Here is a 56807-nt window from a genome sequence, read left to right on the forward strand (position 1 = left end):
CGGGCTCCGGCGCGCCGAGGAGCTCGAGCAGCTCCGCAACGTCGTCCGCCCGCCCGACGAGCGGCGGCAACGTCGGCAACGGCAGCGGCGCCGTGATGTTCGGTGAGTGGGCCACCGCTGTGGTCGGCGCCGACCGCTGCCAAGCCGGAGGTTTCGGCCCCTGGGGAACAGGGACTTCCGACGCCTGCTGGCTGCCGCCCGGCGCCTCGTGAGCGGGTGCCCCCGAGGCGGCCCAGGCTTGGGCGCTGGACGCCGACTGGTTGGGGCCGGGTCGTGCTTCCTGGCTGCTGGCGCTCGGTGTTTTGTGTGCGGGTGCCCCTGTGGCGGCCCGCGCCTTTGCGCTCGACGCCGACTGGTCGGGGCCGGGTCGTGCTTCCTCGCTGCTGGCGCCCGGTGCTTCGTGTGCGGGTGCCCCTGCGGCGGCCCGCGCCTTTGCGCTCGACGCCGACGAGCTGGGGCCGGCCAGGGTATTCGGAGTGCTCGGTGCATCCGGGACGGAATCGAATGCGTGGAGCCGGCCGTCTCCAGGAGAACGCTGCGACGGTATGGACAGGCTCGTCGGCAGCTGGGCCGCGGACGTCGGGACGGCTGGAGAAGTCGTCGAGGTCCGGTAGGTCGGCGCGGCCGGGGAACTCGGCGCGCCCTGGGGCGCTGGCGCCGTTGGGGAAGTCGATGTGGTTCGGGGCGTTGGCGTGGTTGGGGAGGTCGGCGCGCCCCGGGGCGTCGGTGCGGTTGGGGGAGTTGGTGCGGTTGGGGGAGTTGGTGTGGTTCGGGAAGTTGGTGCGGTTCGGGACGTGGGCAGAGGCGTTGTGGCGGGGGGTGGCGGCGAGGCGCCGGAGGAGAGCGAGGCGGGCAGAGCGGGCGGGGCCGCACGGGACGGCGGCGCCGGGAAGGAGGTCGACGACGCCGCCAGCAACGAGGAGAAGAGTGGTGCCGGCAAAGGGGACGAAGGCGGCGGGGAGGACGGTGGCGGGGAATGCGGTGGCGGGGGGAGCCGCGGCCGCCCGGTCGACGCGGCCAAGAATGCCTCGCGGTCCGGGCCGGTCAGGGCCAGCGCGTCGGCCAGCAGCGCCACGGTGTTGCGCTGCGGCCGGGCCACCCGGCCGCGCTCGAGTTCCCGCAGCGTACGCACCCCGAGGCCGGCCCTCGTGGCCAGTTCGTCCTGGGTCAGTCCCCGGGCGAGTCGGCGGGTCCGCAGCGCCGCGGCGAAGCCGGCCCCGGCGTTTTGCGGATCATGATCCGCCACTGGAGACATGTTGTGGAAGGGTACTGAGCGGAGGGGGTCCGAAACAGGCTGGCGTCGGAACCACGACCAATGTCAATATCCGACTCGGTTAGGCGCGGGCGGCGTCCGGCTCCTGGCGGGTGCGGCGGCGCAGGAACGCCGGGGCCCACCAGTTCCAGGCGTCCAGCATGGCCATGAAGGCGGGCAGGAGCAGCCCGCGAACGACGGTGACGTCGATGAGGATGGCGACCGTCATGCCGACGCCGATCTCCTTGACGGCGACCAGGCCACCCAGGGCGAAGCCCAGGAACACGACGCCGATGCAGACGGCGGCGGCGGTGACCACCGGGCCCGAGCGGGTGATGCCGCGCAGCACGGCCCGGCCCGTGTCGGGGCGCAGGTCGTACTCCTCCTTGATCCGGGCCAGGAGGAACACCTCGTAGTCCATGGACAGGCCGAAGATGAAGACGAACAGCAGCACCGGCGTGGTGAGGTCCAGGCCGCCCCACGAGTCGAAGAAGAGCGGCACCTGGCCCCAGCCCCACTGGAACAGCACCACGAGCACACCCAGGGTGGCCGCCAGGGTCAGCAGGTTCATCAGTACGGCCTTGAGCGGGATGACCACCGAGCCGGTCAACGCGAAGAGCAACACGACGGTGACCAGCAGCACGATCAGCGCGGCGGCGGGCAGGCGGGCGGCGAGCGAGGCGCGGTAGTCGACCACCTCGGCCACCGGGCCGGTCACCCACTTCGCCACCGGGGTGGGCATGGCCCGGATGCGGCGCACCAGGTCGTAGCCCTGCGTGCCGCCGACGCCACCCTTCGGGGTCACGTCCAGGATCGTCCAGCCGGCGGGCACCTTGTCGCGCACGTCCTGGCGCAGCAGGTCGTCCGGCAGTTCGTTGGCGATGCGGTTCATCAGGTCGCGGACCTCGGCCCGCTCCGGACCGGCCTGGACGAGCACGACGACCGGCTCGGCCTCGTGGTTGAGGAACTTCGAGGCCATGATGTCGTACTGCTGGCGGGCCTCGTTGGAGTGCGGCAGCGCCCGGGCGTCGGAGTTGGCCAGGTTGGCCCCCAGCAGGGGCGCGGCCAGGATCAGCAGGCCGAGCGTGGCCAGCGCGGCCACCCGGGCCGGGTCGCGTTGCGCGCGGGTGGCGAGCACGGCGAGTACACCTGGGCCGGTCTTGAACTTGAACGGCAGCCGGAAACCCTCGCCGGGCGGTCGGATGCGCCCCTTGAACACGGCGATGAGCGTCGGCACGAGGGTGAGGGCGGCGAGCGTGGCCAGCGCGACGACCGCGGCCCCGCCCAGCGCGACCGCGGCCAGCAGCGGCTCGGCGAACGCGGTCAGGCCGGCCATGGTCAGCGTCACCGCGAGTCCGGAGATCGCCACCGCCCGTCCGGCCCGGTGCACGGCCACGACCAGGGCCTCGGACGGCTCGTGACGCAGCAACTCCTCCCGGTAGCGGGCGACGATGAGCAGCGAGTAGTCGACGGCGAGGCCGATGCCGAGGAGCGTGACCACGTTCAGCGAGTACTCGCTCACCTTCGCCGCGTAGCTGATGCCGAGCAGGAGCAGGAGCGAGCCGGTCACCCCGGCGATCGCGACGGCCAGCGGCAGCGTGGCCGCGAGCACCCCGCCGAAGATCAGGAACAGCGCGACCAGCAGCGCCGCGAAGGCGACACTCTCGCCGATCGCGAGGTCGTGCACGGACTGGTCGGCGAAGGCGCGCTCGGCGAGCTTGGTGCCGCCGACCCGGACCGTGGGCGCCTTGATCTGCTCGAGGCGGGCCTTGACCTGGTCCTCGAGCGCCTCGCGCGGGGCGTCGGCGAGCCCCGGATCGAGCTCCACCTGCACGCTGACGCTGCGGTTGTCCGCGCCGATCTGGCCGCCGACGCCGGTGTAGAGGTCGTTGACCTCCTTCACGCCGGGCATGGCGCGCACATCACGGGCGGCGTCGCCGACGGTGGCGACGAGCGCCGGATCGTACGGGTCGAGGCCCTCCACCACGGCGATCACCAGCGCGCCGCGCGGGGCGAGCGCGTCGATGCGGTGCTGGCCGACGGCCGACTCGCTGTCGGGCCGGTTCGTGTCGGTGGTGGCCAGCCGGTCGAACAGGCCGCCGCCGAAGACCGCGCCGGCGATCGTCACCGCCAGCCAGGCGCCGAGGACGGGCCAGCGACCGCGGTCCATGAGTGCACCGAGTTTCGCGAACACGGCAGTATGCAAGCACGGCTCACATCCGGCGGGCATCCTCCGTACCGCCACACGGCCGCCCGGGGGGCCGCGAAGCCTCGCCACACGGCGCCCGATGCCGCGTCGAGTAAACAAGCGTCCTGGCCGAGCGGGCCGAGCTGATCCAGCCAAGCGGGCCGACCGAGCAGAGCAGTCGGCCTATTGGACACGCACCTTCTTGCCCGGCTGAGTCGGCCGAGCGGGCCGGCCCGAGCCGAGCGGGCCGAGCTGAGTCGGCCGAGCGGGCCGGGTCGAGCTGAGCGGGCCGAGCTGAGTCGGCCGAGCGGGCCGGGTCGAGCTGAGCGGGCCCAGCTGAGTCGCCCGAGCGGACCAGGCCGAGCTGAGCCGAGCTGAGCGGGCGGCGCTGGCCGAGCCGAGCGGGCCGGGTGGCCCCCGCTCAGCGGCCCCGGATTGAAACGGCCGAGCTACTCGGCGGGCTTGCCCCGCCCCCGCTTGGCCCGCCCGGACGGCTTGGCCGGCGCCTCCTCGGTGACCGGCTCGGCGGAAGGCCACAGCGGGGCGACGCTCGCCGTGCCCGTCGCCGTAGGCGGGTTCAGCCTCGGCGCCGGCTCCTCCTCCACCGTGTCCTCGGCGTACGCCCGGTTGGCGACGGGGCTGGAGGAGTACGTGTGCCCGTAGGCCCGCGACGGAGCGTACGCGTCCGCCTCCATATCCACGGCGCCCGAGTCGAGTTCGACCGCGCCGACCACGACCGGCTCCCGCGACTTGGGCACGCCGGTTGGGATGGGCAGCGGCTCGGGCTCCTCCTCGTGATCGCCGCGGCGCGACTCGGCGGCGTCGGCCTCGGCCAGGGCGGCGGCCCAGTCCGAGTACTCGGAGGCGGAGCGGGTGTCGCGGTCATCGGCAGCGGCGCGGCGGGCGGCCCGGTTCTGGGCGTGGTAGCCACGCGGCCCGATGGCGGACACGATCACGGAGCCGGCCAGGCCGGCCAGCACCGCGTACGGCGCGATGACGAACGCCGACATGTGCTGATCGTGCTCGCCGAGCGCGGGCACGGCCAGGAGGTAGGCGATGGCCACCAGCAGCGGCCCGGTGAGGCCGGAGATTGCCACGCCGACGCGGTTGTCCCCGCGCCGCCCGGCCGGCCACGCCGCCAGGGCGCCGATGACCAGCGCGATGAGCAGCATGAGCAGTGCGCTGGGCAGGTTGACCATGCCGCGCACCCAGGTCGCGTCGGTGAACTGCCAGGTGCCGAGCTGGGCGGAGGTGGCGGTGCTGCCGTCGGCCCGCACCACGTCGGCGACGGCGACCACGGCGAGCGTCCACAGCCAGGCCGACGACGCGATGATGTTGGCTGCGATGGCCCGGGCGGCGAGCGCGCCGACGGCGACGAGCAGGCCGAGGATGAGCCCGGCGATCGCGTACCCGCCGGCGGTGAAGTACGGGGCGGCGTTGTCCGGCCGCGGCGTGCGCGCCGGGATGGCGACCAGCGGCACGATGATCAGCGAGCCGACCGCCGCGGCCAGCGCGATCACCACCCGCCAGGCGGCGACGAGGGCCTGCCCGCCGAAGCTGTCCGGGTCGGCCGGGACCGGGGTGCCGGCGCCGGCGAGCCGGTCGGCGCAGATGGCGCCGATGACCGTCGAGGACGCGGCGAGCCAGGTCACCCAGGCGAGGCTGCTGACCCATACGGTCGCGCTGTCGCCGGTCGGCTGCCAGGAGATGATCCCCAGGCCGTAGCCGAGACCGAGCTGCGCGGCACCCGCGCCGGCCGCCACGCCGATCGCCGTAAATATCGAGGTCGCCCAGCTTCGTGCCGCCATGCCGCGCAGCGTACGCCGAGCCGTCCACCCGGGCGAGTCGAAGTCGGGCTCGCGTCAGCGCCCCGGCCCGCGCCGTGTTAAGGCCCTGCCCGGCGGGGAATTGGGTGGCTGGAGAGGGGCGGTCAAGTCGGACAAGGTGGTGAACTGGACGTATGGGGAACAACGCGGACCGGTCGCCCGACGACGAGTCCTCGACGCGGCCGTTCTGGCCGTTCGGCGGCGACGAGGATGCTTCAGACGCCGCCGCAGATGTACCGCACGCAGCCCCCGCATCGCCCCAGCCCGACTCCCCGAGCGACGCGACGCGCGCCCACGGCCCCGAAGAGACCACCCACCCGCAACGCCCCGCCGACACGACCGAGGTGCACCGCCCCGCCGACACGACCGAGGTGCACCGCCCCGGCGACACGACCGAGGTGCACCGCCCCGGCGACACGACCGAGGTGTACCGCCGAGGTGACGAAACGCAGGCGCAGCGCCCCGGCGACACGACCCAGGAGCAGCGGCCCGGCGACACCACCCGAGTGCAGCGCCCCGAGGACGCGACGCGGGTGCAGCGCCCCGGGGACGCGACGCGGGTGCAGCGGCCCGGGGACGCGACTCGGGTGCAGGGTGCCGGGGGCGGCGCGACCTGGGTGGAGGAGCCGGCCGACCGCGGCGAGCGGTGGTCGGCCCGCGCCGGGGTGCCCGCGCCCGGGGACCCCTCCCTGCGCCGCTCCGCCCCGCAGGAGTGGGTGGAGGAGGAAGAGGACCCGTACCAGGGCCGGTCCTGGTTCGCCCCGGTGATCGTCGGCATGGTCGCGCTGGTGTTGGTCGCCGCCCTGGCCGTGGGTCTGTACCTCATCTACCGGGCCACCGCCAACGGCCAGAACGCGCCCGGCGGGGTCGCGCCGCCGGCCGCCACGACCTCGGCCTCGCCGCCGGCGCCGGCCTCGAGCGCGCCGCCGTCCCCGTCGGCCGAGCCGTCCTCGGAGGCCCCGCCGCCGACGAGCGCGGGGCCGCCGGCCGGCCAGGTGGTGATCCCGCAGCTGCGCGGGAACACGCTGGCCGAGGCGACGGTGAAGCTGCAGGTGCTCGGGCTGAACGTGGAGGTCCAGCGCCGGGCCGACGACTCGGTGCAGCCCGGCGAGGTCATCGCCACCCGCCCGGGCGAGGGAACCACGGTCGCCGCGGGTGACACGGTCACGCTGATCGTCGCCGCCCCGGCCTCCGCGCCGCCGTCCCCGACGCCCAGCGCGTCGGCCAGCGGCTGATGCACAAAGCAACCCGCCACTGAGCACGTTGGCCAGCGGCTGATGCACAAAAGCAAGGCAACGGCAGCCGGCAGTTGACGTACAAAGCAAGCGGCCACCGCGCCTGGCGGTGGCCGATCGAGGATGGGGGAGGGGCGGTCAGCCGACGGCGACCGGGATGCCGGCGCCGGCCGGTACGGTGGTGCGGGCCGGGGTGGCGGTGCGCTGGCCGCGGGAGACGAAGCCCGGCTGCAGGCCCTGGAGCTGGACGAAGATCGAGCGGCGCTCCACCGCGTCGCCCGCCCCGTTGAGCTGGTAGCCGTCCAGCCAGGCCCAGCCGTCGTACGTCTGCCAGTCGTGGACTCTGATCACCCGGAACAGCATGGGCTGCGTGAACTGCACACTCGCGGCTTTGGTTACGCGCAGCACGTCACCGGTCCTCGGTAGCACGGTGGAACTCCCGTCGTCCGTCGGCTTGTGGGAAGCCGGTCACGGTGTCCGTCGCGGGCGGGCCCGTAACCGCCGATCGATTTCGATCGTTTGTCGCTGCGTCGATCCGGGGTGGATTGATCGGCCAAGTGAACAGTCCGTGGCCCCAACAACACGCACAGGTTGCCCGAGAATCTTGATCATTGCAACTTGCAAGACGAAGTTTCCACCTGAGGTATGAGTCAACGATTGTCACGCCGCGTCGCCGTGCGCGGCTTTACCATGTTGCGCTGATCCATACGTAAGTTATCGACGTAGGTCCCGCGGCACGGAGGTGTGACAACGTGGCAAGTCGACGAGGCAGCCCGACCCTCCGGCGTAGGCAGCTGGGCATGGAGCTGCGCCGGCTGCGTGAGGCCGCGCGCGTGACCATCGACCAGGTCGCCGAGCGGCTGGAGTGTTCGGGCTCGAAGATCTCCCGGATCGAGACCGGTCAGACCGGTGTTACCCCGCGCGATGTGCGCGACATGTTGGACATCTACGGCGTAGATCCCGAATATGCCGACCAACTGCTGAAAATCGCGCGCGAGGCGCGGCAGAAGGGCTGGTGGCAGCTGTACGGCGACGTCCTCACGAGCGCCTACGTGGGGCTCGAGGCCGCCGCCGACCACATCCGCTCCTACGAGGCGCTTGTCGTCCCCGGCCTGCTGCAGACCGAGGAGTACGCCCAGGCGATGATCCACGCCGCCCGCCCCGACATCGGCGCCACAGATGTCGAGAAAAGGGTGCGTGTCCGAATGGGCCGACAGTCGTTACTCACTCAGGATGACCCGATCGATCTCTGGCTGGTACTGGACGAGGCTGTCCTTCACCGCCCGGTCGGTGGAAGGGCAGTCATGCGGCGCCAGCTCGAGCACCTGAGCCTGGCGGCCACGTGGCCGAACGTGACCTTGCAGGTTCTGCCCTTCTCCGCCGGTGCGCACGCCGGTATGGACGGGGCATTCACGATGTTGCTGTACGACGAGTCTGCCGGGCAGAACTTCGTGTTCGCCTCGAACGCGGCTGGCGGTCTCTTTCTCGAGAAGGACGACGAGCTTCAGCGCTACGGATTCATCTTTGACTACTTGCGCGCCAACGCACTCCGTCCGGACGAGTCAGTGTCGATGTTCGGGAAGCTGACAAAGGAGCTGTAGTGGAGATCGAAGCCAGGAGCTTCAGCGTGAACCTCGACGGTGCCGCGTGGCGCAAGAGCACCCGCAGCGGTCCGTACTCGGACAACTGCGTCGAGGTGGCGTTCGTTGGTGGAGCAGTGGCGCTCCGCGACTCGAAGGACAAGGCCGGGGCGGTACTGCTGTTCGCCCCGGAGCAGTGGCTGGCCTTCGTTGACGGAACCAAGGACGGGGAATTCGACCTGGCGTGACTCACGCCCCGGCGCTATTCGGCCGGCCCGCTCCCACGGCGTAACGCCTGCGGGGGCGGGCCGGTCGCTTTTGCAGGCGTTTTGCCGTGTTCGCGTGGCCGTAGCCCCGGCAGCGTCGTTGTAGGTATGAGTGCCGCGAATCGCACCGATTGTGGCGCTTCCCCCGAGTGAGATAAGGCTTCCTACCGTGAACATTGGCCCCGAAAACTTCGGCAACGGATCGTCGAAGACCGACGACCGTTTCTCCGGGCAACTGGGTAGCTACCGTCCGGGCGGGCGCCGGGACGGCATCGGCGACGGGCCGCTCGACGACCTGTCGCCCCGCAACGGCTCGTCGTTGGACCGGGCGTCGATGCCGCTGGACATGACGCCGCCCAAGCTGCCCGAGTCCTCGCTCGTCGCGGACCTCGGCCCGCTGACCGGGGCCTCGCTGAGCGGCGGCGGCTCGCTCGGCACCGGGTCGCTGGGCGCCGGCTCGCTGGGTGGCAGCGCGCTCACGGAGCCGATGTTCGGCCGCGACTCGTGGCTGGACACCCCGAGCGGATCGATGGCCGACCACCCGCTGCTGCGCGGCCTGCTCATGGAGCTGCCGCCGAAGGGCACGATGCCGCAGCAGGACTGGCTGGACCGCTGGTTCGAGGCGGCCCGCAGCATCCTCGAGCTGATCTACTCGCAGGAGTCCCGGCCGCTCAAGTGACCCCTGCGCGCGCACCCGCCTGTCTATCGACAGGTCGATCCGCACCCTGTAGAAACAGGGAGGACTCGACCTGGGGAGGTCGGACGGGCTCCGGGTGCGTCGATCGCGCGGCCGGAGCCCGTCGATAACAGCCGCCTTCGCCACGCGGTCCGCCCTGCCGAGCCCAAGCATCGCCCGACCGGTGCGCGCTCTCCCGCGGCCCTGCCGCCCATGTGTGCGCCTGGCCGCGCCCGCCACTTCCACCCCGACCGAGACTGCGACCCGACGGCCCCGAGCCGCGGGTGACGCCCGGGAAGAAGGCGGTCATCTCCCCTCAAGGCGGCCTATGAGCGGCCGATGCGGGGGGTGCCCAAGATCAGGGAAATCGGCCGAATGCCCGATTGGCCGCGCCACGTTCGGACGGGCGGCATGTCGCAAAGTTGATGGTCGATCTTGAAATGTCCGCTTAGCTTGGGTCGGAGTTTGCCGGTGGTAACGGGGAGGCAAGGGTGAGTGACGTGACGGACTTGATCTTCGCTTTCGTGAGCGGGGGCGGCCTCCTGGCCCTGAGTATCGGCGCTTTCGGCGTCCTGGACGCCTATAACAAGCGCGGGCTCGGCGAGCGGCGGGTCGACTGGTTGATCGGTCTGTACGCGCTCGGCGTCGTCGCGAACATCGTCGCCTACGTGATGGTCGACCGCTGGTACATCGCCGCTCCGCTGGCCCTCATGCTGTGGCCGGCCGAGCGCGCCCTCGACAAGCGCGGCACCTTCAAGCGCCGCACCGCCAAGGTCAACGCGGTCACGGGTCGCTGACTCCGGTCATTTCCCCTACACCCGGCCGGGTGTGATGTTTCTGGCAATCCCGATTCTTCCCGCGAAAGGTCCGAGCACACTGAATTCGGACCTTTCGCCCATCGGGTTGCAAATCTGACAAGTCGTGGCACCAGCGCCCGAACGTCAGACGGCGAAGGTCCGCAGGGGCTCCGTGGCCGGGGCGGGCGGGGCGGCGCGCCACAGGCGGGTCTTCTGGGCGCCCAGGCGGGCCAGGTAGTTCGGGTTGAGCAGGATGTAGCGCCGCCACAGGCGCTTGGGCTCCAGGCCCAGGCGCCACAGCCACTCCAGGGCGTAGCGCTGCATCCAGGCGGGCGGGTTCTTCAGGCCGCCGGCGTGATAGTCGAAGGCCGCGCCCACGGCCAGCATCGGGGTGTTGACCAGGTGCTTCATCGCGTAGACGAAGACCTCCTGGCGGGGGCAGCCGAGGCCGACCATGACCACCCGGGCGCCGGAGTCGCTGATCCGGGCCGCGATCTGTTCCGGCTCGCCGGGCTCGGCCTGGCGGAACTTGGACGGCTCCATGCCGGCGATCTTCAGGGCGGGGAAGCGCTCGTGCAGCTTGTGGGCGAGGCGGTCCAGGGTTTCCTGGGTGGAGCCGTAGAAGTACACCGGGAGGCCCTCGGCGGCGCTGGCCTCGAGCACCTTGAGGGTCAGGTCCGGGCCGTAGACGCGGTCGGCCAGCTGGGCGTGGTGGAGCAGGTTCAGCGCCCACCGCACGGGCTGGCCGTCCGGGGTGACCAGGTCGAACGAGTTGAGCCGGGCGCCGTGGGCCTTGTCCTGGACGCCGGTCATGACGCCGTGGACGGCCAGCGCGGTGACCGCGAGGGACTGGCCTTCGCGGGCGGCCCGCAGGATCTTGTCGACGGCGCTGTCGTAGTCGACGGCGCTGACCTCGACGCCGAGGACGCTGTGCTTGCCCTGGTCGATCATCGGCTCAGGCTTCCGGGGTCCACTTGCCGACGTTGGCCTCGTAGATCTCCTGGCAGATCATCGGCACGTCGTAGACCTGCTTCCAGTCGGGGTAGTCGAGCTGGAACCGCTCGTTGGAGCCGATCCACCAGATGTGGTCTCCGACGCGGTTGGCCTCGTGGTACTCGGTGACCATCTCGTTGCCGGTGATGCTCTGCGCGAGGGCGAAGGCCTCCAGCATCGAGGTGTTGGAGTGGCGGCCGCCGCCGAGGTTGTAGACCGCGGCGGAGCGGGGGTTGCGGAAGAAGGCCTCGAAGGCGCTGGTCACGTCGTGGCTGTGGATCGCGTCGCGGACCTGCTTGCCCTTGTAGCCGAACATCCGGTACGTGCGCCGCTCCATGTTGCAGCGCATCACGTACGCCAGGAAGCCGTGCAGCTCAGTGGCGGAGTGCGCGGGGCCGGTGAGGGTGCCGCCGCGGAAGCAGGCGGTCTTCATGTCGAAGTAGCGGCCGTACTCCTGCACCATCACGTCCGCGGCGACCTTGGAGGCGCCGAAGACGCTGTGCAGGCAGGCGTCGATCGACATGTCCTCCTTGATGCCGCCCTCGTACGGGTGGCCGGGCTCGATCTCCCAGCGGGTTTCGAGCTCCTGGTACGGCAGGCTGTTGGGCCGGTCGCCGTAGACCTTGTTGGTCGAGCAGTGGATGAACGGGGCGTCGATGCAGTGCTCGCGCACGTTCTGCAGCAGGTTGAGCGTGCCGCCGGCGTTGACGTCGAAGTCGGTGAAGGGGTCGCGGACCGCCCAGTCGTGCGAGGGCTGCGCCGCGGTGTGGATGACGACGGCGATGTCCTTGCCGTAGCGCTTGAAGATCGCGGCGACGGCGTCGCGGTCGCGGATGTCGACGTCGTGGTGGGTGTAGGAGTCCCCGAGGTCACTCGTCAGGCGCACGACGTTCCACGCGGTGGAGGCCTCGTTGCCGAAGAACCGCTTGCGCATGTCGTTGTCGATGCCGACGACGTCGAGGCCGAGGGAGGCGAAGTGGCGCACCGCCTCGGATCCGATGAGGCCGGCCGAGCCGGTGACGAGTGCGACGCTCACGTTGGCAGTCTCCCTGGAAACGACGGGAACTCGAACGTCCGGAGCATACCGTGACCCCACCGCCGCCCCGCCCCACGGCAAACCCGCCAGCAACCCCCCAGCCACCGACCGCCCCACCCAGCCCGAACCAAGACCAGCGCCCCCAAGCCAACCCACCCCGAGTTAAAAACACGACGAGCCCAACTACACCCAGTAACCAAGAAACCGCAACCCCCGAGGAACAGCAACCCCGGAGGAACAGCAACCACGGAAAGACGACCGTGAGCGACCCGCGAACACCAACCACGGAGGAACAGCAACCACGGAGGAACGACCGTGAGCGACCCGCGGACAGCAACCCCGGAAAAGGGGGGCGTGGGTGGGCGAAGCCCCCCACTTTCAGCGAGCGAAGCGAGCGGGAGGAATCCGCCGCAGACATGGCGAGGGGCCTCCGCCACGAAGCAGGAGACCCCTCTGCGGTGGGGAAGGGGGGAGTTGAACCCCCACGCCCTTTCGGGCACACGGACCTGAACCGTGCGCGTCTGCCATTCCGCCACTTCCCCGCAGGTCACGAAGTTCCGTGACCGTGCGCCCAAGAGCATACATGGTTCCTACTCGGCGAAATCACCGGGTAGGCACTAGGCTTCCCTGGGCGCCACGGAAGAGTAGCACGGGCCAACCGGTCAGCTTGCATACGGGCGTGCGACGTCCGGATACCATCATGACCTCGGAACCCGAGGAGGAACCGGTGAGTGTGCTGCAGCGCTTCGAGAAGCGCCTAGAGGGCCTGGTTGAGGGGGCCTTCGCCAAGGTCTTCAAGGGGGTCGTCCACCCCGTGGAGATCCTCAACGCCATGCAACGGGAGGCGGAAGCCCACAAGGCGATTCTGGCCGGCGGGCGCACGCTCGTGCCGAATCGCTACGTGATCGACCTGTCGCCGTACGACCACAGCCGGCTGGCGCCGTACGCCGCCGCGCTCGCCCAGGAGCTCGCGCAGTCGCAGGCGGAGTTCATCGGCGAGCAGGGCTGGACCGTGTACGGCGACGTCATCGTCGAGATCGAGCGCGGCGACGGACTCGACACCGGCATGTTCCGGGTCACCGCGGAGGTCTACACCGGCGGCGACGCACCGCCCCCGCCGGCCCCGGACCCGTACGGCGGCTACAACCAGGCCGGCGGCGGCTACGGCCCCCCGCCCGGCGGCCCCGGCGGCCCGGCCCGCAACGTTCGACTGGTGTCCGGCGACGGGCGAAGCTACCCTCTGTCGATTGGCTCGACCGTGATCGGCCGGGGCGACCAGGCCAACATGCGGCTCCCCGACGTCGGCATCTCGCGGCGCCACGCGCGACTCGACTTCGACGGGGCCCAGGTCGTGCTGACCGATCTCGGCTCCACCAACGGCACCATGGTCAACGGACAGCGCGTCTCTGCCGTCGCGTTGAACCCGGGTGACATGATCCAGCTCGGCACGACCACGCTGACCTACCGCGTGGATGGATGACCGTACTTCACGTAGGCGGATCTGAATGAGCGCGTCGTAGATGGAATTTGTCATCACGGTTGCCCGGTACGGGCTGCTCGTGCTGCTGTGGATCTTCGTGTTCACGGTGGTGGGAGTGATCCGCCGGGATCTGTTCGCGGGCTCGCGTTCGAGCCGGATCGTCGCCGCACCCCGGGGGGTTGGTGCGGTGGCGGCCCCCGGCCGTCCGGCGAAGGTCAAGCGCGGCAAGACAGCCAACCAGCTCTTCGTCACCGCCGGTTCGCTGGCGGGCACTCGCATCACCCTCGGCGAGGCGCCCATCACGATCGGCCGGGCCGAGGACTCCACGCTGGTGATCACTGACGACTACGCCTCGTCCAAGCACGCTCGCCTCGTACCGCGCGCGGGCCAGTGGTACCTCGAGGATCTCGGTTCGACCAACGGGACCTACCTCGACAAGACCAAGGTCAGCGCGCCTACCCCCGTCCCCCTCGGCGTGCCGATCCGCATCGGCCGCACTTCTCTCGAGTTACGGCCATGACCCTCACCTTGCGCTATGCGGCTCGCAGCGACCGCGGTCTGATCCGGAGCGGAAACCAGGATTCCGTTTACGCCGGCCCGCGGCTGCTTGCCGTCGCCGACGGCATGGGCGGCATGGCCGCCGGTGACGTCGCCAGCAACATTGTCATCGCCACCATGGCGCCGCTCGACGAAGACGTGCCCGGCAACGCCATGATCGACACCCTCCGGGGCGCCGTCGACCTGGCGAACCAGCAGATCCGGGACGCCGTCGAGGAGAACCCGGCCATGGAGGGCATGGGCACGACCCTGACCGCCATGCTGTTCTCCGGCTCCAAGATGGGCATGATCCACATCGGCGACTCCCGCGCCTACCTGGTGCGCGACGGGGAGTTCGCCCAGGTGACCAAGGACGACACGTACGTCCAGATGCTCGTCGACGAGGGCCGGATCAGCATCGAGGAGGCGAACAGCCACCCGCAGCGCTCCCTGCTGACCCGGGCGCTGGACGGCCGCGACGCCGACCCCGAGTACTCGGTGCGCCAGGTGAAGCCGGGCGACCGGTACCTGCTGTGCAGCGACGGGCTCTCCGGCGTCGTCAGCGCCGAGACCATCGAGTCCACGCTGCGCGAGTACGTCGACCCCAACCAGTGCGCGAGCCGGCTCATCGAGCTGGCGCTGCGCGGCGGCGGGCCGGACAACATCACCGTGATCGTTGCCGACGTGACCGACGAGGACATCGTCGAGGAGCGGCCGATCGTGGGCGGTGCCGCGGCCCAGGACCGGGGCATGGCGACCTCGGCCGACCAGTCGATGTCCTCGGCCCGGGGCGCCGCGCTGGCCGCACCGCGCCCGCCGGTGCCCGACGACGACCCCGGCAGCCGCGGCGGGCCCCCCGAGCCGGCCCGCGACAACCGGGAAGAGCAGGAGCCGCGCTCCCGGCGCCACCCCGTGCGCACCACCATCCTCCTCGTGGTGCTGCTGGGGCTGCTCGGCGGCGGGCTCTGGTACGGCTGGTCCGTCACGCAGTCGAAGTACTACGTCGGCGCCACCGACAGCGGCCGGGTCGCGATCTTCAAGGGCGTGCCCGGCAATATCGCCTGGCTGAAGCTATCGTCGGTGTACCAGGAGAGCGACACGCTCACCCTCGACGACCTCAACCAGGTCGCGCAGGGCAACGTCCGGCAGGGCATTCAGGTCGACACGCTGCGGCAGGCCCAGAACAAGATGGCCGAGCTGGAGGATCCGACCAACCCCTCGCGCAAGCAGGCCTGCCCGTCGGCGCAACCCACGGAGTCGCCCTCGGCGTCTGCTTCCGTGGTGATGCCGCCGGCGTCGACCGTCAGCAACCCGGCCGGCTCCACCGTGCCGAGCGCCGCCGAGACGTCCCTGGCCTCCACGCCGCCCCCGACTCCCGCGGCCAACTGCTGATGTGGCCCAGGCCGACCTGACGTGCTGAGGAACAAAGGAAGCCAGTCGTGACCGCCACCGCCATCCCGGCTCCGTCGCCAACGGGCGGCGGAGCGGGCGTTCCCGCGCCCGCCAAGCCGCGCACCCGGCGCAACGTCGAACTGTTGCTGCTGCTGTTCGTCATCGGCATCCTCGCCGTCTTCGCCGCCGTGGTGGAGGGCAACGCCGTCGGCAAGGTCACCTCCGACTTCTGGGTGCAGATCGCGTTGGTCGGGGCCGTCTTCGTGGTGGCACACATCGGGATCCGGATCTTCGCGCCGTACGCCGACCCGGTGATCCTGCCGGCGGTGGCGCTGATCAACGGGCTCGGCGTGGCGTTCCTGCGCCGGCTCGACCTGGCCTACGCGAAGGTGGCGCATCGGGCCGATCCCGGCATCTTCGGCGGCGACAGCTTCCGCCAGCTGGGCTGGACCGCCGCCGCCGTGGTCGGGGCCATCGCCCTGCTGATCATCGTGCGCGATCACCGTTCCCTTTCGCGGTACGCGTACACGCTCGGCCTCGCCGGCATCGTGCTCGTGCTGATCCCGGCGGTGCTGCCCTCGCAGTACTCCGCGATCAACGGCGCCAAGCTGTGGATCAAGCTGCCCGGGTTCACCATCCAGCCCGGCGAGTTCGCCAAGATCTGCCTGCTCGTCTTCTTCGCCTACTACCTGGTGCGCAAGCGCGAGGTGCTGTCGCTGGCCAGCAAGCGGTTCCTCGGCATCGACTTCCCGCGCGGCCGCGACCTCGGGCCGGTCGTCGGCGTCTGGCTGATGTCGCTGATGGTGCTCGTGTTCGAGAAGGACCTCGGCACCTCGCTGATGTACTTCGGCCTCTTCGTCGTGACGCTCTACATCGCCACCGAGCGGGTCAGCTGGCTGATCATCGGCCTGGTGCTGTTCCTCGGCGGTGCGTTCCTGGCGTACTTCCTGGGCAAGACGATCGGCGGGCCGTTCCTCAACTTCTCCGAGCGCGCCACCACCTGGCTGGACCCCTTCGGGGACGCCAACAACAAGGGCTACCAGCTGGTGCAGTCGCTGCTGGGCCTGGGCACCGGCGGCCTCACCGGCACCGGGCCCGGCGCCGGCCAGCCGACCAAGGTGCCCGAGGTGCGCACCGACTTCATCTTCTCCGGCATGGGCGAGGAGATCGGCCTGTTCGGCCTGACCGCCCTGCTCGTCGTGTACGTGCTGATCGTCGAGCGGGGCCTGCGCTCCGCGATCAACGTGCGGGACTCCTTCGGCAAGCTGTTCGCCGGCGGCCTCTCGTTCACCATCGGGTTGCAGGTGTTCGTCATCGTGGGTGGGATCAGCCAGCTCATCCCGCTGACCGGCCAGACCACGCCGTTCCTGTCGGCGGGTGGCTCGTCGCTGGTGGCCAACTGGCTGCTGATCGGTCTGCTGCTGCGGATCTCCGACGCGGGCCGCCGACCGGCCGACGGGACACCGTCGATCGGGCTCGGTGGCATCTCCGTCGGCGGTGGCGGCGGCGCGCCGGTCCAGCTCAAAGAGATGCCCACGGAGGTTGTGCGATGAACGCCCCGCTGCGCCGGGTCGGGGTCGTGGTCCTGGTCCTGTTCGCCCTGCTGTTCCTGAACCTGAACTACCGCCAGGTGGTCAAGGCCGACGACTACCGGACCGACTCGCACAACGCGCGCGTGCAGACGACGGAGTACGAGCACCCGCGCGGCAAGATCGCCGACGCCAAGGGGACGGTGCTCGCCGACGCGCAGGCGACCGGGGACTCGCTGAAGTACCTGCGGACGTACCCGCTCAAGGACGAGTACGCGCACCTGCTGGGCTACAAGCCGGTCAACCTGGCCTCGACGAACCTCGAGAAGCTCAACAACGACTTCCTCACCGGCACCTCGGACAAGCAGGCGGTCGACCGGCTGACCGGCATGTTCACCGGCAAGGAGCCCGCCGGCGGCAACGTGCTGCTGACCATCTCCAAGGCCGCGCAGGACACCGCCTACCAGGCGCTGGGCACCAACAAGCTCAAGGTCAAGAGCGGCGCGATCGTGGCGATGGACCCGAGCACCGGCGGCCTGCTGGCCGAGGTGTCGCTGCCGAGCTACGACCCCAACCTGCTGAGCACCCACGACACCGGCGCCGCGCTGGCCAACTACAAGGCGCTCAACACCGACCCGGGCAAGCCGCTGCTCAACCGCGCGGTGCAGGAAGTCTATCCGCCGGGCTCGACGTTCAAGGTCATCGTTTCGGCCGCGGCGATGACCGCCGACTCGTCGCTCACCCCGAGCACCGTCGTCCCGGGCGGCGAGTACTACAAGCCACCCCAGGTGTCGGATTTCCAGATCAAGAACTCGCACACCGGCGTGTGTCCCGACCAGATCACCGTGAAGCAGGCGCTGACCGTGTCCTGCAACACGGTGTTCGCCCGCATGGGCGTCGAGCGGATCGGTGCCGACAAGCTCAAGTCGATGGCCCAGGCCTTCGGCTTCGAGCAGGAACCCCGCCTCGTCGAGGACCAGGACCGCAACTACTGCGGCATCGTGGCCAGCCACACCGGCCCGATGACCAGCTCGGACGGGCGGGTCGACCCGCCGGCCGTGGCTCAGTCGAGCATCGGACAGCGCGAGGTGAAGATGTCTCCGCTGCAAGGCGCCATGATTGCGGCGACGGTCGCCAACGACGGCAAGCAGATGCGCCCGTACGTCGTCGACCGCCTGCAGAACTCGGACCTGTCCATCGCCGACCACACCGAACCCAAGACGCTGCGTACCCCCATCACCGCCGACGTCGCCCACGAACTGCAGGACATGATGTTCAGCGTCGTGTCCTCCGACGACGGCACCGGCAAGAGCGCGCGCATCTCGGGTTTGCAGGTCGGTGGTAAGACCGGTACGGCGCAGGACGGTGAGGACGCAGAGGACCACGGCTGGTTCATCGGTTTCGCCCTGAAGGACGGCAAGCCGATCATCTCGGTCGCGGTCTTCCTCCAGAACGCTGGCAAAGGTGGCAGTGGCGAGGCAGCTCGTATCGCCGGTCTGGTCATGAAGGCATACGCGGACGAAAAGGGCATTCGATAATGAGGTGCGCGACATGTTGAGCGCCGGCACCACCCTCGGCGGTCGCTACCGCCTGGACGAACGCATCGCCGGCGGCGGTATGGGTGACGTGTGGCGCGGCACCGACGAGGTGCTCGGCCGCGTGGTCGCGATCAAGGTGCTGCTGCCCGCGCTGCTGGAGGAGCCCGGCTTCGCCGAGCGCTTCCGGGGCGAGGCGCGCACCATGGCGACCATCAACCACCCTGGCGTCGTCGACATCTACGACTACGGCAGCGAGAACGGGACCGCCTTCCTGATCATGGAGTACGTGGAGGGCGACGCGCTCTCCCGCACCCTGTCCCGGGTCGGCCGGCTCACCCCGGCGCGGGCGATGGCCCTCATCGCCCAGGCCGCCGACGCGCTGCACGCCGCGCACGAGAAGGGCATCGTTCACCGCGACGTCAAGCCCGGCAACCTGCTCGTGCGCCCCAACGGCACCCTGGTGCTCACCGACTTCGGCATCGCCCGCTCCGCCGCCGTCGCCCAGCTCACCGCGGCTGGCTCGGTGCTCGGCACCGCCTCCTACATCTCGCCCGAGCAGGCCTCCGGCGCCCAGGCCACCCCGCTGTCCGACGTGTACGCGCTCGGTGTGGTGGCCTACCAGTGCCTGTCCGGCGTGCGGCCGTTCGAGGGCGAGAACCCGCTCGAGATCGCCATGCGGCACGTCCGCGACCTGCCGCCGCCGCTGCCGGCCGACATTCCGCCGCCCGTCGCCCAGCTGGTCGAGCGGGCCATGGCCAAGGACCCGGCGGCCCGCTGGCCCAGCGCCGCGGCCCTGGCCCAGGCCGCGCGGCGGGTCTCCGCCCAGCTCTCCGGCGGCAACACGGCCACCGGCCCGGCGGTCGCGCCGATGTCCGGGCCGCCCGTCTCCGGCCCGCCGGTCTCCGGCTCCCCGATCTCCCCCGGCTACGGCGGCGCCCCCATGTCCGGCGCCCCGATGTCCGGCCCGCCGACCTCCGGTGGGGGCGGCACCCGGATCATGCCCGGTGCGATGCCCGCGCCCGCCGGTGGTGTCGCCGCGGGCATGGGCGGTCACCAGGCGCGAGGCGCGGCCGGCGTGCCCCCGCCGCCGTCGAACGAGACGGCGACGTTCCTCGGCAACACCGGCGGCTACCAGCCCCCGCCGCCCAACCCGGGCAAGGGCTCGCGCTCTGGCGGCGGACGCAACGGCCTCGTCCTGGTCGGCATTGCCGCAGTGGTACTGCTGGTGCTCGTCGGCGTCGGCGGTATCTACCTGGCGACGAAGAGCGACGACAAGCCCGACAACAGCGTGAGCAACAACACCCCGTCGGCCGCGCCGACGTCCGCCTCGCCGACGCCGTCCAAGGGCACGGGCAAGCCGGTGAAGGTGGATTGCAAGACGATCATCCCGGCCGAGATCTTCACCAGGGAGCTCGAGCGCAAGGGCCTCAAGACGAACATCGTCGAACAGGCGACCCGCGGTGTGCTCCCCAACGGCGTCGTGAAGGTCGATCCGTGCGGCGAGGTGAACCAGGGCACCGAGGTCACCGTCTACGTCAACCGTGGCGCGCTCGACGACAATGGCGACAATAACGACCAGTCGGCGCCCGCATCCACCAGCCCGAAGGCGTCCTCGACCGCTGGGGCGCCGAACACCAACGCCTCGTGCCCGCCGGGGCAGAAGCCAGGCGTCGCCGGCGTCTGCGTGCCGGGCTGAAATGTGTTCTCGTCGCAAGACGTGGCAAGGTAATAGTCGATGACCGAAGGACGACACGACATGACCGCCCAGCCGCGCCTCCTCGGCGGCCGTTACCAGGTTGGGGAGCTGCTCGGCTATGGCGGTATGGCCGAGGTCCATCGGGGTCGTGACCTGCGGCTGGGCCGCGACGTCGCGATCAAGACGCTGCGCACCGACCTCGCTCGCGACGCAACGTTCCAACTGCGGTTCCGCAGGGAGGCGCAGAACGCCGCCTCCCTCAACCACCCCGCGATCGTCGCCGTGTACGACACCGGCGAGGAGCGGGGGCCGGCGGGCGAGGAACTGCCGTACATCGTCATGGAGTTCGTCAACGGCCGCACCCTGAAAGAGGTGCTCGCGGCCGAGGGGCGGCTCATGCCCCGGCGTGCCCTGGAGATCACGGCGGACATCTGCGCCGCCCTGGAGTTCAGCCACCGGCACGGGATCATCCACCGCGACATCAAGCCCGGCAACGTCATGCTCACCCAGACCGGCCAGGTCAAGGTGATGGACTTCGGCATCGCCCGGGCACTGGCCAGCGGCGCGACGACGATGACGCAGACGTCGGCGGTGATCGGCACGGCGCAGTACCTCTCACCGGAGCAGGCCCGCGGCGAGCCGGTCGACGCCCGAAGCGACGTCTACGCCACCGGCTGCGTGATCTTCGAGCTGCTGTGCGGGCACCCGCCGTTCGTCGGCGACAATCCCGTCTCGGTGGCCTACCAGCACGTCCGGGAGGACCCGCGCCCGCCGAGCTCCAGCAATCGCGAAGTCACCCCCGACATCGATTCGGTGGTGCTCAAGGCGCTGGCCAAGAACCCGCTGAACCGCTACCAGAGCGCCGCCGAGATGCGCGCCGACGTGATGCGGGCCGCGGCCGGCCGCCCCGTCTCCGCCCCGCCGGTGATGAGCGAGGACGAGATGGCCGCGGTGATGGCCTCCCAGGCCACCGCCTACCGGCCGCCGCCGGCCTCCCGCCAGCCGGCCCGGGCCAACCAGCGCCAGAAGCGCAAGAGTTCGACCGGCGTGGTCGTCGCGCTGACGGTGCTCGGCCTGCTGGCCATCGCCGCCCTGTCGATCGGCCTGTACCTGGCCAACCAGGATCCGATGGTCCCGGTCCCGAAGCTGACCGGCCGGACCCAGGCCGAGGCCGACGCGGCCCTGCGCCAGTCGGGCCTGTCCGCCGACCCGAAGCAGGACCCCGCCCAGAACTGCCAGGCCGGGACGGTGCTCACCCAGAGCCCGGAGCCCGGCAAGCAGGTCAAGCAGGGCACGCAGGTCGACTACACCTTCTGTGGCACCCCGGTGATGGTGGCGGTGCCGGCGCTGATCCGCATGAGCAAGGACGAGGCCACGCGGCAGCTGCAGCAGATGAACCTGGTCCCGGTCGTGCAGGACCGCGACGGCACGGAGCCCAAGGACGAGGTCGTCGCCTCCGACCCGCCGGCCGCTCAGCAGGTCAGGAGTGGCTCGTCGGTCACCATCTACGTGTCGAAGTTCAACCAGGCCGTCATGCCCAACGTCGTCGACAAGACCCTGGCCCAGGCCCAGTCCATGCTCGAGCAGGCCGGCTTCCCGAACGTCGTCACCCTGCCCACGACGGTCACCGACGACTCGAAGGTCGGCCTGGTGGTCGGCACGAAGCAGGCGATCAACAAGGTCTACCTGAAGACCGAACAGATCGTCCTGCGCATCGGCCAGTCGGGCGGCGACGGCACCCCGCCGACGAACCCGTCAGGCTCGGCAAAGCCCAGCGGCAGCGCCACCCCGTCAAACTGACCCCCTAGAGGCGCTACGGACCGTACCCTGTGGATAACTGGGTCGTTATCCACAGGGTTGTGCACAGCCCTCATGCCAACACGGTGATGTTGCGGTGACGCTGTGCTGCTCACGGTGGATCTCCGGGCGTTCGGATTTGTTGGGTTCATGTAGCGTTAGGTGTAGACCGGCCACCGCACCGACCTCCATGTCGCCTGATCTCCTGACCGGCCGCGGCGAGCGCTGGACGGGTCGCTGGACGGCCCTTGGCGCTTCGTAACGTCCCGAGAGCCGCGCGCGTCACCGAACGCCAGGCATGGCGGGTCCGAGGCTGGTTGGTTCGCCAGTGCCCGGCGGCGGGCTGCTCTCGCCGGAGCGCAGGCCCCGAACCCCGACTGGAGCCGCGACTGGCGAGCGATGCTGGCGGGGGGGCGCACGCGCCGCTTGGCCTAGGCTGCCTGGCCGTTGGGGCTCTTTGGCGGGTCCTGCGCGCCGTTGGGGGGCCCTGGGGTAGCGCCTGACGAGGCCGCGCACGGGTGCGCAGGCCTCTCCGTGGTGGCCTTGAGTGCGACGCCTGACCGCTGACTGCGCGCTCGGGGGCTCTTGAGGGTCGCTGGTGCGTGGGGCGTTCGGCCCGTGAGGTTGAACGTGCCGCGGCGTGGGGATGGACGCGCGGATGGGACGAGGCCTGCCGGGGCCATCGCGACGTGTAGCCCTTCGTCGCCGTGGCCGCCGGGCCGTGGCCGCCGCCGTGCCGCCGGGGCTGCCGTGCCGCGTTCGCCGCCGCGCCGCCTTGGCCGCTTCGGCGCCTCGGTCGTCTTCGCGGTCTTGGTCGCTTCGGCGCCCTTGGCGAGCGCGTGGGCGCCCGGAGCCGGCCTGAGCGAGGCGGTGTCCGGGCCTGAGGTCAGCGCGACGCTTGGCGGCCGTGGTGCTGGCCACGCGACGGTCTGAGCCGAATGCCGCAGCCGAGGGGGGCCTTACAGCCTCAACTGCGCGCGCGAGGCAGTTCGCTGATCGCTGCGAGTGCCGATGCCATGCCGACGGTGAGTTGGCCCGGCAAGGCGACGCGAAGTCGAGATCCTGCGCATTGCGGCGATATACGGTGAAATGTCCGATAAATCCGGACAGGAGCTGCGCAGCTGCAGAAAGTGGGGGCTAAGCGAAGGCGGCGACTCGGCGGGCCTCTACCTCGGCTACCAGGTCGGGGGCGCGGTCCAGGGCGGCGGGCAGGCCGCATACCGCCAGCCAGTTGGCCAGCATCTGGTGGCCGCCCTGGGTCAGGACCGACTCGGGGTGGAACTGGACGCCCTCGATCGGCAGGTCGCGGTGGCGCATGGCCATGACGACGCCGGACTCCGTGCGGCCGGTCACCTCGATCTCCGGGGGGAGGGTCGACTCGACCACGGCCAGAGAGTGGTAGCGCGTGGCGATGAAGGGGTCGGGCAGGCCGGCCAGGACGCCCTTGCCGCTGTGGGCGACCAGGGAGGTCTTGCCGTGCAGGAGCTCGGGGGCGCGGGTCACCGTCGCGCCGAAGGCGGCGCCGAAGGCCTGGTGGCCCAGGCAGACGCCGAAGATGGGGAGCTTGCCCGCGTACTGCTCGATGACCGCCATGCAGATGCCGGCGCGCTGTGGGGTGCCCGGGCCGGGGGAGAGCAGGATGCCGGCGGGGGCGAGGGCGGCGATCTCCCCGACGGTGATCTCGTCGTTGCGACGGACGTCGCACTCCACGCCCAGCTGGCCAAGGTACTGGACCAGGTTGAAGACGAAGGAGTCGTAGTTGTCGATCACCAGGACGCGCAACTCGGTCACCTAACTCGGCAGGACTTGCTTGGGCGGGGTGGTGGGGTGGGCGGAGGCCGCCGGGATGCTCGTCGACGGGCGGGCGGCCGGGCTCTCGACCGTGGTGTCGGCGCCCGGGTCGTTGGTCTCGACCCGGACGTCGTCGAAGGGCAGGAGGGGCTCCACGGCGGGGAAGATCTGGTACCAGAGTAGGGCGCCCACGGCGGCGACCAGCACCGCGGACACCGCCGCCTTCAGGGGCCACTGCTTGAAGGGGATGTGCCGCCAGATCCACGAGTACATGCGGGTCAGCCCTTCAGCTCGGCGGGATCGCCGTCGGCGACGGGCTGGGAGCGGAACAGCTCGGCGTGGACCACCAGGCGCTGGTAGTTGTTGAACTTCGGGTTGCAGGTGGTCATGGTCAGCATGGCCTTCGTGGGGGTCTCGCCCGGTTGGTCCGGCACCGGGGCGACCACTTGGACCGCGGTCGGCAGGACGATCTCGTGGCCGGTGACGTGGTAGACGTACCAGGTGTCGGCGGTCTTGATGACGACCGGGTCGTCGCGCTGGAGCTGGTCCAGGTCCCACCAGATGGCCGGGGTGCGGTGGCCGGCCATGGAGAAGTTGCCGATCTGGCCCGGCAGCGCGGTGTCGGGGTAGTGGCCCGGGGCGTAGCGGATGTCGGCGGGCGTGACGCCCTGGACGATGGCCCACTTCTTGTTCAGCCGCGGAATGTGTACGGAGGCGATGACAGCGCCGTTCGGCGGTTTCACCGGCTGGGTCGGTGCGGCGCTCGGGCCCACCGTCGGCTGCTGGGCCCACTGCTGCTCGAGCTGGTGGTTGAGCTCGTCCTGGTGTGCGTCGACGATGGCCGCCTTGCCCCAGACCTCGTACCCGGCGAAGAGCAGCACGACCAGGCCGAAGGTGATGAGCAGCTCGCCCATCGTGCGGCTGGCCGCGCGGACGACGGTGCCGAAACTCGTTCTCGTGTACTCCGAATACACGCTGCGGTACCCCTCCTCGGTGCGGACCGGGCGCAATGGCACGACAAGGGCGCCACTGTCGCGTGCGGCCGGTGAGTCCTGAGGGGGTGGTGGAAGTTTCGCAGCCGGCGGCTCGTCAGCGCTGAGCTTCGGAATATAAGCCGTCTGGTCGGCCTCGGGGGCGAGTTTCGGGATAACCGTGGTCGCGTCGCCCGGATCGGCGGCGACGAAGCGGGGCATGATCGTGGTGGCGATGTCGTCCTGGTCGAGCGCGCGGTGGCGGGGGTGTTGGTCCATGGCGGCCGTGTTCCCGGTCAGGACCCGGACCGGGCCGAGCGCAGCGCGGTCGAGCCGTCGTAGGCGCCGGCCTGCACGTCCGTGTCCACTTTCACCTGGTAGCCGAGCCCGAAGGTGTCGGCGGCCTCGCTGAACAACCGGACCCCCTCGGAGGCGTTGAGCGCGCGTTGCAGTTTCGCCTGGTCACCGATGGCCGCGATCTCGAAGGGCGGCGAGTACACCCGGCCGTCGAGCAGCAGCGTGTTCCCCACGCAGCGTACCGCGCTGGTGGCGATCACCCGGACGCCCATCAGCGTCATGGCTTCCGCACCGCCGGACCACAGGGCGTTCACCACGGCCTGCACGTCCTGCTGGTGAACGACCAGGTCGTCGGCGGTGGCGCCGGCCGGTCGGGTGCCGTCGGGGCGGCGCGGGGCGTCGTCGAGGACCACCACGAGGCCGGGACCGTGCACGGCGGTCAGGCCGGCGGCGGCCTGCTCGGCGTCGCCGCGCCGGCGCTGCTCGTCCACCTTGTCGTCGGCGCCGGCCTGGCGCTGCCGCTGGGCGTCGATCTCGGCGCGCAGCCGGGTGGCCCGATCCCGCGAGTCGGTGATCTCCTGGCGCCGCTGGCTGATCAAGTTCGTCAATTCCGGGCGGCGGTCGTCGCGAAGATCCGTGCCCTGGGCCGTGGCGGCGGACAGGGAGAACAGCATCCCGGCCACCGCGAGGACCACCGGAGTCAGCGCTGACCAGGCCAAACTCCGCCCCTCGCGGCGGCGGGGGAGCATAGCGCGGCCCAGGCGGCGAAGGGCCCGGGTCCAGGAGGAGCCGCCTGATGTGTACTCCACCACGACCCCTCCCCGCGCTCGCGTGCCGACTTGACTACGCTAGTCGCAGAACATTATTCAGGCCGACGCTGGCGGAGGTGGCGGCGTCACGTGGATAGTGTTGGCCAGACGACCCCTCCAGGAGAGCGCCGTGCCGAAGTCGACAGTACGTAAGAAGAAGGTCTACACCGCCCCGGCGGAGCTGCGCCCCCAGGGGGAGGCGACAGCAGCCCAGCGGCGGCCGAGCCCGGTCTGGGTGCCGGCGCTGGCCGTGGCCCTGGTCGTGATCGGCATCGCCTGGCTCGTGAGTTACTACCTGACGCAGGGCTTCTTCGACGTCGACTGGTTGTCGTCGCTGGCCGATATCAGGTACTGGAACCTGGCCATCGGCTTCGGCTTCCTGGTCGCGTCGCTCGGCGTCTTCTCCAAGTGGCGCTGAGCCGCACGGAGTGACCGGTGGCGGCCCAAGCGGCACCGCCAAGCCGCCAGGTTGCTGAACCCGATGAGTCGCAGTCACCCCCGAGGGCGGCCAACGCCGTCCGAGGGGGCCAAATGCGTCACAACTTCCGGTGCAGGCGTGATCCTGCACGTCCGGTGGCCTAGCGTCTGTTGCGACCAACTTCACGTTACTCGCTGGTAACAAAGGGGCTAAGGTCCCCTGTGAAGTGGTGCAGGCCCGGACAGTAGGGGGTTTCGCATGGGTGTAGTGCAGATCGTCGCGACCATCGTCGCGGCGGCCATCACCGTGGTCGCGGTGGCGCTCGTCGTGCGGACCGTGCGGCGCATGCTGTCCGTGATCCGGCTCGGCCAGCCCGACCCGACCCGCGGCGGCGATCGCGGCCTCCGCCTGCGCAACATGCTCGCCGAGACCCTCGGGCACACCCGGATGCTGCGGTGGACCGTCGTGGGTGCCGCGCACTGGTTCGTGATGATCGCCTTCATCGTGCTCTCGCTGCTGGTGCTCGAGGCGTACTTCGAGGTGGTCAAGCCCGGCAACGGCCTGCCGCTGGTTGGCGCCTGGAACATCTACGGCCTGGTCACCGAGTGGATCGGGGTGCTGGGCTTCATCGGCATCCTGGTGCTCATCGGCATCCGGCTGCGCAACCTGCCGAGCAACCCCAACCGGCGGTCCCGCTTCACCGGCTCGACGATGTGGCAGGCGTACTACGTCGAGTACACGATCCTCGCGGTGCTGCTCTGCGGCTTCTTCATCCGCGGCTTCAAGGCCGCCAACGACGAGCTCGAGTGGCCGGTCTGGGCCGCGCCGGTCAGCCACGCGCTGGGCTCGGTCCTGCCGGCCTGGCCCGCCGCGGTCAGCCTGATCGCGATGGTCAAGATCATCGTCTCGATGACCTGGGTCATCGTCATCGCCAGCAACATCACGATGGGCGTGGCCTGGCACCGCTTCCTGGCCTTCTTCAACATCTACTTCAAGCGGGCGCCGGGCCGGAAGGGCTCGGGCCTCGGCGCGCTGCGGCCGATGACCAGCCAGGGCAAGCCGCTGGACTTCGAGGAGGCCGACCCGGAGAAGGACCAGTTCGGGGTGGCCACCGTCGAGCAGTTCAGCTGGAAGGGCATGCTCGACTTCACCACCTGCACCGAGTGCGGGCGGTGCCAGTCGCAGTGCCCGGCCTGGAACACCGGCAAGCCGCTGTCGCCGAAGCTGCTCATCCTCAACCTGCGCGACCACGCCTACGCCAAGGCCCCGTACCTGCTGGCCGGCGGCGACAACGCCACGCAGGAGGCCCTGGCCAAGGTCGACGTCCTTGCGCTCGCCGAGAAGGACCGGCCGCTCATCGGGGGAGTCGACGAGAGCGGCGTCATCGACCCCGACGTGCTGTGGTCGTGCACCACCTGCGGCGCCTGCGTCGAGCAGTGCCCGGTGGACATCGAGCACGTCGACCACATCGTGGACATGCGCCGGTACCAGGTGCTCATCGAGTCGAACTTCCCGACCGAGGCCGGCGTCATGCTGCGCAACCTGGAGAACAAGGGCAACCCGTGGGGCGCCGCCCAGTCCACCCGGGACGACTGGACCAAGGGGCTCGGCTTCGAGGTGCCCAACGTGGCCGAGGTCGAGGAGGGGGACTACGAGTACCTCTTCTGGGTCGGCTGCGCCGGCGCCTTCGAGGACCGGGCCAAGAAGACCACCCGGGCGGTGGCGACGCTGCTGCACGAGGCCGGCGTCAAGTTCGCCATCCTGGGCCAGGGCGAGACGTGCACCGGCGACCCGGCCCGGCGCATCGGCAACGAGTTCGTCTTCCAGATGCTCGCCCAGCAGAACGTCGAGACCCTCAACGAGGCCGGCGTGAAGAAGATCGTGGCGACCTGCCCGCACTGCTTCAACACGCTGTCGAACGAGTACGGCCAGCTCGGCGGCCACTACGACGTCATTCACCACACCCAGCTGCTGGCCCAGCTCGTCGCGGCCGGCAAGCTCACGCCGGTCCAGCCGCTGGACGGGTCGGTCACCTACCACGACCCCTGCTACCTGGGCCGGCACAACCGGGTCTTCGCCCCGCCGCGCGAGGTGCTCGGCGCGGTCGCCGGGCCGGAGCGCGACGGCGCCGGGCTGGTCGAGATGGACCGGTTCGCCGAGCGCTCCTTCTGCTGCGGGGCCGGCGGCGCCCGCATGTGGATGGAGGAGCGGATCGGCAAGCGGATCAACGTGGAGCGGGTCGAGGAGGCGCTGTCGACGGGGGCCAAGACGGTCGCCGTGGCCTGCCCCTTCTGCCTGACCATGCTCGGCGACAGCGTCACCGGGAAGAAGGCCGCGGGCGCGGCGCCCGAGGACGTGGAGGTCGTGGACGTGGCCTCGGTCCTGCTGAGGGCCGTCCAGCAGTAGGGTCTTGGCACCGCGGGCCTGGCAGGGAGGGCCGCCAGGCCCGACCGGTCTCTGACGGGAGCAACGGTCGTGCGTTGCACGGACCGGAGCCATGAAAGGTCTTTTGAAGATCACCGCTGCCCGATGACGTTCATCGCCATCGCGAGCGCAACCAGGACCGCGGCGGCGGTGGCGACGACCCGGAGGCCCTTGAGGTTCTCGGCCCAGGCCGTCTTACGCGCGCCCGGAATGAGGGCTTTCGTGCGCGCATAGTCGAGTCTCGCCCGTTTCGCCTTCGCGCTGGCGCTGCCCATGGCAATGCCGGCCGCGAGCGCGATGCCGGCCGCGATCAGTGCCGCTCCCATCGAGCCCTCCTCGCCGTCGGTGGTCTGGATTCAGCATCAGTGCTGCTCAAGCCGCCGCAAAGACCCCGAAAGTGGGACGGTGATCCAGGTATCTCGATCTCGTGTGGCTCGTTATCACCCGGCGTTGTGGGCGTGGTTTGGGTTCACGTGGAACAATCGGGGCACACCTGAAGGGATCATCGCGCGAACGTGTTGACCACACTGTTGCCCCTACTGGCGTTCGCGCTGCTCACCGCGGCGAACGCGGCCTTCGTTGCCGCCGAGTTCTCGCTCGTGACGGTCGACCGGGCGGAGATCGAGCAGCGGGCCAATGCCGGCGACCGCAAGGCCCGCACCGTCCGCCAGGCGCTGCGCGAGCTGTCGTTCCAGCTCTCCGGCGCTCAGCTCGGCATCACCCTGGCCGGCCTGCTGACGGGTTACCTCGCCGAGCCTGCGCTGTCGCACCTTTTCGAGCCGCTGATACGTCCCGTGCTCGGGTCGGTGACGCAGGGTGGCGCCCACGTGCTCGGCCTCATCGCGGCGACCCTGCTGTCGATGCTCTTCGGCGAGCTGGTCCCGAAGAACGCGGCCCTGGCCAAACCGATGCCGCTGGCCCTGGCCACCGCCGGGCCGCAGCGGATGTTCTCGCGCCTCTTCTCGTGGCTGATCACGCTGCTCAACGGCACCGCCAACTGGGTCGTGCGGCGCTTCGGCGTCGAGCCTCAGGAGGAGCTGGCCAGCGCGCGGTCGCCGGAGGAGCTGGGCCTGCTGGCGGCGATCTCCGCCCAGGCCGGCGCGCTGCCGAAGGAGACCGCGGTGCTGCTGCAGCGCACCATCCGGTTCGGCGACAAGCGGGCCGCCGAGGCGATGACGCCCCGTGTCGACGTCGTGTCGCTGCGCGCCGACGCCACCGTCGCGGACCTGCTGGCCACGTCGGTGCAGACCGGGTACAGCCGCTTCCCGATCTACGTGCAGACGCTCGACCAGGTCACCGGGGTCGTCACGGTCACCGACGCGCTGAGCGTGCCGCCGGTGCGCCGGCCGACCACGAGGGTGGCCGCCGTCGCCCGGGAGCCGGTGTTCGTCCCGGAGAGCCTCGACCTCGACGGCGTGCTGGAAGCGCTGCGCAAGGGCAACTCCGACGTGGCGATCGTGGTGGACGAGTACGGCGGCACCGACGGCGTCGTGACCGTCGAGGACCTCGTCGAGGAGCTGGTCGGGGAGATCGCCGACGAGCACGACGTCGAGGAGGAGCCGACCACCGCGCACGGCATGCCCGACCTGACCGCCCCCGGCGACGAGCGCACCCTGCTCGTCGACGGCGTGCTGCGCGAGGACGAGCTGGCCGAGGTGACCGGGTTCCACGTGCCGCCGGGGCCGTACGAGACGCTCGCCGGCTTCCTCATGGCCCGCCTGGGGCACATCCCGGCCGTCGGGGAGACCTGGAACGAGGACGGCTGGGAGTTCACCGTGGTCGAGGTCGACCGGCGGCGCATCGAGCAGGTCCGCGTGGTCCGCCCGGAGGTGCCGGCCGAATGATCCAGCTTGTCGTCACCGTCCTGCTGCTGTTCGGCAACGGGTTCTTCGTCGCCGCCGAGTTCTCCCTGATCGCCTCCCGGCGCACGGTTATCGAGCCGATGGCGGCCACCTCGCGGCGGGCCCGCACCGCGCTTCGGGCCATGAACGAGATCCCGCTCATGATCGCCGGGGCCCAGCTCGGCGTGACCATCTGCACGCTGGGCCTGGGCGCACTGGCCGAACCGGCCCTGGCCCACGGCCTGCAGGAGCCCTTCCACGCGATGCACCTGCCGGAGCGGCTGGTCCACCCGGTCGCCTTCGGCCTGGCGCTGGGCGTGGTGGTGTTCGCACACACGGTGGTCGGCGAGATGGTGCCGAAGAACCTCACGCTGGCCTCGCCGGAGCGGGCCGTGCTGTGGCTCGGGCCGCCGATGTACGCCTTCTGCACCGCCACCAAGCCCGTGCTCGTGGCCATGAAGTGGGCGTCCCGGACGATCCTGTCGCTGTGGCGGATCGAGGCGACCGGGTCGGTGAAGACGGTGTTCACCGCCGAGGAGCTGGCCGGGCTGGCCGCCCAGGCGACCACCGAGGGGCTGCTCGCGCCCGAGGAACACGCGCGGATCGCCGGGGCCCTGGCGCTGTCGCAGCGGACCGCGCGCGACGCGCTGCGGCCCTGGGCGGAGATCACCACGGTGGCCGAGGACGTGTCGCCGGCGTCGCTCGAGGTGCTGGCCACGCGGACGAACCGGTCGCGGTTCCCGGTCGTGGAGCGGGCCAGCCGGCGGGTGCTCGGGTTCGTGCACGTCAAGGACGTGATCGGGTTCGTCGGGCCGCAGCGGCGGGCGCCCATCCCGGCCGAGCTGATCCGGCCGCTGGGGATCGTGCCGCCGACCCGGACCCTGGCGGAGCTGCTGCTCGCCATGCGGCGGGAGCGGCAGCACATCGTGCTGGTCAGCGACGGGCGGGTGCCGCTCGGCGTGGTCACGCTGGATGACGTGCTGACCGCGGTGGTCGGGGAGCCGGTCCCGCAGGTGGCGTAATTTTCGGCATTTTCCGCCGCCCGGGCCGCCGGTGGCGGAATATGTCCGGTTATGCGCCGACGCCGATGGTTATGGGCGGTTCCCTGTGCGGTACTTGCCGTGGTCGGATTCGTGGCCCTGCGCCCCCAGGACCATCGGGTAGGCCAGCCCCTGCGGCGGCCGCCGTCGCCCGGCCACGGATCGGCGCCCGCAAGGAGCCTGTCGCCGTCGCCGTCGCCGAGTCGCGCCCCGGTCGCCGTGCGCTACACGTTCGACAGCGGGCTCGGGTCGCTGCATTCCCGGCAGGCCGAGGGCGGGGAGCTCGCCATGGTGCCGCACGACGGCGGACTCGCCGTCCGATTTCCCCAGAAATGTGCACATTACGGGGCTCCCAGTTGTCCGCGCGCCATCCTGCAGAGCGGGCCCGTCGGGTTTCTCAATCCGGGCCGCGGCGCCTTCACCTATGGGGCCAGCGTGCTCATCGGGCCCGATGAGACTTCCAAGGGCGCCAATGTCGTGCAGAAAGGGTTCTCGGTCGGTGGCAGTCAGTTCAAGTTGCAGGTCGACGGCGAGGCCGGGCGGCCCAGTTGCGTGATTGTCGGCACTGCCTCGGCTACCATTTTTGTAGCGCTCGCATCGCGGTCCGTCGCTGACGGGCGGTGGCACCGGCTGGCGTGCACGCGCGGTAACGCGCTGCTCACGGTGGCTCTGGACGGCGTCGAGGTGGGACGCACCGCAATTCCTTCGTCACTGTCCATTGTGAATGACGATCCACTGTGTATTGGCGGCAAGGGGACCAGTGCGAACAATGATCAGTTCGTCGGCGTAATCGACGACGTCTACGTCACTCGATTCGCGTGATTTTCGGAACAAATCGGACAGGAATCGCACACTCCCTTGAACCTGGGAACCCGGCCCCCTTAACGTGAATTCCCGTCGGGGCCGGACGTCCGCGCCAACCAACGGCGCGCCGGCCTGACACCGCCGAGTCGAATCGAGCCGGGGACCCACGCGTCCCAACCGGGGTGAATCCGCGTCGTGCACCTGAGCGCGCGGTAGGGCGACCTTCCCGCCCGAACCCGTCAGCTAACCCGGTAGGCGGTCAGGGAAGAAGGAGTAGCTCCTCGGTGGAGACCCATCTGAGGTGGACGAGGCGGCCCAGTCGTCTGGTGCGGCTCCTCGTTGCCACCCTCGGCGGTCTGTCTCTCGCGATCGGCATCACAGGGGGCGCCCACGCGGACCCGACGCCGGGCGAGATCGAAAAGCAGATCGACGACAAGTGGAACCAGATCGAGCCGATCATCGAGCAGCACAATCAGCTCAAGATCGAGCTCGCCGCCAACCAGACCAAGCAGAAGCAGCTCGAGGCGCAGATCGCGCCGCTGCGGGCCCTTGTCGACGCGGCCTTCGACAAGGTCAGCGCGTTTGCGGTCATGCAGTACAAGAACGGGCGCTTCTCCAAGCTCGACGCGATGCTCACCACCGGTTCACCGGACACGTTCATCGACCAGATGACGATGCTCAACATGCTGGCCAAGGACGAGCAGGACAGGATCAAGGACGTGCTCGTCGCGAAGCGGCAGTACGACGCCCAGAAGGGCCCGATCGACGAGCTGGTCGCCAAGCAGGCCGAGCAAGAGGCCGCGATGGCGCAGCAGGAAACCCAGATCAACGCCGAGATCAAGAACCTCAACGACATGCGGACCAAGGCCTACGGGTCGTCGGGCGGCACGGGGAACCTGCGGCCGGTAGCCTGCCCGTTCGAGTACACCGGTGGCCCGGGCGCCAAGGCGGCCCAGGTGGCGTGCTCGGAGATCGGCAAGAGGTACGTGTGGGCCACCGAGGGCCCGAACACGTTCGACTGCTCGGGGCTGACGCTGTACGCCTGGAAGCAGGCCGGGTACACGCTGCGGCACTACACACAGTGGCAGTACGACGACACCACCCGCGTCTCCCGGGCCAACCTGAAGGCCGGCGACCTCGTCTTCTTCTACAAGGACAACCACCACGTCGGGCTCTACGTCGGCGGCGGCTGGATGGTCCACGCACCGAATCCCAGCCAACCGGTGCAGATGAAAAAGATCGATGCAGAGCCGATTTCGGGGTACGGCAGAGTCGCCTAGCGACAGGGCGGGTCCTTCGGGACCCGCCCTCTTCACTGCGTCAGCGCTATTGCGTAGGCCAGGTCTTCCAGTTCTGCCACGAGCGGCTCGGCGTCGGCCCGCGCTGCCCCTGGTACCGCGAGCCGTAGACCGCCGAGCCGTACGGGTGTTCCGACGGCGAGGACAGCCGGAAGATGCACAGCTGGCCGATCTTCATCCCCGGCCACAGGCGGATCGGCAGGTTCGCCACGTTGGACAGCTCCAGCGTCACGTGCCCGGAGAAGCCCGGGTCGATGAAGCCGGCCGTGGAGTGCGTCAGCAGCCCGAGCCGCCCCAGGCTGGACTTGCCCTCCAGCCGCCCGGCGAGCTGGTCGCCGAGCGTGATCACCTCGAGCGTGGAGGCGAGCACAAACTCGCCGGGATGCAGCACGAACGGCTCGCCGTCGCCGACCTCGACCATCGAGGTGAGCTCGTCCTGCTGGATGGCGGGGTCGATGTGGGTGTACAGGTGGTTGTTGAAGACCCGGAACCACCGATCGAGCCGCACGTCGATGCTGGACGGTTGCACCAGCGCTTGATCGAACGGCTCGAGGCGCAGCTGGCCGCCCTCGAGCTCCTTGTACAGGTCACGGTCGGATAGCAGCACCCTCTGAGGTTAACGGTGCCGCCTCGTCGGCAGCTTGTGTGGTGGCTTGGAGAGCTTTTTGCAGCACATTTGCCGCGATGTCCAGTTCTTCCCTGGTGTACTGCGAAAAAGCCGCCCGCAGGTGCACCCCCAGCGGCGCGAAGAACGCGTGCGCCAGCTCCCGCGCCGACGGTCGCATGTGCAGCACGATCCGTCTCCGGTCGGCGGGGTCGGGCCGGCGCTCGATGTGCCCGGCCCGCTCGAGTCGCGCCAGGAGCGCCGTGGTGGCCGCCGGCGAGAGGGACAGCCGCCGAGCCAGCTCCCCGGCCGTGAGCGGCTCACGCTCCTCCGCCGCCCGCCAGACATGCGCCACGGCGTTCATGTCGGTGCGATGCAGCCCGTGCGCCCGCACGAACACGTCCACGAACCGATCGGCCTCGACGTTGAACTGCCGCAGCAGGGCGATCAGCTCCTCCGCTCCGCTCACCGCTTCAGTTTGCCTCTTTCGGGAAATCTGGCAATCCTCGTACACATGTTCGAGTAGCGTCGACTGTATGGCAACCTGGGCTGACTTCGCGGCCGCCGAGCCGGACCTGGCCGCGGCCATCCACAAGCTCGTCTGCCAGTACGGTCCGGGCCTGGCCTACCTGGCCACGGTCCGCCCGGACGGCGGCCCGCGCATCCACCCCGTGTCCCCGGTCATCACCCCCGCCGGCCTGTTCTGCTTCGTCCTGCCGTCCCCGAAACGCCACGACCTGGACCGCGACGGCCGCTACTGCCTGCACAGCTTCCCGCCCGAGGACTCCGACGACGAGGCCTACCTCTCGGGCCACGCCACCCCGGTCTCCGACCTGGAGCTGATGAGCACCCTGGCCACCACGATGCGCGCCGCGCCGAGGGTGGACTGGCGGCTGTACGAGCTGTCGGTGGACGTCGCCCTCCTGGTCCACCACGACACCCCGACCACCGCAACCCACACCGTCTGGAAGCCCAAAACCCGACTCCCCCCGAAACCTCGCCAGAATGGTCCGTGCACGAAGCCCGTGGATTCGGTACAGTAGGCGTCGCTCGCGGGTGTAGTTCAATGGCAGAACATCAGCTTCCCAAGCTGACAGTGAGGGTTCGATTCCCTTCACCCGCTCGGACCTAGGGGCCCTCTGTCCACGGAAAGCGTGGACCGGGGGTCCTCGCCTTTTCTCCTGGGGCCCGAGCCCCAGACCCCACGATCTGTGGTGCTCGCGGTCGTGGTTGCTACGCACCAAGCACCTTCACTTTCCTGCCGGCTGACGCCTGGCGCGTCTGGGTGCCGTCGCAATCCTTCGTGACGGTCACCCGTGGCCGGGTCCAGGGCCTCGGCGTGGGGCGACGGCGTGCCGTGGGTGCGGACTGGTGGGTCGCTCTGACGGGTCCACGCAGATCGGTGAGGCGTGCGGCCAGCGGAATCGCGTCGCTGGCCGTGGCTGGGTTCCTGGCGGCACGGTCTTCTACGAAGGGCACGGCAAACCTCTTCGAGAACGCCGCTTCGCGTACCTGCCGGTCGGGCCGACTGCGGAGTCGAACACGGGGTCGTTCGAGGGCCCAGGTTCCGATCGCTCGGCGGCGGTTGGTACCGATGGACCGCGAGCTGGTAGCCGTGGGTGGTCCGGGCTACTTGGCGTACTTCCAGATGGTGTAGTCCTTGGCGCCGGGGCAGATGAGGCTGGTCGAGGTCCACCCGCAGCCGGCCGAACGGATCGTCGGGGTGCCGAGGCTGGTCCGGAGTTTGTTGTCGAGGTCCAGGCCGTGGAGGGTGACCGGCGCGGGTTTCGTGCCCAGGGTGCCGGTGAAGACGAAGGCGCGGTTCGTGTCGATGCCGACCAGGGCGCCCTCGTGGCTGGCCACGGTGGTGCCGCGGGTGTCGTAGACGGTGCCGCCCTTGGTGGTGTTGACGATCAGGTAGCGGTCGTTGTAGTCGCCGCCCAGGGACTGTAGGGGGCGGCGGAGGTCTACGTCGGGGGCGGGGACGCGCCAGACCTGCTCGGCGGTGGAGCCGGAGCGGTAGCGGGCGAACTCGCGGGTGGACTCGTCGGTGCCGACCTGGTCGATGACGCACAGGTCGCTGCCCTTGGAGCAGCCGCCGATCCAGACCGGGGAGCGGTTGGCCGGGCCGTGGAAGCCGGGCTGCGGGTTGCTGTTCGAGGCGGTGACGGTGCTGACCTGATACTCGGTCTGCTGGTTGGCGTACACGAGGCCGTCGAAGCCGACCCGGCCGACCGGGGCGGTGTCGGGGATGTCGGCGACCTTCTTGGGTTCCTTGGCGCCGATGTCCCAGACGGCGCCGCCGGCGGCCACCAGGACAACGTTCGTGGTGGTGTTGGTGGGGCCGAGCAGCCGCCAGCCAGTGGGGAGGCCGATCGTTGTGGTGCCAAGGCCGGAGGCGACCTTGCCGGTGACCGAGGAGATTCGCGACATCTGATTGGTCTTGCGGTCCAGCCACAGCAGGGGTAGGGCACTGCCGGTCGACGGGTGGGCGTCGCCGGCCATCAGGATGCCGTCGGCGCCCACGGCGGACGTCCACTCGGTGCCGTCGATGTTGTTGACGCCGACGAGTTGGCGCTTGCCGTTCTCGGGTTCGGCCAGTGCCACGATGTAGTCGCCGATCATCAGCGCCTGGCTCCACTTGGCCGCGTCGCCGACCTTCTTGCGCTTGGTGGTCGAGGTGCTCAAGTCCAGGGTCGCCACGTCGACCGCGCGGCCGATCTGGGTGACCGTGTGGGCCTTCTTCTCGGTGAGGAACGCGGTGGCGAAGTCCGTCTCGGTCATGCCCTCGACCTGGATCGAGGCCGTCTGGGACAGCGTCTGGAAGGTGGGCTTCGGCTTGATCACCTGCCAGAGCCCGTAGACGGCGCCGCCCATGCATCCGAATACGAGAGTGAGGATCAGCAGGACGCGCAGCGCCGTCTTGCCGCCGTTGCGCCGGCGCGGTGGTGGCGGCGGCACTGGCATTGGGCGCTGATAAGGAAACGCGGGCGGCGGCATGACCGGCACGGGCCGCGGCGACACCGGCGACACCGGCGTAGCGGAGACCGGCGCCGGCGCGGGATAGGCGGACACCGGCATGACCGGCATCGGTGGGCGTTGCAGCGGTACCTGATGCGGCACGCCCGACGTTGAGATGCCGGTACGGGTATCGAACATGCCCGTGGTCGGCGCCGGAGCGGGCGGCTGCCGGAGCGGTCGCGGTTGCTGCGGCGCGGTCTGGGCGATCAGATCGGCGAGCGCACCCTCCGCGACCGGCAGCTCCGGCTGCTCCAGCATCGTCGGCGCCACCCCGAGTTCGGTGTGCAGGGTGTGCGCGACCAGCGGGATCCGGCTTGCTCCGCCGACCAGGAACACCACCGACAGGTCGGCCGGGGTCAACCGGCTGCGCTCGACGGTGGCGATCAGTTCGGCCACGCCGCGGCGTACCAGCGGCCGGGCCAGCGTCTCGAGCTCGTCGCGGGTCACGTGCAACGAGCCGCTCACCCCGGGCACCGCAACCGACGCCGTGGTCGCGCGGGACAGCATCTCCTTGGCGGACCGGACCTCGTCCCAGAACTGCCGCCTGTGCCGCCGGTCGAGTTCGGTGGTCGGCTGCGAGATCGGCAGCCAGACCGCCGGTTCGGTGCGCTCGAGCTGCTGCCCGAGGTACGCGACGAGCGCCGCGTCGATGTCCAGTCCGCCCAGGTCCTCCACACCGCCCCAGCCCAGGACGGTGAACCCGGTCGCCTCCCGGCGCACCATCGCCACGTCGAGCGTGCCGCCGCCGAAGTCGAACACCGCGATGGTCCCGCCCGACGGAACCGGCCGACGCATGACGTCGGTGAAGTACCGCGCCGCCGCGACCGGCTCCGGCATCAGCCTGACCTGCGGCCAGCCGGCCCGGGTGGCCGCGTCCTGCAGCGTCTGCCGGCGCAGGCTGCCCCACGCGGCCGGGTAGGTGAGCACCGCCGGCGGCAGGAACCCGACCGCCTCGCCAGCCGCCCCGGCTACCGCGCGCAGGACCGCGGCGAGCAGGTCCACGACCGGCACCTCCCGCCCGGCCAGCAGCACCGCACCGTCGTCGATGCGTTGTTTGGGGTTGGGCTCGTATCCGCCCGGATCGACCTGCGCCATCCGCTCGGCGTCCCGGCCGGCGTGGATGGTGCCGGTGCTGTCCACGTAGACCCCGGATGGCAGCACGGGCCGTCCGTCCACGAGCAGCGGCCGGGTCCGGCCGTCCGGCCAGCGGAGGATCGCCACGGTATTCGAAGTCCCGAGGTCGATACCGATCGCATGCCCCGACCCCGCCAACGGAGCTGTCACGGCCAGGATCGTACGCGGTGCGGCCCCCGCCGGGCGGCCCGTGAGTTCCGGAGCGGTTACCCTGTGCGCCTGGTCACGACCGGCTGCGGGCTCAGCGGGCCGGGGCGAGCAGCCGGTCGCGGAGGAGGGTGCCCGGCTCGTCGAACCACTCGTCATGTCGCCGTGGGCGGCAGGTAGGCGCGGCTGACGCCGGGCCCGCCGCCGGTGCGGCGCCCGACGACCCGCCACCGGACCGCGCGGTGTCCCTCGAACACGGGGAACGTGACCGGCACCGCGATGGCGCCGGCGGCCGAGACGCGCCGGGCCATTAGCGGGCCATTAGCCCAGGCGAAGGCTGGCCGCTCCAGGCCGCTCGCTGCTCGCGTGACCTGCTAGTTCACGGAGTTGGCGGCGGTGACCTGTCCGGTTCCCAAGCTGACAGTGAGGGTTCGATTCCCTTCACCCGCTCCACGGCGAAGGTCCTGGTCAGGACGTGAGTCCAGCCAGGGCCTCTTGCATGTCCGGTCACTCGAAACCCGATGCGGGCCATTGGCGTGCCATTACTCGACTGTCAGCTGTCTCGACGCGCTTGCGGGTGCCCTCGGGTGGCGACGTCGCGGCGGGGTTCGTCGCGACTCATCGGTGGACTACCGTTGACGTGAGTCGCGTGGCGATGGAGGTGCGGGAATGAGTATGGACGGCGCCCAAGCGCCGCTTGGGTCGCGCTACGCGGACCAGCGTCCCTACGTCGTCGTGACCGACCTGGGCGAGTTGCATGGGCCGACCACCGGTGAGGCAAGACTTGACCGGCGGTTGAACTGGTCGGGCCGGGCTGTCTACGACCTCGGTAACCCGCGACGGTTGGCGAGCATGTACGAGACAGTGCTTCGCGAGGCCACACATGTCGAGGAACTCCAGACGTGGCTCGACGCCCCGACGCTGCAGAGACTCTGGCCTGATCTCGTGCTGCCACCGCAGGTCCGGCAGCTCTGGGAAGCCCAGTTTCCCGACCTCGCCACCACACGGCGGCCCGCTGCCTAGTGATGCACGACAAAGCGCCGACGCACCGACGGCTCGCGGAGATCGGACTACGGGCCGGCGGACCGCACGGGTTCGCCTTGGCTGGCGGTCACGCCGTTGCCGCCCACGGCATCCTCCAGCGTCCGAGTGAGGACGTCGATCTCTTCGCTGACTGGCAACGACGGGCCAACTTTCCCGCCGCGGTCGAGGTCGTCATCGCCGCCTACGTGGCAGCCGGCTACGAAGTGGAGATCGACCACCGCACGGAGACCTTTGCCCGGCTCTACCTCACGGACCCGGCAGAGCGAAGCGAGCACCACCGCGTCGAGCTGGTCGCCAACTGGCGCTCACAGCCGCCGGTGCAGATGGACATCGGCCCGGTGCTGCACGCCGACGACGTCTTGGCCGGCAAGGTGGACGCTCTGTACAACCGCGCCGCCGCGCGCGACTTCCTCGACATCGATGCCGCGATCGCGAGCGAGCGTTACACGCTGGAACAGTTGTGCCAGCTTGCCGAGGCGCTTGACGCAGGCTTTGACCGGGCAATCTTCGAACAGATGCTGCGGTCGATCATCCGATTCGATGACGAGGACTTCGCCGAGTACGGCGTCGATCCTGCCGAGGTTTCGGCGCTCCGGAAGCGCGTCGACGGATGGCGGGCACAGTTGTCGAAGGCCCGAGACGCACCGGGCCATTAGCGGGCCATTAACTCAGGCGAAGTCTGGCCACTCCAGGCCGCTCGGCAACTACGTGAGCTGGAGGTTCACGCGCTCGGTCAAGGCGACCTGTACGGTTCCCAAGCTGACAGTGAGGGTTCGATTCCCTTCGCCCGCTCGGACCTAGGGGCCCTCTGTCCACGGAAAGCGTGGACCGGGGGTCCTCGCCATTTCTCCTGGGGCCCGAGCCCCAGACCCCACGATCCGGGGTCGGCCTTCGTGGTGGGGGTCGGCCCTCGCCGTCGTAATCCGCCGCGAAACCGCCTCGACGCGAAGCCGTCCTAGCGAGCCAACGCTTACGGAGAAGGCTCAGAAGCTTCGTCGAGCAACTGGCTTCGCCAGTCGGCGAAGCGGGCACGCGGGGCGGTGAGGCGGCCGGGGTCGGCGTCGTAGAAGGCGAACCGCCTGTCGGGGTAGCGCTCCAGCATGGCGAAGAGGTCGGCGAGCGCGCTCGGGTGGAGCACCGGCCCGACGTCCATGCGGGCCTGCCAGAGTGCTTGCAGCCGACATACCGCGCGGAGCGTCTCCTCGTTGAGCCACGCGCGGTGCCCAGTACCGCCGGGACATCGCCGCAAGGCGAATAGAGCGAGCAGGGGATCGCGCAAAAGATCTTCGCAACCTGGACTCCGGCCTCCACGTGTTCGTCATGCCGTCGCAGGGGCGGCAAGACAAGGGAGGAAGGACAGCGTGACCGCAGTGACAATCCCAGCCGCGGCCACCTACCGGAGCGGAGCTGAGTCGTCGGCTCACGACTTCGACGAGTTCTATGCCGCGAAGTTCGACGTGCTCCGGGGACAGATCTACGCCTACCTCGGTGACCGGGCCGAGGCGCAGGATCTGGTCCAGGAGGCGTTCTGCCGGGCGTACAGCAAGTGGAAGAAGATCTGTCGCTACGACGACCCGTACGCCTTCGTGCGCCGGGTCGCCTGGAATCTGGCCACCAGCAGGCTGCGCCGGCAGCAGACCTCGATGAACTTTCTGCGCCGGCAGCGTGAGGAGCACGCGGACGGACCGTCGCCGGACCGGGTAGCGCTCGTCGCCGCCCTCGCGAAGATCCCTCCGCAGTTGCGCAAGGCCGTCGTCCTGCACTATCTCGGGCACCTGTCGGTGGCCGAGATCGCCCAGCAGGAGGACGTCGCCGAAGGCACGGTCAAGAGCTGGCTCAGCCGTGGCCGCGCCGCCCTCGCCAGCCACCTTCAGCACTGAAAGAACTGAAAGAGGAGACCACGATGACCGACCAGTTCGACCACCTGCTCCACAACGCCTTCGACGACTTCGCCGCCGCCGAGCGCAGCACCGCCGAACAGGCTCCGGGTACCGCCGCGGTACGCCGCACGGTGGCCGTCCAGCGCCGCAACCGCTACAGCATGCTCGGCCTCCTGGGCGCCGTACTCATCGCCATCCCGGTGGCCGCTTATGCCGCCAACCCGCGAGGGAACAATTCCCCGCCGTTGCCGGGCACCTCGGTGGCGGCTTCGAATTCGCCGTCGGCGACAGCTTCGGCGTCGCCCACCCCGAGCGAAGGCGCGACCGCCGCCTCGACCGCCGCCTCGACCGACCCCGTGCCCGGCATGTACCTCTACCGGGTCGGCAACACCACCGACGACCTCCTCCACCGGGCGCCGGGCGGCGACTGGCGGAAGATCACGACCGTCAAGGGCCCGACGCCGGCCGAGCCGATGACAATGTCACCCGACCACCAGCACATCGCCTGGGTGCTCGACGGCAAGCTGCAGATCAGTGCCCTGGACGGCAGCAAGGTCAAGACCGTGGTCGCCGCCACTGGAACGCTCTCGTGCTCGAGAGTCACGTGGGCGGCTGACTCCCGTCATCTGCTGTTCCAAGCGGTCGCGTCCGGCGACAAGGGCACCACGCTCGAGACGGTCAACATCGACGGCACCGGACGCAAGACGCTCGGCACCGCCACCGAGGGCTTTGACTGCGGCCTCGGCTCCGTCGACGGAGCGACCGGGTACGTGGTGTCGCGCTCGGGAAAGAAGCACCTGGTGGCTTTCGACGGCAGCGGCGCCCCCCGCACCGTCAGGGCAAGCTGGCCCTCCGGTTGGCAGCCCAATGAGGTCGTCGCAGCCGCGAACGGGTCGACCCGCCTGCTGGTGGCCATCGTGAGCGACTCCGCGTCGTGCGGCTGCTCACCGCCGCAGCAGTACGTCATCGTGGACACCGCTACCGGCCAGGTGACCAGGCTCGACAACGCGCAGGACAAGGAGGGCAGCGCGCCGATCTCCGGGGCGTTCACCGCGGACGGCCGGGTGGTGCTCATCGCCGACCGGAACCGGGGCAACGGCACCGCGGTGGACCCGTTCCTGACCGTGTTCAGCGCCGGCGGCGCGATCCTGGGCAGCGTGCGGCTGCCGGACATCGAATACGGCTACCTCGCGGGCTTCGACGCGTAGCCGCGCAACCAGCGCACGGGCGGGCGGGGACAGGGTCCCCGCCCGCGACCTGTTCGCGGAGCGCGCGAACCCCGGCGAGAACCATTTCGCTCGGGCGTGCGTCCTAACCTTCTGTGATGGAGGCGGACGACAGAGCACTGCTGCGCCTCATCGGCAAGGGCGACCGGCGGGCGTTCGAAGCGTTCTATGCCCGCAACGCACCCTGGCTGGCGCTGCGCCTGCGCCGCCGCTGCCGCGACGCGGAGCTCGCCGACGAGATGCTGCAGGAGACCTTTCTTACGGTCTGGCGGGCCGCCGGCAGCTATCGGGGTGACGGCGAGGTCGTCGGCTGGCTGTGGTCGATCGCCGCCCGCCGCCTGGTCGACACGATCCGGCGGGCCCGGGTCCGCCCGCAGACCGTCGACACACCCGATGACACGCAGCTGGCCTGGTCGCCGTCCGCGGAGGAGGAGGCGATGGCCGGGGCCTACGACGCCAGGCTGGAGCAGGCGTTGCGCCGGCTGTCGCCCGAGCTGCGGGCCGTGCTCCAGGCGACCGTCCTGGACGGCCTGACCGTCCGGGAGGCGGCCCTGATGCTCGGGCTGCCCGAGGGGACCGTCAAGACCCGCGCGATGCGGGCCCGCCGAGAGTTGAAGGCCGCACTGTCATGATCACCGGTGACTATCACCTCCACGAGCTCGTGCTGCAGGCCTACGCCGAGAACCGGCTCGGTGACGCCGACGCCTGGTCGGTCGAGGCGCATCTGGACCACTGCCCGTCCTGCCGCGCCCGCCTCGTGCCCGACGAGCAGATGGGACAGCGGATCGCCGCGTTCGGGGCGAGCCTGCGGGCGGACCTGCCGCGACAGGGCAAGGTCCGGTCCGGCTCCCGCTGGCGGCAGGTCGCCGTCCTGGTCGGGGCGGGGCCGGCGGCGCGGCTCGGCTGGCTCGGCTCGGTCGCGGCGACGGTCGGGCTGTTGGTGGCGCTGGCCGCCGGTCCGGCGCAGGCCCGGTCGTGGCTGCTGCTCGTGACCCCGGCACTGCCGGTGCTCGGGATCGCCGCCTCCTACGGGCTGCGGGCCGACCCGCTGCATGAACTGGTGGCGGCGACCCCGTACGCCGGATTGCGGATCGTGTTGTGGCGGTGCCTGTCAGTTCTCGCGGCGACCGCGCCGGTCGCGCTCGCGGCGGGCAAGGTCTCCGGCATCGGCGTACCGGTGCTCTGGCTGCTGCCCTGCCTCGCGCTGACCGCGCTGACGCTCGGGCTCGGCACGCTGCTGGAGATCGGTTGGGCGGCCGCGGTGGTGGCGGCGGGCTGGGCGGCGGTGGTGCTGGCGCCGGTCGGCAGAGCGTGGGCGGGGACGGTGCTGGCGCCGGTCGGCAAGGCGTGGCTGGTGGCGCCGGAGGCCGGTCCGGCGTGGGTGGCGGTGACGGCGTTCGGCGCGGCGTTGGTGTTCTGGCGGAGGGATCGGATGGAGATCGGGGTACGGCGATGACGGTGAACGTGGACGGGCCGCCGACCGTGATCGTGGAGGGCCTGCGGGTCGGCTACGGCAAGCGCGTGGTCCACGACGGCCTGGATCTGGCGCTCACGGCGGGTGTGCACGGGCTGCTCGGGCCGAACGGCGCGGGCAAGACGACCCTGATGCGGGTGCTGGCGACGGTGGCCCGGCCGGCCGGCGGCCGGGTGCGGCTGCTGGGCCAGGACATCTCGGACCGGGCGGCGCTGCGCGGGGTGCGCCGGCGGTTGGGCTACCTGCCGCAGACGTTCGGGTTCTATCCGCGCTTCACGGTGCGCGAGTTCGTCGAGTACTTCGCCTGGCTGCGGGAGATGCCCCGGGAGCAGATCCCGCTCGCGGTCGACCGGGCGCTGGTCCGGGTCGGGCTGCTGGACCGGGCCGACGACCGGATGAAGCACCTCTCCGGCGGGATGCTGCGCCGGGCCGGCATCGCGCAGGCAATCGTCAACGACCCGAGTCTCATCCTGCTCGACGAGCCGACCGCCGGCCTCGACCCCGAGCAGCGGGTCGAGTTCCGGGCCCTGCTGCGGGAGTTGGGCGTCGACGCCTGCGTCCTGGTCAGCACGCATCTGGTCGAGGATGTCACCGCGGCCTGCAGCCGGGTGAGCCTGATCGACGGCGGACGGCTGGTCTTCGCCGGCACGCCGCAGGCGTTGGCCGGCGCGGGCGCGGACGGCGACAGCGGCGACTCCGCGATCGAGCGAGGCTACGCGGCGGTGCTGCGCGGCGCGCGGGCCGGCGCGGCCCGATGAGGCGCCCGCTGCGGGTGGAACTGCTCCGGGGTACGGCGCCGGCCGTGGCCCTGGCCGCCACCGGTGGCATGGTCTGGATGCTCTGCGTGCACACCGATGCCTGGGCGGGCCGGTGGGCCGGGCTCGCCGGCTACTTCCGGGTCTGCCTGCTGATCCTCTGCGCGATGATGGTCGCCGCCGGCGCCTGGCAGGCCGGCCGCGAGCGCCGCCGCGGGATGGGCGAGGTGCTCGCCTCGACGCCCCGCCCGGCCTGGCAACCGCTGCTGGTCTCCTGGCTCTCGGTGTCCCTTGCCGGCACGGCAGGGGTGGTCGCCGCGCTCGCCGGCGCGGCGGCGCTGATCGGTTCGCGCGCCACGTATGCGGGGCGCGACTGGTGGTGGGTGCTGCTGGTCGGGCTGCTCGCCCTCTGGACCGCCGCCGCGCTCGGGGTTCTCGTCGGGCGGCTCGTCCCGTTGCGGACGGTCGCTCCGATCGCCGGCGTCGCCACCTACGCCGGGCTCGGCGCCGCCATCTACGTCGACTCCAGCCGGGCCACCTGGCTCTCCCCCGCCCGCGACGGCCTGCGGGCCGAGCTGTTGGTCCCGGGCGATCTCCACCTGGCGCAGGCGGCGTGGTTGCTCGCGTTGACCGCGGCCCTGCTGGCACTCGCGGCACGGTTGCGCTGGGTGGCGGCGCTCGCCGTCGCGCTCGCCGCCGCCGCGGCGGTGCCGATCGTCGCCGGACCGCGGGTCGGCCGGCTCCCGACCGACCCGCGCGCCATCGAACCGGTCTGCACCACCGCCGGACCACAGGTCTGCGTGGCGCGCGTCAACGCATTCCTCCTCGACGACGTTGCGGCAGCGACCCAGCCGCTGCTGGCCCGGGTGGCGGGGATACCCGGCGCGGCGACCCGGGCGGCGGACAGCACCATCCGGCCCGACGGGGAGGTCCTCGGACAGACCGAGACCGTCTGGCTGAATCTGCTCCAGCAACCACGGGTGTTCGGCGGCCTGGCGACGGTGGGCGAACTGCGCGACGGCTTCCGGCAGATGACCGACCCGTACTGCGACGGCGTGCAGGACGGCGCGCAGGGCGCATACTCCGAGAAGGCCAACAGGGCTCGCAAGGTCGCCCTGGAATGGCTGCTCGACGAGCCGCAGCCGACCGACCGGCTTCGGGCATTACCGCTGGAGCAGCAACGGGCATGGTTCGGCGAGTTTCTCGCCGCCGCGCGGGCCTGCGACGGCAACCGCCTGATCGAACTCGGGGAGCGGCTGTGAGCCGATCCCGCGCGCGCCACAGGCCCCGGCGCACGACCGCGCAGGCGGCCGCGCGCCTGGCGCAACTGCACCTGAAGGCCCGGGGCGGGCCGGTCTTCGGGGCGGGCCTCGGGCTGGCCACGCTCCTCGCCTGGACCGGTGGGAACTGGCTCGCGACCCGGCCGTACTTCGACGGGCCGGTGGCCCGGATCCCGGTCGTCCTGATCGCTCCGCTGATCGCCGCGGTGCTGCTCGCCCCCACGCTGGCCGGCGCGGACGACGAGCTGGAACGCGGCATGGCCCTGCCGTGGCGGCGGTGGCGCCTCGGCCACCTGCTGGTCGCCGCGGCCGCGATCGGCGGGCTCCTGGCGCTGACCGGGCTGCGGGCACCGGAAGTCTTCGGGGCGTACGCCCTGCTGCGCAACACCCTCGGCTGCGTCGGGCTGGTCGCGCTCGGCACCGTGCTGCTCGGCGCCCGGCTCGCCTGGCTGCCCGTGTTCGGCTACGTCTGCGCCGTCTACGCGGCAACCCCGCGTCAGATCGGCGGGGTCGCCGGCGTCTGGGCCTGGCCGGCGCAGCCGTCGTCGGTCACCACCTCCTGGCTGACCGCCGGCACCCTCTTCGCGTTCGGCACGCTCTGGTACGCCGCCCACGGCGCCCAGCGTGACGTGCGGGCACTGTCGCGCGGACGGGGAAGTGACCGGAAGAGATAACCCGCGGATCAGCCGGCGGTGATCGGGCGGACGTCCCAGAGCCAGACGCCGTCGACGATTCGGCCCGGGGCCACCTCCGGGGCGACCAGCTTGTCGATGGTCTGGCGGATGACCCGCTCGTCGCGCCAGCCGACCGGGAAGACGATCGTCGTGGCCTTCCAGAACTTCAGGTCCTCGCGCATGTCCTCACGCTGGGCCGGGGTGACGTCCGGGGACGTCAGCAGGGTGCGGACCCACAGGAAGTAGCTCGTGGTGTTGCGCCAGCCGGGGCCGAAGTGGGCGTTCTTGTCGGTCGGGTCGGTGTCGTTGGGGCCCAGGAAGTAGCCGGCGACGAACTTCACCTCGAAACGGGTGTCCGTCGACCAGCGCATGATGTTGAAGTTCTCGTTCCAGCCGCTGGGCAGGGTGACGACCACCGGGTCGGGCGGCAGGTCCTTGCGCCAGTTGCCGTCGGCGAAGATGGCGGGCAGGGCGGGGCGGTCGGCGGCCGGCTGGGGCAGCGGTATGAGCGGGACCAGGGCGATGACCAGCGCCAGGGCCCACACCAGGGCGGAGATCGGAGGGCCGCTCGGCAGGGTCGGCGGCGGGGCGGGGGAGATCGGCGACGGGGCAGCCGGGGTGTGGAAGACGGACGCCGCGGCCGGGCCGGAGCCGACCAGCGCGGGGACGTGGTCGTGGTCCGAGACGTCGTCCAGCTCCGCGATGTCGGAGAAGTCCTCCAGCTCCTCGAACTCCTCGATGACGAAGGCCAGGCGCAGGCGCTCCACCACCAGGACGTCGATGAGCAGGGCGACCTCCACGCCGACGGCGACGGTGACGATCAGGCCCAGGCGGGTCGGCACGATCGAGTCGAACAGGGGGAGGGTGGCGATCCAGTGCCACGGGCCGTGGGCGTCGTGGTAGTCGATGCCGTTGTAGCGCAGCACGTCGCCGAACGAGCAGATCATGAAGACGAAGCCGGTGACGAACAGGGCGCGGGAGAGCCGGCTGCGCCACAGGGCCACGGAGCCGGCCAGCAGCAGGATGATGAGCGGCAGGCCGAAGAAGCTGTTCTCCTCCGAGGCGCCGTCGCGGTTGAGGCGGGCGGCCTCGGCGACGTCGCCGGCGAGCGAGTAACGGCCGAAGTTGAAGTACGACAGGATGTCGAGGTTGATCGCGCGCACGCCGTTGTCGAGGCCGCGGTACGTCTGCGGCCCCCAGAACTGGAAGTACAGCGGATAGGCCAGCACCGCGAGGGCGGCGAGGACGGCGACGCCCAGCTTCGGCCACGCGGCCCGGGCGAGCGACGGCAGCTGGCGCGGCGGGATGTAGGCGAGCAGGAACACGGCCAGCCCGAGCGCCGTGAAGAACAGCATCTCCTCGTTGATGCCGGCCTGCAGCACGACCAGGGCGGCCAGCCACAGGCCGCGGCGCCAGACCCGGCCCGGGTGACGGAGCCGCAGTACCGCCGCGACGATGAGCGGGATGAGGGCCTGGCCGGCGATGTTGGGGTGGCCCGCGGCCTGCGAGACGATCGCCGGGGCGAAGCCGAGGAACGCGCCGGCCACGCCCGCGGCGATGCGGGAGCGGCCGAACTCGCGGCTCAGCACCCAGTACCAGCCGGCGGCGGTGCCGGCGATGGCCAGCGTCGAGATGATCGCGAACGTGACGCCCACGCCGAGCCAGAGGGTGACGGGGGTCAGCGGCAGGGCCACCGTCAGGATCGACGTGTTGGCCATCAGGTTGACGCCCATCGGGTAGTTCACGTCGTCGGAGAAGAACGGCGAGCGGCCGTGCGTGAACAGCTCGGTGGCGTGGGTCAGGAACCACTCGAAGGTGAAGTGGTCCTGGAAGTTCAGTGCCAGGTAGCGGCCGTTGGGGTCGGCCCACAGATGCTGCAGGACATACACGGCGCCGAGGACGTAGCCCAGCATCACCAGCGGGTCGAGGGCCCTGACCAGCACGTGTCGCCTGAGGATCACGCGCTGGAGTCTAGGGGAGCCGGGCCAGCGACGGGACGGCCGCGGTCAGCACGCCGCGCGGTAGGCGTCCAGGGCCATGCGCTTGCGCACGTTGGAGAAGCGCAGCCCGGTGGGGGTCGGGCACTGGGCTGCGCCGTACTCCACGTGGAAGACGGGCTTCTGCGCGCTCGTGAAAGGAGCCAGAAGGCCGCATTCCCGGTACTTCATGCACTGCTCGTTGACGGCGAAGTCGAAGTACGGCTGCAGCGCCGAGACCTGCGCGAGGTCGTTCTTCAGGCCGACGGCCAGGCCCTGGGCGTGCGCCAGGGCGGCCACCCGCTGGTTGAAGGCCAGCTGGTCGGCGGCGGTGAGCGGGAAGCCCGAGTCGTTGGCGTAGCCGTCCATGTTGTCCGGGTCGACCGCGTCGAAGCCCTTGGCCCGGCAGTCGGCGAAGCGGGCGGCGAGGATCGGGCCCAGCGCGTCCCAGCGGCGCACGTCCAGCCACCGCTCGCCGGCCCAGCCGTCCAGCGCCTTGCCGCGCACCTCGGCCGGGAACTTCGCGGCGTCGGACCGCCAGTCCTCGTACGAGCCGGCGTCCACGTAGCAGACGACCATCCGGCCGGCCTTGTGCAGGGCGGCGACCTGCGCCTTGGTCGAGTCGGCGCCGTCGATGTCGTAGACCTGGGCGGCCACCGTGGTGTCGAGCTTGCCGCTGAACTGGATCTGCCAGCTCAGACCGATGGCGGGGTGCCACCATGCGGGGGTGGCGGCCCGTGCGGGTACCGCCGAGGCGAGCACGGCGACGAAGACCAGGACGACGGCGAGGGTGCGGCGCATGGCCCCGACATCGGCCGGGGGTGCCCGTGCGACGGGTGGAAACCGGGTGCGGCCGCAGTGCGATGACGGACCGCACACGGAAGATGACGGACCGAACAGGAATGGTGTACCGGGCGGAAACCCCCGAGACCACAAAACGGTCCGTTCGGTATCGTCCAACCTGACGGAAACGGCCTTGAGAAGGTGGACGCAATGGTCCTGAAGATGTCCTCGCTGTTCCTCCGGACGCTGCGCGAGGATCCCGCCGACGCCGAGGTGACCAGCCATCGGCTGCTCGTGCGCGCCGGATACGTGCGCCGCGTGGCGCCGGGCATCTTCACCATGCTGCCGATGGGCCTGCGCGTGCTGCGCAACATCGAGCGCGTGATCCGCGAGGAGATGGACGCGATCGGCGGGCAGGAGCTCACGTTCCCCGCCCTGCTGCCGCGGGAGCCCTACGAGGCGACGGGGCGCTGGACGGAGTACGGCGCCAACCTCTTCCGCCTCAAGGACCGCCGCCAGGGCGACTACCTGCTCGGCCCCACCCACGAGGAGATGTTCACGCTCGCCGTGAAGGACATGTGCTCCTCGTACAAGGACCTGCCCCTCACGCTGTACCAGATCCAGTCGAAGTTCCGCGACGAGGCCCGTCCGCGGGCCGGCATCCTGCGCGGGCGCGAGTTCGTCATGAAGGACTCCTACTCCTTCGACGTCGACGACGACGGCCTGGACGCCGCCTACGCCCGCCACCGCGCGGCCTACATCAACATCTTCGACCGGCTGGGCCTGGACTACGTGATCTGCTCGGCGATGAGCGGCGCGATGGGCGGCAGCGCCTCGGAGGAGTTCCTCGCGCTGTGCGACATCGGCGAGGACACGTTCGTGCGCTGCGCCAACGGCGACTACGCGGCCAACGTCGAGGCGGTCACCACGCCCGCGCCGGCCGCGCGGTCCTTCGACGGGCTGCCCGCCGCCCAGGTCGTCGACACGCCGGACACGCCGACCATCGAGACCCTCGTCGGCCTGTTCAACGCCCGCGACGACCTGCGCAAGGCCGAGGGCGACTGGGCGGCCGGCGACACGCTCAAGAACGTCATGCTCATGCTGACCCTGCCCGACGGCAAGCGCGAGCCGCTCGCGATCGGCGTGCCCGGCGACCGCGAGGTCGACCTGCGCCGGGTGGAGGCCAACGTGGCCCCGGCCGAGGTGGCCCCGATGACCGAGGCCGAGTTCGCGCAGCACCCCGCGCTGGTCAAGGGCTACATCGGCCCCGGCGTGCTGGGGGAGAAGAACAGTTCCGGGATCCGGTACCTCGTCGACCCCCGCGTCGTCGACGGCACCGCCTGGATCACCGGGGCCGACGAGCCCGGCAAGCACGTGGTGCACCTCGTCGCCGGCCGCGACTTCACCGCCGACGGCACGATCGAGGCGGTCCGCATCCAGGACGGCGACGTCTGCCCCGTCGACGGCGGCCGGCTCGAGCAGGCCCGCGGCATCGAGATCGGGCACATCTTCCAGCTCGGCCGCAAGTATGCGAAGGCGCTGGGCCTGTCGGTGCTCGACCAGAACGGCAAGGCCCAGGTCGTCACCATGGGCTCCTACGGCGTCGGCGTGACCCGCGCGGTCGCCGTCGTCGCCGAGCAGACCGCCGACGAGCGCGGCCTGTGCTGGCCCCGCGAGCTGGCCCCGGCCGACGTGCACGTGGTGGCGGCCGGCAAGACCGAGGAGATCCGCGACGGCGCCGAGCGGCTCGCCGCCGACCTCGAGGCCGCCGGCCTGACCGTGCTGCTGGACGACCGCAAGGACGTCTCGCCGGGCGTGAAGTTCAACGACTCCGAGCTGATCGGCGTGCCGACCATCGTGGTGGTGGGCAAGCGGCTGGCCGACGGCGTGGTGGAGATCCGCGACCGCAAGACCGGCACGAAGGAAGAGGTCGCCGCGGACGGTGCGGTGGCCGCGGTCAAGGCCGCGATCGCCTGACCCTCGCGGGCTCGGCCGAACGGCTCCTTGGTGCATCAGCCGTTCGGCCGGACCTATGCGGGCAAATCGGGACATGAGCCGCGCTTGTGTTTGACGGCTGTGCGGGACCGGCCGATACCGTCGGTCACGGCCTTGCTGTCGACGAAGGGTGCTGACGTTGTCCGGCCGACATTCCGTCGCGCGTCCCCGTCACCTCGTCCCGTTGATCGCCGGCCTCGGTGCCGCGATCGTCCTGGTGGGCGGCGCGGTGGCCACCGTCAATCTCGGCGCCGACGCGAAGCCCGCCGCCTCGGCGGTCTCCGACGCGTCGCGCAGCCCGCAGGAGCGCGCCGACCGCGGCTCCCGCCCGAGCCCCTCCTCCGAGGCGCCGGCGGTCGAGGCCCTCGCATCGGCGCAGGTCACGGCCCCGCCGTCGGCCGCACCGACGAGCTCCAAGCCCAAGCCAACGCCCACGAAGACCGCCACGCCGACCCCGGCGGGCGTCTCGACGAGTGGCACATGCAAGGTTTCGTACTACTCCGACGGCCAGAACACGGCCAGCGGCGAGCCGTTCAACCCGAACGCGATGACCGCCGCGAACAAGGAGTGGAAGTTCGGCACGCAGGTGCGGGTCACCAACCTGGCCAACGGCAGTCAGGTGGTCGTCACGATCAACGACCGGGGACCGTACGTGTCCGGGCGCTGCATCGACCTGTCCCGGGCGGCGTTCCAGAAGATCGCCTCGCTCGGCGCCGGTGTCATCACGGCGAGGTATGAAGTCCTCCAGTAAGGCACTCCCGGCCGTTTGATGGAGCGGTCCGGGCGTCAGTAGGTGGCATGCTGTTGGCCGGACCTATGAAACGTCAGCTGCTTCCCGAGGCCCGCGCCGGAGTCGGCGCGGCCTTCGTGCTGCTCGCCCTCGTGCTCGTGGCCGAGGTCGCCGACGGCGTGCGGGCCGACTACGTCGGTCTGCTGGCCGCGGCGCCCTTCCTGGCCGCCGCGTTCGCGTCCTGGCCCGAGGTGCTCGCGGTCGGCAGCGCCTCCACGGTGCTGGCCTTCCTCTTCTGCTCGATCGAGCTCATGCACAGCCGCGACCGGCTGCTCGTGCTGATGCTGAACCTGGGCGGCGTGATCGTGGCCAGCGGGATCGCCTCCGCCGTGGGCGCGATCCGGCAGCGGCAGATCGCGCGGTACGCCGAGCTGTCCCGCCTCGCCTCGGTGGCCCAGGGCGCGGTGCTGCGCCCGCTCGGCCCGCAGGTCGGGCCGCTTACGGTCGCGGCCCGCTACATCTCGGCCAGCGCCGCCGCGGACATCGGCGGCGACCTCTACGAGGCGCTGGACACCCCGTACGGGGTACGCATGATCATCGGTGACGTGCGGGGCAAGGGGCTGGATGCGGTCCGCCTGGCCAGCATCGTCCTGGGGTCGTACCGCCATGTCGCCTTCGAGCGGGCCGACCTGCGCGCGATCGTGGCCGACCTGGACCGCGCGGTGGCCCGGTCGCTGGGCGACGAGGACTTCGTGACGGCGGCGCTGGTCGAGGAGCGCGGCGGGACGCTGACGATCGTCAACTGCGGGCACCCGGCGCCGCTGCTGCTGCGGCGCGGGAAGGTGGTGCCGCTCGACCCGCCGTCCAACGCGCCGCCGCTGGGCTTCATGCCGGTGGTCAAGCCGCGGGTGGAGCGGCTGGAGCCCGGGGACCGCCTGCTGTTCTTCACCGACGGGCTGGCCGAGGCGCGCCGGGACGGGCAGTTCTTCCCGACGGAGGAGCGGGCGCAGCGGCTGCTCGGGCACGGCACGGTGGCCGACGGGCTCAAGTCACTGGAGAGCGCGCTGCTGGAGTGGGTGCGCGGGCGCCTGGACGACGACATCGCGCTGGTGCTCGTGGAGTATCAGGGCGTGAAGCCGGCTCCGTCGGTGCCCAGCTGGGAGATCGGCGGGGCCGGCGTCACGTCGTCCTGATCGGCTTGGTGCGGTCTTGCCACAGCGGAGCTGGCAGGGAGGCCCCTGGGCCGACCGTTCGCCGACGGGAGCAACGGCCTGTAACTGAAGCGGACATTTGGTCCTATAAGGTTATGCGGCTTCGAGGGGTCTCTGCCGCGGGACGAGTCGGCGCATCGGGGCGCGGTGGCGACCCGTGTAGAAGCGCGGGTACTTGGGGGCGAAGAGCGAGCCCATGAAACGGACGATCATCGCGCGGCCCTCCTTCTGACTGCGAGTAACCGCTCAACGACCACGTCACCCGGCGGTGACGGCGTGTCCGCTCCTCAATCGCAACATTTCGGCACCCATCGGACACCCCTGTGTCCTGGTTCACTCGCCTGGGCCGCTTGTTGACGTTACTAGCCGGTAATAAGATGTCTGTTACCGACTGGTAACCCACGTCGGCCATGCTCGACACCGGATCAGCAGCGACCAGAGACGGGGGCCCCTCCGCGATGACCCATTACAAGAGCAATCTGCGGGACCTCGAGTTCAACCTCTTCGAGGTCTTCGGAGTCGACCAGGTACTGGGTCAGGGCCCATACGGTGACATCGACGTCGACACCGCCCGCAGCATCCTGGGCGAGGTCGACCGGCTGGCCCGCGAGGACCTCGCGGCCAGCTACACCGACGGCGACCGCAACCCGCCCGTCTTCGACCCGGCCACGCACTCGGTGCGGATGCCCGAGGCGTTCCACCAGTCGTACCGCACGTTCATGAACGCCGAGTTCTGGCGCCTGGACCTGCCGGCCGAGCTCGACGGCACCGCGGCCCCGCGCGCCCTGTGGTGGTCCATCGCCGAGCTGGTGCTGGGCTCCAACGCGCCGATCTGGATGTACGCCTCCGGCCCCTCGTTCGCCAACACGCTGCGCATCGAGGGCACCGACGAGCAGAAGCGGTGGGCCAAGCTCTTCGTCGAGAAGCAGTGGGGCTCCACGATGGTCCTGACCGAGCCGGACGCCGGCTCCGACGTCGGCGCGGGCCGCACCAAGGCGATCCCGCAGGCCGACGGGTCCTGGCACATCGAGGGCGTCAAGCGCTTCATCACCAGCGGCGAGCACGACCTGACCGAGAACATCGTCCACTACGTGCTGGCCCGCCCGGTCGACACGCCCGGCGTCGGCGGCCCGGGCACCAAGGGCCTCTCGCTCTTCGTCGTGCCGAAGTTCCACTTCGACGCCGACACCGGCGAGCTCAAGGACCGCAACGGCGTCTTCGTGACCAACGTCGAGCACAAGATGGGCCTCAAGGTGTCCACGACGTGCGAGGTCACCTTCGGCGGGCACGGCGTGCCGGCCAAGGGCTGGCTGCTCGGCGACGTCCACGAGGGCATCCGGCAGATGTTCCTCATCATCGAGTACGCCCGCATGATGGTCGGCACGAAGGCCATCGCGACGCTGTCCACCGGCTACCTCAACGCGCTCGACTACGCCAAGAGCCGGGTGCAGGGCGCCGACCTGGCCGCCACAGACAAGGCCGCGCCGCGGGTGACGATCATCAACCACCCCGACGTGCGCCGCTCGCTGTTGCTGCAGAAGTCGTACGCCGAGGGCCTGCGCGCCCTCGTCTGCTACACGGCGTCGTGGCAGGACAAGGTGGCCCTGGCCGAGGCGGCGGGCGACGAGCGGGCCGCCAAGATCGCCAAGCGGGTGAACGACCTCCTGCTGCCCCTGGTCAAGGGCGTCGGCTCCGAGCGCGCGTACGAGCTGCTCGGCCACGAGTCGCTGCAGACCTTCGGCGGGTCCGGCTTCCTGCAGGACTACCCGATCGAGCAGTACGTGCGCGACTCGAAGATCGACACGCTGTACGAGGGCACGACCGCGATCCAGAGCCTCGACCTCGTCTTCCGCAAGATCGTCAAGGACCAGGGCAAGGCGCTGCTCACCGTGGCCGCCGAAGTCCAGGCGTTCCTGGAGGCCGAGGGCGGCAACGGGCAGCTCAAGGTCGAGCGGGTGGCGCTGGGCAAGGCCCTCGCCGAGGTGCAGCAGATGCTGGGCATCTTCACCGGCTGGCTCGGCGAGGCCCAGGCCGGCGACGCGCAGGCCGTCTACAAGGTCGGCCTGAACTCGCGGCGCTTCCTGCTGGCGCTGGGCGACATCCTGGTCGGGTGGCTGCTGCAGCGGCAGGCCGAGGTCGCGCTCAAGGCCCTCGCCGGCGAGGTGTCGCCCGCGGACAGGGCCTTCTACGAGGGCAAGGTGGCGGCGGCGAAGTTCTTCGCCCACGAGGTGCTGCCGCGGGTCGGCGCCGACCGCCGCGTGATCGAGTCGACGAACCTGGACGCCATGGAGCTGGACGAGGCCGCCTTCTAGGGCCTTGCGCCGAGCTGAGGGGGAGGGCAATGGTGCCCTCCCCCTTTGCGCTCAGCCCCGGGCGGTGTGCTGGGCCGTGAGGGGGGCGGTCTCGAGGTCCATCCAGGTGCCCTCGAACCGGTGGACCGCGAGGCCCGACGTGGCCAGGCCGCCGTCGAGTGCCCGCGGGGCCAGGGAGTCGGACAGGTCCGAAAGCGTGGGATTGTGGCCGACCAGCAGCAGCGTCTGCACGCTCGCGTCCACCTGCTGCACCAGCTCCAGGGTGTCCAGCGCCGGGCCGACGTAGATGCGGTGCTCGTAGACCACCGGGACGTCCCGGAGGTCGAGCTCGTCCAGCGTCTCCCGGGTGCGGACCGCGGTGGAGCACAGCGCGGCGTCGGGTCGCAGGCCGGCCTTGCGCAGCCAGACCCCGGCCGCGGCGGCGTCGCGGTGCCCGCGCGCGGTGAGAGGCCGCTCGATGTCGGTGGCGTAGTCGTCCGGGTCGGCCGCCTTGGCGTGCCGGAGCAGGATGAGCGTGCGCACGGTCATGGAGACAAGCGTGCCCGATTGAAGAAAGTCCCGCGCGGGTAACCCACCCACAGACAGTTACCCCACAGACGCCTCGGGAGGCCTTCGATGGGTATCGGCGGAAGTATTCTCCTGATCGTCGTCGGCGCGATCATGACGTTCGGCCTCGACGACACGGACGTCGGGCCGTTCAACCTCGACACGATCGGCTGGATCCTCCAGCTCGCCGGGCTCGTCGGCCTGGTCCTCACCCTGTACTTCTGGAACTCGCGCCGCCGCACCGTCGTGGTTGCCCCGCCGCCGGCCGGCAACACCGCGATCCCCCCGACCACCGACGAGGTCGTGGAGGAGCGCCGGACGCGCCGCTACTGAGCCCCCCGCGGCCTTTAGTGGGCGTACAGGGCGAAATAGATCGCGATGTGGTGACAGATCGCCGCCACCAGGGTGCACGCGTGGAAGAACTCGTGGTGGCCGAAGACCTTCGGCCACGGGTTGGGCCGGCGAAGGGCGTAGAAAACGGCGCCGACGGTGTAGAACGCCCCG

The 56807-nt window shown here is 70.6% G+C and carries 52 protein-coding genes, 2 tRNA genes, 2 pseudogenes and 1 riboswitch (2 of these 57 cut by a window edge); of the genes and pseudogenes, 34 read left to right on the forward strand and 22 right to left on the reverse strand.

The genetic code is table 11. The features are described from left to right. The 4 genes and pseudogenes from AB0M46_RS13035 to AB0M46_RS13050 form a co-directional block, all read right to left on the reverse strand. Window positions 1–115 carry the 5' portion of an XRE family transcriptional regulator gene (locus AB0M46_RS13035; RefSeq protein ID WP_363335583.1) on the reverse strand. Its footprint begins 2300 nt before the window's first position, so 115 of the gene's 2415 nt are visible here — the first part of the coding sequence; the start codon lies at window positions 113–115; its stop codon lies beyond the left edge, outside the window. A gap of 897 nt (window positions 116–1012) precedes the next feature. After that, window positions 1013–1255 (reverse strand): annotated as a pseudogene (locus AB0M46_RS13040) (helix-turn-helix transcriptional regulator); the annotation flags it as partial. 79 nt (window positions 1256–1334) lie between these two features. Next, a complete protein-coding gene (locus AB0M46_RS13045; protein ID WP_363335457.1) occupies window positions 1335–3422 on the reverse strand; it encodes an efflux RND transporter permease subunit in 2088 nt (695 codons plus the stop codon). 467 nt (window positions 3423–3889) lie between these two features. Continuing rightward, window positions 3890–5248 carry a hypothetical protein gene (locus AB0M46_RS13050; RefSeq protein ID WP_363335459.1) on the reverse strand — a complete coding sequence of 453 codons (1359 nt, stop codon included), beginning with the start codon at window positions 5246–5248 and terminating at the stop codon, window positions 3890–3892. Between the two features lie 152 nt (window positions 5249–5400). On the opposite strand from AB0M46_RS13050, the gene AB0M46_RS13055 reads away from it, so the two are divergent. Next, window positions 5401–6501 (forward strand): PASTA domain-containing protein, encoded by a 1101-nt coding sequence (locus AB0M46_RS13055; protein WP_363335461.1) that lies wholly within the window; start codon window positions 5401–5403, stop codon window positions 6499–6501. A gap of 138 nt (window positions 6502–6639) precedes the next feature. On the opposite strand, the gene AB0M46_RS13060 is transcribed toward AB0M46_RS13055, so the two are convergent. Continuing rightward, window positions 6640–6930 (reverse strand): hypothetical protein, encoded by a 291-nt coding sequence (locus AB0M46_RS13060; protein WP_363335463.1) that lies wholly within the window; start codon window positions 6928–6930, stop codon window positions 6640–6642. A gap of 323 nt (window positions 6931–7253) precedes the next feature. Between AB0M46_RS13060 and AB0M46_RS13065 the strand changes: the two genes are divergently transcribed. The 4 genes from AB0M46_RS13065 to AB0M46_RS13080 all read left to right on the forward strand — a co-directional run bounded on the left by AB0M46_RS13065 (window position 7254) and on the right by AB0M46_RS13080 (window position 9820). Then, entirely contained in the window at window positions 7254–8102 is an 849-nt protein-coding gene (locus AB0M46_RS13065) for a helix-turn-helix transcriptional regulator (RefSeq protein ID WP_363335464.1), read from the forward strand. After that, window positions 8102–8329, forward strand: coding sequence for a DUF397 domain-containing protein (locus tag AB0M46_RS13070; protein ID WP_363335466.1), 228 nt, complete (start codon window positions 8102–8104; stop codon window positions 8327–8329). Before AB0M46_RS13065 ends, AB0M46_RS13070 begins: the two co-directional genes overlap by 1 nt. Before the next feature lie 187 nt (window positions 8330–8516). Further along, window positions 8517–9026 (forward strand): hypothetical protein, encoded by a 510-nt coding sequence (locus AB0M46_RS13075; RefSeq protein ID WP_363335468.1) that lies wholly within the window; start codon window positions 8517–8519, stop codon window positions 9024–9026. 488 nt (window positions 9027–9514) lie between these two features. Continuing rightward, on the forward strand, window positions 9515–9820 hold the full coding sequence (locus AB0M46_RS13080; protein WP_363335469.1) for a hypothetical protein: 306 nt from the start codon (window positions 9515–9517) through the stop codon (window positions 9818–9820). Between the two features lie 144 nt (window positions 9821–9964). Here AB0M46_RS13080 and AB0M46_RS13085 read toward each other — a convergent pair whose 3' ends face one another. From AB0M46_RS13085 to AB0M46_RS13095, 3 genes are all read right to left on the reverse strand, one after another. Then, window positions 9965–10771: a WecB/TagA/CpsF family glycosyltransferase gene (locus AB0M46_RS13085; protein ID WP_363335471.1), complete on the reverse strand. Its 807-nt coding sequence runs from the start codon at window positions 10769–10771 to the stop codon at window positions 9965–9967. A 4-nt stretch (window positions 10772–10775) separates the two neighbouring features. Continuing rightward, entirely contained in the window at window positions 10776–11849 is a 1074-nt protein-coding gene (locus tag AB0M46_RS13090; RefSeq protein ID WP_363335473.1) for an NAD-dependent epimerase/dehydratase family protein, read from the reverse strand. Between the two features lie 459 nt (window positions 11850–12308). Beyond that, window positions 12309–12391: transfer RNA gene (locus AB0M46_RS13095), tRNA-Leu, on the reverse strand. 158 nt (window positions 12392–12549) lie between these two features. Here AB0M46_RS13095 and AB0M46_RS13100 point away from each other — a divergent pair. The 7 genes and pseudogenes from AB0M46_RS13100 to pknB all read left to right on the forward strand — a co-directional run bounded on the left by AB0M46_RS13100 (window position 12550) and on the right by pknB (window position 21821). Then, on the forward strand, window positions 12550–13329 hold the full coding sequence (locus AB0M46_RS13100) for a DUF3662 and FHA domain-containing protein (RefSeq protein ID WP_363335475.1): 780 nt from the start codon (window positions 12550–12552) through the stop codon (window positions 13327–13329). Window positions 13330–13369: 40 nt separating this feature from the next. Further along, window positions 13370–13849, forward strand: a complete 480-nt coding sequence (locus AB0M46_RS13105; RefSeq protein ID WP_363335477.1) for an FHA domain-containing protein — start codon at window positions 13370–13372, stop codon at window positions 13847–13849. After that, complete coding sequence (locus AB0M46_RS13110) at window positions 13846–15258, forward strand: protein phosphatase 2C domain-containing protein (protein ID WP_363335479.1); 1413 nt, start codon at window positions 13846–13848, stop codon at window positions 15256–15258. The genes AB0M46_RS13105 and AB0M46_RS13110 overlap by 4 nt, the downstream gene beginning before the upstream one ends. A gap of 62 nt (window positions 15259–15320) precedes the next feature. Then, window positions 15321–16811, forward strand: coding sequence for an FtsW/RodA/SpoVE family cell cycle protein (locus tag AB0M46_RS13115; RefSeq protein ID WP_363335573.1), 1491 nt, complete (start codon window positions 15321–15323; stop codon window positions 16809–16811). Further along, the gene (locus tag AB0M46_RS13120) at window positions 16808–18325 is read left to right on the forward strand and encodes a penicillin-binding transpeptidase domain-containing protein (protein ID WP_363335481.1); all 1518 of its coding nucleotides are present in this window, start codon (window positions 16808–16810) and stop codon (window positions 18323–18325) included. Before AB0M46_RS13115 ends, AB0M46_RS13120 begins: the two co-directional genes overlap by 4 nt. Before the next feature lie 13 nt (window positions 18326–18338). Then, window positions 18339–19499 (forward strand): annotated as a pseudogene (locus AB0M46_RS13125) (serine/threonine-protein kinase); the annotation flags it as partial. A 582-nt stretch (window positions 19500–20081) separates the two neighbouring features. Continuing rightward, entirely contained in the window at window positions 20082–21821 is a 1740-nt protein-coding gene (gene pknB / locus AB0M46_RS13130; protein ID WP_363335575.1) for a Stk1 family PASTA domain-containing Ser/Thr kinase, read from the forward strand. A 1134-nt stretch (window positions 21822–22955) separates the two neighbouring features. On the opposite strand, the gene AB0M46_RS13135 is transcribed toward pknB, so the two are convergent. From AB0M46_RS13135 to AB0M46_RS13150, 4 genes are read right to left on the reverse strand one after another with little or no spacing between them, the layout of a single operon-like run. After that, window positions 22956–23600, reverse strand: coding sequence for an aminodeoxychorismate/anthranilate synthase component II (locus tag AB0M46_RS13135; RefSeq protein WP_363335483.1), 645 nt, complete (start codon window positions 23598–23600; stop codon window positions 22956–22958). Window positions 23601–23609: 9 nt separating this feature from the next. Next, window positions 23610–23882: a hypothetical protein gene (locus AB0M46_RS13140; RefSeq protein WP_363335485.1), complete on the reverse strand. Its 273-nt coding sequence runs from the start codon at window positions 23880–23882 to the stop codon at window positions 23610–23612. A 5-nt stretch (window positions 23883–23887) separates the two neighbouring features. Continuing rightward, window positions 23888–24859 carry a class E sortase gene (locus tag AB0M46_RS13145; protein ID WP_363335487.1) on the reverse strand — a complete coding sequence of 324 codons (972 nt, stop codon included), beginning with the start codon at window positions 24857–24859 and terminating at the stop codon, window positions 23888–23890. A 17-nt stretch (window positions 24860–24876) separates the two neighbouring features. Beyond that, a complete protein-coding gene (locus AB0M46_RS13150; RefSeq protein ID WP_363335489.1) occupies window positions 24877–25686 on the reverse strand; it encodes a DUF881 domain-containing protein in 810 nt (269 codons plus the stop codon). Window positions 25687–25816: 130 nt separating this feature from the next. Between AB0M46_RS13150 and AB0M46_RS13155 the strand changes: the two genes are divergently transcribed. Both AB0M46_RS13155 and AB0M46_RS13160 read left to right on the forward strand, forming a co-directional pair. Further along, window positions 25817–26104 (forward strand): cell division protein CrgA, encoded by a 288-nt coding sequence (locus AB0M46_RS13155; protein ID WP_363335491.1) that lies wholly within the window; start codon window positions 25817–25819, stop codon window positions 26102–26104. Between the two features lie 258 nt (window positions 26105–26362). After that, complete coding sequence (locus tag AB0M46_RS13160; RefSeq protein WP_363335492.1) at window positions 26363–28510, forward strand: (Fe-S)-binding protein; 2148 nt, start codon at window positions 26363–26365, stop codon at window positions 28508–28510. Between the two features lie 110 nt (window positions 28511–28620). Here AB0M46_RS13160 and AB0M46_RS13165 read toward each other — a convergent pair whose 3' ends face one another. Next, on the reverse strand, window positions 28621–28854 hold the full coding sequence (locus tag AB0M46_RS13165) for a hypothetical protein (protein ID WP_363335494.1): 234 nt from the start codon (window positions 28852–28854) through the stop codon (window positions 28621–28623). Window positions 28855–29046: 192 nt separating this feature from the next. On the opposite strand from AB0M46_RS13165, the gene AB0M46_RS13170 reads away from it, so the two are divergent. From AB0M46_RS13170 to AB0M46_RS13185, 4 genes are all read left to right on the forward strand, one after another. Beyond that, window positions 29047–30372: a hemolysin family protein gene (locus AB0M46_RS13170; RefSeq protein WP_363335576.1), complete on the forward strand. Its 1326-nt coding sequence runs from the start codon at window positions 29047–29049 to the stop codon at window positions 30370–30372. Then, window positions 30369–31391 carry a hemolysin family protein gene (locus AB0M46_RS13175; RefSeq protein WP_363335495.1) on the forward strand — a complete coding sequence of 341 codons (1023 nt, stop codon included), beginning with the start codon at window positions 30369–30371 and terminating at the stop codon, window positions 31389–31391. The genes AB0M46_RS13170 and AB0M46_RS13175 overlap by 4 nt, the downstream gene beginning before the upstream one ends. Window positions 31392–31490: 99 nt before the next feature. Beyond that, a complete protein-coding gene (locus AB0M46_RS13180; RefSeq protein WP_363335497.1) occupies window positions 31491–32231 on the forward strand; it encodes a LamG domain-containing protein in 741 nt (246 codons plus the stop codon). A gap of 111 nt (window positions 32232–32342) precedes the next feature. Further along, window positions 32343–32486: riboswitch (cyclic di-AMP (ydaO/yuaA leader) on the forward strand. A 53-nt stretch (window positions 32487–32539) separates the two neighbouring features. Next, a complete protein-coding gene (locus AB0M46_RS13185) occupies window positions 32540–33493 on the forward strand; it encodes an NlpC/P60 family protein (RefSeq protein ID WP_363335499.1) in 954 nt (317 codons plus the stop codon). A 46-nt stretch (window positions 33494–33539) separates the two neighbouring features. Here AB0M46_RS13185 and dcd read toward each other — a convergent pair whose 3' ends face one another. Together dcd and AB0M46_RS13195 are read right to left on the reverse strand one after the other, a co-directional pair. Further along, window positions 33540–34118 carry a dCTP deaminase gene (dcd, locus tag AB0M46_RS13190; protein WP_363335501.1) on the reverse strand — a complete coding sequence of 193 codons (579 nt, stop codon included), beginning with the start codon at window positions 34116–34118 and terminating at the stop codon, window positions 33540–33542. Next, window positions 34099–34584 (reverse strand): MarR family transcriptional regulator, encoded by a 486-nt coding sequence (locus AB0M46_RS13195; protein WP_363335503.1) that lies wholly within the window; start codon window positions 34582–34584, stop codon window positions 34099–34101. Before AB0M46_RS13195 ends, dcd begins: the two co-directional genes overlap by 20 nt. A 67-nt stretch (window positions 34585–34651) precedes the next feature. Here AB0M46_RS13195 and AB0M46_RS13200 point away from each other — a divergent pair, with 67 nt between their 5' ends. Together AB0M46_RS13200 and AB0M46_RS13205 are read left to right on the forward strand one after the other, a co-directional pair. Further along, window positions 34652–35158, forward strand: coding sequence for a pyridoxamine 5'-phosphate oxidase (locus AB0M46_RS13200; protein WP_363335505.1), 507 nt, complete (start codon window positions 34652–34654; stop codon window positions 35156–35158). Between the two features lie 9 nt (window positions 35159–35167). Continuing rightward, window positions 35168–35238 (forward strand) — tRNA-Gly (locus AB0M46_RS13205). A 506-nt stretch (window positions 35239–35744) separates the two neighbouring features. Here AB0M46_RS13205 and AB0M46_RS13210 read toward each other — a convergent pair. Both AB0M46_RS13210 and AB0M46_RS13215 read right to left on the reverse strand, forming a co-directional pair. Further along, window positions 35745–38420 carry an Hsp70 family protein gene (locus tag AB0M46_RS13210; RefSeq protein WP_363335507.1) on the reverse strand — a complete coding sequence of 892 codons (2676 nt, stop codon included), beginning with the start codon at window positions 38418–38420 and terminating at the stop codon, window positions 35745–35747. A 152-nt stretch (window positions 38421–38572) separates the two neighbouring features. Continuing rightward, window positions 38573–38728 (reverse strand): hypothetical protein, encoded by a 156-nt coding sequence (locus tag AB0M46_RS13215; protein WP_363335509.1) that lies wholly within the window; start codon window positions 38726–38728, stop codon window positions 38573–38575. A 358-nt stretch (window positions 38729–39086) separates the two neighbouring features. On the opposite strand from AB0M46_RS13215, the gene AB0M46_RS13220 reads away from it, so the two are divergent. Both AB0M46_RS13220 and AB0M46_RS13225 read left to right on the forward strand, forming a co-directional pair. Continuing rightward, window positions 39087–39440 carry a hypothetical protein gene (locus tag AB0M46_RS13220; protein WP_363335511.1) on the forward strand — a complete coding sequence of 118 codons (354 nt, stop codon included), beginning with the start codon at window positions 39087–39089 and terminating at the stop codon, window positions 39438–39440. A 2-nt stretch (window positions 39441–39442) separates the two neighbouring features. Next, the gene (locus AB0M46_RS13225) at window positions 39443–40117 is read left to right on the forward strand and encodes a nucleotidyl transferase AbiEii/AbiGii toxin family protein (RefSeq protein WP_363335513.1); all 675 of its coding nucleotides are present in this window, start codon (window positions 39443–39445) and stop codon (window positions 40115–40117) included. A gap of 314 nt (window positions 40118–40431) precedes the next feature. Here the strand turns inward: AB0M46_RS13225 and AB0M46_RS13230 are convergent, their stop codons facing one another. Beyond that, the gene (locus tag AB0M46_RS13230) at window positions 40432–40599 is read right to left on the reverse strand and encodes a hypothetical protein (RefSeq protein WP_363335515.1); all 168 of its coding nucleotides are present in this window, start codon (window positions 40597–40599) and stop codon (window positions 40432–40434) included. Between the two features lie 232 nt (window positions 40600–40831). Between AB0M46_RS13230 and AB0M46_RS13235 the strand changes: the two genes are divergently transcribed. From AB0M46_RS13235 to AB0M46_RS13265, 7 genes are all read left to right on the forward strand, one after another. Beyond that, entirely contained in the window at window positions 40832–41341 is a 510-nt protein-coding gene (locus AB0M46_RS13235; RefSeq protein ID WP_363335578.1) for a SigE family RNA polymerase sigma factor, read from the forward strand. A 23-nt stretch (window positions 41342–41364) separates the two neighbouring features. Then, window positions 41365–42549, forward strand: coding sequence for a hypothetical protein (locus AB0M46_RS13240; protein ID WP_363335517.1), 1185 nt, complete (start codon window positions 41365–41367; stop codon window positions 42547–42549). Between the two features lie 113 nt (window positions 42550–42662). Further along, window positions 42663–43199 (forward strand): RNA polymerase sigma factor, encoded by a 537-nt coding sequence (locus tag AB0M46_RS13245; RefSeq protein WP_363335519.1) that lies wholly within the window; start codon window positions 42663–42665, stop codon window positions 43197–43199. Further along, window positions 43196–44023: a zf-HC2 domain-containing protein gene (locus AB0M46_RS13250; protein ID WP_363335521.1), complete on the forward strand. Its 828-nt coding sequence runs from the start codon at window positions 43196–43198 to the stop codon at window positions 44021–44023. Before AB0M46_RS13245 ends, AB0M46_RS13250 begins: the two co-directional genes overlap by 4 nt. Further along, the gene (locus AB0M46_RS13255; RefSeq protein WP_363335523.1) at window positions 44020–44799 is read left to right on the forward strand and encodes an ABC transporter ATP-binding protein; all 780 of its coding nucleotides are present in this window, start codon (window positions 44020–44022) and stop codon (window positions 44797–44799) included. Before AB0M46_RS13250 ends, AB0M46_RS13255 begins: the two co-directional genes overlap by 4 nt. Window positions 44800–44813: 14 nt before the next feature. Then, the gene (locus AB0M46_RS13260) at window positions 44814–46058 is read left to right on the forward strand and encodes an ABC transporter permease (protein ID WP_363335525.1); all 1245 of its coding nucleotides are present in this window, start codon (window positions 44814–44816) and stop codon (window positions 46056–46058) included. Beyond that, complete coding sequence (locus tag AB0M46_RS13265) at window positions 46055–46750, forward strand: hypothetical protein (RefSeq protein WP_363335527.1); 696 nt, start codon at window positions 46055–46057, stop codon at window positions 46748–46750. Before AB0M46_RS13260 ends, AB0M46_RS13265 begins: the two co-directional genes overlap by 4 nt. Window positions 46751–46758: 8 nt before the next feature. Here AB0M46_RS13265 and AB0M46_RS13270 read toward each other — a convergent pair whose 3' ends face one another. Together AB0M46_RS13270 and AB0M46_RS13275 are read right to left on the reverse strand one after the other, a co-directional pair. Then, window positions 46759–48711, reverse strand: a complete 1953-nt coding sequence (locus tag AB0M46_RS13270) for a hypothetical protein (protein WP_363335528.1) — start codon at window positions 48709–48711, stop codon at window positions 46759–46761. Between the two features lie 45 nt (window positions 48712–48756). Beyond that, the gene (locus tag AB0M46_RS13275; protein WP_363335530.1) at window positions 48757–49527 is read right to left on the reverse strand and encodes an endo alpha-1,4 polygalactosaminidase; all 771 of its coding nucleotides are present in this window, start codon (window positions 49525–49527) and stop codon (window positions 48757–48759) included. Between the two features lie 192 nt (window positions 49528–49719). Here AB0M46_RS13275 and AB0M46_RS13280 point away from each other — a divergent pair, with 192 nt between their 5' ends. The 4 genes from AB0M46_RS13280 (at window position 49720) to AB0M46_RS13295 (ending at window position 55757) form a co-directional block, all read left to right on the forward strand. Continuing rightward, a complete protein-coding gene (locus AB0M46_RS13280) occupies window positions 49720–51486 on the forward strand; it encodes a proline--tRNA ligase (protein WP_363335532.1) in 1767 nt (588 codons plus the stop codon). 202 nt (window positions 51487–51688) lie between these two features. Continuing rightward, complete coding sequence (locus AB0M46_RS13285; RefSeq protein WP_363335534.1) at window positions 51689–52255, forward strand: septal ring lytic transglycosylase RlpA family protein; 567 nt, start codon at window positions 51689–51691, stop codon at window positions 52253–52255. 65 nt (window positions 52256–52320) lie between these two features. After that, on the forward strand, window positions 52321–53427 hold the full coding sequence (locus tag AB0M46_RS13290; RefSeq protein ID WP_363335536.1) for a PP2C family protein-serine/threonine phosphatase: 1107 nt from the start codon (window positions 52321–52323) through the stop codon (window positions 53425–53427). A gap of 476 nt (window positions 53428–53903) precedes the next feature. After that, entirely contained in the window at window positions 53904–55757 is a 1854-nt protein-coding gene (locus tag AB0M46_RS13295; protein WP_363335537.1) for an acyl-CoA dehydrogenase, read from the forward strand. Window positions 55758–55808: 51 nt separating this feature from the next. Here the strand turns inward: AB0M46_RS13295 and AB0M46_RS13300 are convergent, their stop codons facing one another. Beyond that, window positions 55809–56285 (reverse strand): histidine phosphatase family protein, encoded by a 477-nt coding sequence (locus AB0M46_RS13300; RefSeq protein ID WP_363335539.1) that lies wholly within the window; start codon window positions 56283–56285, stop codon window positions 55809–55811. Window positions 56286–56372: 87 nt separating this feature from the next. Here AB0M46_RS13300 and AB0M46_RS13305 point away from each other — a divergent pair, with 87 nt between their 5' ends. Further along, the gene (locus tag AB0M46_RS13305) at window positions 56373–56636 is read left to right on the forward strand and encodes a DUF6458 family protein (RefSeq protein ID WP_363335541.1); all 264 of its coding nucleotides are present in this window, start codon (window positions 56373–56375) and stop codon (window positions 56634–56636) included. A gap of 14 nt (window positions 56637–56650) precedes the next feature. Here AB0M46_RS13305 and AB0M46_RS13310 read toward each other — a convergent pair whose 3' ends face one another. Further along, window positions 56651–56807: the final stretch of a hemolysin III family protein gene (locus AB0M46_RS13310; protein WP_363335579.1), read on the reverse strand. It continues 473 nt past the right edge of the window; 157 of the gene's 630 nt are visible here — the last part of the coding sequence; its start codon lies beyond the right edge, outside the window — the gene reads right to left on this strand; its stop codon occupies window positions 56651–56653.

It is taken from the genome of Dactylosporangium sp. NPDC051485 (assembly GCF_040682015.1).
In the GTDB taxonomy this organism is placed as follows: Bacteria; Actinomycetota; Actinomycetes; order Mycobacteriales; family Micromonosporaceae; genus Dactylosporangium.

Coding starts and splice junctions, on each gene's coding strand:
- AB0M46_RS13120 (WP_363335481.1), top strand. CDS start 16,808: ATGAACGCCCCGCTGCGCCGGGTCGGGGTCGTGGTCCTGGTCCTGTTC.
- AB0M46_RS13055 (WP_363335461.1), top strand. CDS start 5,401: ATGGGGAACAACGCGGACCGGTCGCCCGACGACGAGTCCTCGACGCGG.
- AB0M46_RS13165 (WP_363335494.1), bottom strand. CDS start 28,854: ATGGGAGCGGCACTGATCGCGGCCGGCATCGCGCTCGCGGCCGGCATT.
- AB0M46_RS13175 (WP_363335495.1), top strand. CDS start 30,369: ATGATCCAGCTTGTCGTCACCGTCCTGCTGCTGTTCGGCAACGGGTTC.
- AB0M46_RS13220 (WP_363335511.1), top strand. CDS start 39,087: ATGAGTATGGACGGCGCCCAAGCGCCGCTTGGGTCGCGCTACGCGGAC.
- AB0M46_RS13105 (WP_363335477.1), top strand. CDS start 13,370: ATGGAATTTGTCATCACGGTTGCCCGGTACGGGCTGCTCGTGCTGCTG.
- AB0M46_RS13215 (WP_363335509.1), bottom strand. CDS start 38,728: ATGGCCCGGCGCGTCTCGGCCGCCGGCGCCATCGCGGTGCCGGTCACG.
- AB0M46_RS13280 (WP_363335532.1), top strand. CDS start 49,720: ATGGTCCTGAAGATGTCCTCGCTGTTCCTCCGGACGCTGCGCGAGGAT.
- AB0M46_RS13110 (WP_363335479.1), top strand. CDS start 13,846: ATGACCCTCACCTTGCGCTATGCGGCTCGCAGCGACCGCGGTCTGATC.
- AB0M46_RS13250 (WP_363335521.1), top strand. CDS start 43,196: ATGATCACCGGTGACTATCACCTCCACGAGCTCGTGCTGCAGGCCTAC.
- AB0M46_RS13275 (WP_363335530.1), bottom strand. CDS start 49,527: ATGCGCCGCACCCTCGCCGTCGTCCTGGTCTTCGTCGCCGTGCTCGCC.
- AB0M46_RS13295 (WP_363335537.1), top strand. CDS start 53,904: ATGACCCATTACAAGAGCAATCTGCGGGACCTCGAGTTCAACCTCTTC.
- AB0M46_RS13085 (WP_363335471.1), bottom strand. CDS start 10,771: ATGATCGACCAGGGCAAGCACAGCGTCCTCGGCGTCGAGGTCAGCGCC.
- AB0M46_RS13045 (WP_363335457.1), bottom strand. CDS start 3,422: ATGGACCGCGGTCGCTGGCCCGTCCTCGGCGCCTGGCTGGCGGTGACG.
- AB0M46_RS13100 (WP_363335475.1), top strand. CDS start 12,550: ATGACCTCGGAACCCGAGGAGGAACCGGTGAGTGTGCTGCAGCGCTTC.
- AB0M46_RS13225 (WP_363335513.1), top strand. CDS start 39,443: ATGCACGACAAAGCGCCGACGCACCGACGGCTCGCGGAGATCGGACTA.
- AB0M46_RS13240 (WP_363335517.1), top strand. CDS start 41,365: ATGACCGACCAGTTCGACCACCTGCTCCACAACGCCTTCGACGACTTC.
- AB0M46_RS13140 (WP_363335485.1), bottom strand. CDS start 23,882: ATGTACTCGTGGATCTGGCGGCACATCCCCTTCAAGCAGTGGCCCCTG.
- AB0M46_RS13145 (WP_363335487.1), bottom strand. CDS start 24,859: ATGGACCAACACCCCCGCCACCGCGCGCTCGACCAGGACGACATCGCC.
- AB0M46_RS13160 (WP_363335492.1), top strand. CDS start 26,363: ATGGGTGTAGTGCAGATCGTCGCGACCATCGTCGCGGCGGCCATCACC.
- AB0M46_RS13200 (WP_363335505.1), top strand. CDS start 34,652: ATGGCAACCTGGGCTGACTTCGCGGCCGCCGAGCCGGACCTGGCCGCG.
- AB0M46_RS13255 (WP_363335523.1), top strand. CDS start 44,020: ATGACGGTGAACGTGGACGGGCCGCCGACCGTGATCGTGGAGGGCCTG.
- AB0M46_RS13300 (WP_363335539.1), bottom strand. CDS start 56,285: ATGACCGTGCGCACGCTCATCCTGCTCCGGCACGCCAAGGCGGCCGAC.
- AB0M46_RS13305 (WP_363335541.1), top strand. CDS start 56,373: ATGGGTATCGGCGGAAGTATTCTCCTGATCGTCGTCGGCGCGATCATG.
- AB0M46_RS13050 (WP_363335459.1), bottom strand. CDS start 5,248: ATGGCGGCACGAAGCTGGGCGACCTCGATATTTACGGCGATCGGCGTG.
- pknB (WP_363335575.1), top strand. CDS start 20,082: ATGACCGCCCAGCCGCGCCTCCTCGGCGGCCGTTACCAGGTTGGGGAG.
- AB0M46_RS13290 (WP_363335536.1), top strand. CDS start 52,321: ATGAAACGTCAGCTGCTTCCCGAGGCCCGCGCCGGAGTCGGCGCGGCC.